Source organism: Mesorhizobium sp. M0664 (assembly GCF_040320565.1).
Lineage (GTDB): Bacteria > Pseudomonadota > Alphaproteobacteria > Rhizobiales > Rhizobiaceae > Mesorhizobium.
The window spans coordinates 114,359-172,029 of the sequence record NZ_JAMYPW010000002.1 but is presented as its reverse complement, the minus strand read 5'-3'; the positions used below and the strand labels follow the sequence as shown (position 1 = coordinate 172,029).

General features: G+C 61.9%; 50 protein-coding genes and 2 pseudogenes (2 of these 52 running past the window's edge). 35 read left to right on the top strand and 17 right to left on the bottom strand.

What is annotated here, in order from left to right:
• Nucleotides 1–92 carry the end of an NAD(+) synthase gene (nadE, locus tag NKI39_RS03550; RefSeq protein WP_352470634.1) on the top strand. The gene continues 916 nt to the left of window position 1, outside the view, so 92 of the gene's 1,008 nt are visible here — the last part of the coding sequence; its start codon lies off the left edge, out of view; it ends in the stop codon at nt 90–92.
• Between the two features lie 280 nt (nt 93–372).
• Here nadE and NKI39_RS03545 read toward each other — a convergent pair whose 3' ends face one another.
• The 3 genes from NKI39_RS03545 to NKI39_RS03535 form a co-directional block, all read right to left on the bottom strand.
• A complete protein-coding gene (locus NKI39_RS03545) occupies nt 373–2,841 on the bottom strand; it encodes an adenylate/guanylate cyclase domain-containing protein (protein ID WP_352830924.1) in 2,469 nt (822 codons plus the stop codon).
• An 81-nt stretch (nt 2,842–2,922) separates the two neighbouring features.
• A complete protein-coding gene (locus tag NKI39_RS03540; RefSeq protein ID WP_352830696.1) occupies nt 2,923–4,017 on the bottom strand; it encodes a branched-chain amino acid ABC transporter substrate-binding protein in 1,095 nt (364 codons plus the stop codon).
• A gap of 378 nt (nt 4,018–4,395) precedes the next feature.
• Entirely contained in the window at nt 4,396–5,511 is a 1,116-nt protein-coding gene (locus NKI39_RS03535) for a hypothetical protein (RefSeq protein ID WP_352830694.1), read from the bottom strand.
• Between the two features lie 522 nt (nt 5,512–6,033).
• Here NKI39_RS03535 and NKI39_RS03530 point away from each other — a divergent pair.
• The 13 genes and pseudogenes from NKI39_RS03530 to NKI39_RS03470 all read left to right on the top strand — a co-directional run bounded on the left by NKI39_RS03530 (nt 6,034) and on the right by NKI39_RS03470 (nt 20,010).
• Nucleotides 6,034–7,161 carry a transporter substrate-binding protein gene (locus NKI39_RS03530; protein ID WP_352470631.1) on the top strand — a complete coding sequence of 376 codons (1,128 nt, stop codon included), beginning with the start codon at nt 6,034–6,036 and terminating at the stop codon, nt 7,159–7,161.
• Complete coding sequence (locus NKI39_RS03525) at nt 7,158–7,760, top strand: ANTAR domain-containing response regulator (protein ID WP_352455770.1); 603 nt, start codon at nt 7,158–7,160, stop codon at nt 7,758–7,760. The genes NKI39_RS03530 and NKI39_RS03525 overlap by 4 nt, the downstream gene beginning before the upstream one ends.
• Before the next feature lie 19 nt (nt 7,761–7,779).
• Nucleotides 7,780–8,646: an ABC transporter permease gene (locus NKI39_RS03520; protein WP_352470704.1), complete on the top strand. Its 867-nt coding sequence runs from the start codon at nt 7,780–7,782 to the stop codon at nt 8,644–8,646.
• The gene (locus NKI39_RS03515) at nt 8,643–9,563 is read left to right on the top strand and encodes an ABC transporter permease (protein WP_352470630.1); all 921 of its coding nucleotides are present in this window, start codon (nt 8,643–8,645) and stop codon (nt 9,561–9,563) included. The genes NKI39_RS03520 and NKI39_RS03515 overlap by 4 nt, the downstream gene beginning before the upstream one ends.
• A gap of 32 nt (nt 9,564–9,595) precedes the next feature.
• Nucleotides 9,596–11,239, top strand: coding sequence for an ABC transporter substrate-binding protein (locus NKI39_RS03510; protein WP_352830692.1), 1,644 nt, complete (start codon nt 9,596–9,598; stop codon nt 11,237–11,239).
• A complete protein-coding gene (locus NKI39_RS03505; RefSeq protein WP_352470628.1) occupies nt 11,229–12,173 on the top strand; it encodes an acetamidase/formamidase family protein in 945 nt (314 codons plus the stop codon). Before NKI39_RS03510 ends, NKI39_RS03505 begins: the two co-directional genes overlap by 11 nt.
• A pseudogene (locus NKI39_RS03500) lies at nt 12,170–13,965 on the top strand (ABC transporter ATP-binding protein). The gene NKI39_RS03505 and the pseudogene NKI39_RS03500 overlap by 4 nt, the downstream one beginning before the upstream one ends.
• 204 nt (nt 13,966–14,169) lie before the next feature.
• On the top strand, nt 14,170–15,054 hold the full coding sequence (locus NKI39_RS03495) for a dihydrodipicolinate synthase family protein (RefSeq protein ID WP_352830691.1): 885 nt from the start codon (nt 14,170–14,172) through the stop codon (nt 15,052–15,054).
• Between the two features lie 39 nt (nt 15,055–15,093).
• Nucleotides 15,094–15,753 (top strand): GntR family transcriptional regulator, encoded by a 660-nt coding sequence (locus NKI39_RS03490; protein WP_352470625.1) that lies wholly within the window; start codon nt 15,094–15,096, stop codon nt 15,751–15,753.
• 61 nt (nt 15,754–15,814) lie between these two features.
• Nucleotides 15,815–17,152 (top strand): extracellular solute-binding protein, encoded by a 1,338-nt coding sequence (locus NKI39_RS03485; RefSeq protein ID WP_352830689.1) that lies wholly within the window; start codon nt 15,815–15,817, stop codon nt 17,150–17,152.
• Between the two features lie 35 nt (nt 17,153–17,187).
• Nucleotides 17,188–18,090 (top strand): carbohydrate ABC transporter permease, encoded by a 903-nt coding sequence (locus NKI39_RS03480; RefSeq protein ID WP_245274609.1) that lies wholly within the window; start codon nt 17,188–17,190, stop codon nt 18,088–18,090.
• Complete coding sequence (locus NKI39_RS03475; RefSeq protein ID WP_023674179.1) at nt 18,091–18,912, top strand: carbohydrate ABC transporter permease; 822 nt, start codon at nt 18,091–18,093, stop codon at nt 18,910–18,912.
• A 39-nt stretch (nt 18,913–18,951) separates the two neighbouring features.
• Nucleotides 18,952–20,010 (top strand): ABC transporter ATP-binding protein, encoded by a 1,059-nt coding sequence (locus NKI39_RS03470; RefSeq protein WP_352612450.1) that lies wholly within the window; start codon nt 18,952–18,954, stop codon nt 20,008–20,010.
• A 138-nt stretch (nt 20,011–20,148) separates the two neighbouring features.
• Here the strand turns inward: NKI39_RS03470 and NKI39_RS03465 are convergent, their stop codons facing one another.
• Nucleotides 20,149–20,544 carry a hypothetical protein gene (locus tag NKI39_RS03465; RefSeq protein ID WP_352830687.1) on the bottom strand — a complete coding sequence of 132 codons (396 nt, stop codon included), beginning with the start codon at nt 20,542–20,544 and terminating at the stop codon, nt 20,149–20,151.
• Between the two features lie 304 nt (nt 20,545–20,848).
• Between NKI39_RS03465 and NKI39_RS03460 the strand changes: the two genes are divergently transcribed.
• The 10 genes and pseudogenes from NKI39_RS03460 to NKI39_RS03415 all read left to right on the top strand — a co-directional run bounded on the left by NKI39_RS03460 (nt 20,849) and on the right by NKI39_RS03415 (nt 34,624).
• A complete protein-coding gene (locus NKI39_RS03460) occupies nt 20,849–21,943 on the top strand; it encodes an HlyD family secretion protein (RefSeq protein WP_352470621.1) in 1,095 nt (364 codons plus the stop codon).
• Complete coding sequence (locus tag NKI39_RS03455) at nt 21,940–23,520, top strand: MFS transporter (protein ID WP_352830685.1); 1,581 nt, start codon at nt 21,940–21,942, stop codon at nt 23,518–23,520. The genes NKI39_RS03460 and NKI39_RS03455 overlap by 4 nt, the downstream gene beginning before the upstream one ends.
• 404 nt (nt 23,521–23,924) lie before the next feature.
• Nucleotides 23,925–27,053: a PAS domain-containing protein gene (locus NKI39_RS03450; RefSeq protein ID WP_352830684.1), complete on the top strand. Its 3,129-nt coding sequence runs from the start codon at nt 23,925–23,927 to the stop codon at nt 27,051–27,053.
• A gap of 372 nt (nt 27,054–27,425) precedes the next feature.
• On the top strand, nt 27,426–30,263 hold the full coding sequence (locus NKI39_RS03445) for a sensor histidine kinase (protein ID WP_352830922.1): 2,838 nt from the start codon (nt 27,426–27,428) through the stop codon (nt 30,261–30,263).
• Nucleotides 30,260–30,901, top strand: a complete 642-nt coding sequence (locus tag NKI39_RS03440; protein WP_352470618.1) for a response regulator transcription factor — start codon at nt 30,260–30,262, stop codon at nt 30,899–30,901. The genes NKI39_RS03445 and NKI39_RS03440 overlap by 4 nt, the downstream gene beginning before the upstream one ends.
• A 2-nt stretch (nt 30,902–30,903) precedes the next feature.
• Complete coding sequence (locus NKI39_RS03435; protein WP_352470617.1) at nt 30,904–31,293, top strand: response regulator; 390 nt, start codon at nt 30,904–30,906, stop codon at nt 31,291–31,293.
• A complete protein-coding gene (locus NKI39_RS03430; RefSeq protein WP_352830920.1) occupies nt 31,283–31,966 on the top strand; it encodes a response regulator transcription factor in 684 nt (227 codons plus the stop codon). Before NKI39_RS03435 ends, NKI39_RS03430 begins: the two co-directional genes overlap by 11 nt.
• A 560-nt stretch (nt 31,967–32,526) precedes the next feature.
• Nucleotides 32,527–33,507, top strand: a complete 981-nt coding sequence (locus NKI39_RS03425; RefSeq protein ID WP_502893737.1) for an alpha/beta fold hydrolase — start codon at nt 32,527–32,529, stop codon at nt 33,505–33,507.
• A 13-nt stretch (nt 33,508–33,520) separates the two neighbouring features.
• Nucleotides 33,521–33,766 carry a hypothetical protein gene (locus NKI39_RS03420; protein ID WP_352470615.1) on the top strand — a complete coding sequence of 82 codons (246 nt, stop codon included), beginning with the start codon at nt 33,521–33,523 and terminating at the stop codon, nt 33,764–33,766.
• 113 nt (nt 33,767–33,879) lie between these two features.
• Nucleotides 33,880–34,624: pseudogene (locus tag NKI39_RS03415) on the top strand (glucose 1-dehydrogenase).
• 266 nt (nt 34,625–34,890) lie between these two features.
• On the opposite strand, the gene NKI39_RS03410 reads toward NKI39_RS03415, so the two are convergent.
• Nucleotides 34,891–35,118, bottom strand: coding sequence for a DUF680 domain-containing protein (locus tag NKI39_RS03410; protein WP_352612459.1), 228 nt, complete (start codon nt 35,116–35,118; stop codon nt 34,891–34,893).
• 370 nt (nt 35,119–35,488) lie between these two features.
• Here NKI39_RS03410 and NKI39_RS03405 point away from each other — a divergent pair, with 370 nt between their 5' ends.
• The 9 genes from NKI39_RS03405 to NKI39_RS03365 all read left to right on the top strand — a co-directional run bounded on the left by NKI39_RS03405 (nt 35,489) and on the right by NKI39_RS03365 (nt 41,284).
• Nucleotides 35,489–36,280 (top strand): alpha/beta fold hydrolase, encoded by a 792-nt coding sequence (locus tag NKI39_RS03405; protein WP_352592496.1) that lies wholly within the window; start codon nt 35,489–35,491, stop codon nt 36,278–36,280.
• A 66-nt stretch (nt 36,281–36,346) separates the two neighbouring features.
• Nucleotides 36,347–37,105, top strand: a complete 759-nt coding sequence (locus NKI39_RS03400; RefSeq protein ID WP_352830683.1) for an SDR family oxidoreductase — start codon at nt 36,347–36,349, stop codon at nt 37,103–37,105.
• A 46-nt stretch (nt 37,106–37,151) separates the two neighbouring features.
• Nucleotides 37,152–37,553 (top strand): cupin domain-containing protein, encoded by a 402-nt coding sequence (locus tag NKI39_RS03395; RefSeq protein ID WP_352470610.1) that lies wholly within the window; start codon nt 37,152–37,154, stop codon nt 37,551–37,553.
• 51 nt (nt 37,554–37,604) lie between these two features.
• Nucleotides 37,605–38,252, top strand: coding sequence for an HD domain-containing protein (locus NKI39_RS03390; protein ID WP_352470609.1), 648 nt, complete (start codon nt 37,605–37,607; stop codon nt 38,250–38,252).
• A gap of 266 nt (nt 38,253–38,518) precedes the next feature.
• Complete coding sequence (locus NKI39_RS03385; RefSeq protein WP_352830681.1) at nt 38,519–39,040, top strand: carboxymuconolactone decarboxylase family protein; 522 nt, start codon at nt 38,519–38,521, stop codon at nt 39,038–39,040.
• Between the two features lie 136 nt (nt 39,041–39,176).
• Entirely contained in the window at nt 39,177–39,614 is a 438-nt protein-coding gene (locus NKI39_RS03380; RefSeq protein ID WP_352470608.1) for a CBS domain-containing protein, read from the top strand.
• A 127-nt stretch (nt 39,615–39,741) separates the two neighbouring features.
• Entirely contained in the window at nt 39,742–40,476 is a 735-nt protein-coding gene (locus tag NKI39_RS03375) for a sensor histidine kinase (RefSeq protein ID WP_352830679.1), read from the top strand.
• A 52-nt stretch (nt 40,477–40,528) separates the two neighbouring features.
• Nucleotides 40,529–40,810, top strand: a complete 282-nt coding sequence (locus NKI39_RS03370) for a GNAT family N-acetyltransferase (RefSeq protein WP_352830677.1) — start codon at nt 40,529–40,531, stop codon at nt 40,808–40,810.
• A 42-nt stretch (nt 40,811–40,852) separates the two neighbouring features.
• Nucleotides 40,853–41,284, top strand: a complete 432-nt coding sequence (locus NKI39_RS03365) for a DUF1810 domain-containing protein (protein WP_352502535.1) — start codon at nt 40,853–40,855, stop codon at nt 41,282–41,284.
• Between the two features lie 67 nt (nt 41,285–41,351).
• On the opposite strand, the gene NKI39_RS03360 is transcribed toward NKI39_RS03365, so the two are convergent.
• From NKI39_RS03360 to petA, 4 genes are read right to left on the bottom strand one after another with little or no spacing between them, the layout of a single operon-like run.
• Complete coding sequence (locus tag NKI39_RS03360) at nt 41,352–42,263, bottom strand: pirin family protein (protein ID WP_352830675.1); 912 nt, start codon at nt 42,261–42,263, stop codon at nt 41,352–41,354.
• Between the two features lie 26 nt (nt 42,264–42,289).
• Nucleotides 42,290–43,807, bottom strand: a complete 1,518-nt coding sequence (locus tag NKI39_RS03355) for a mechanosensitive ion channel family protein (protein ID WP_352830673.1) — start codon at nt 43,805–43,807, stop codon at nt 42,290–42,292.
• 23 nt (nt 43,808–43,830) lie between these two features.
• Entirely contained in the window at nt 43,831–45,126 is a 1,296-nt protein-coding gene (locus NKI39_RS03350; protein WP_352470602.1) for a cytochrome b, read from the bottom strand.
• Nucleotides 45,127–45,142: 16 nt separating this feature from the next.
• Complete coding sequence (petA, locus tag NKI39_RS03345) at nt 45,143–45,724, bottom strand: ubiquinol-cytochrome c reductase iron-sulfur subunit (RefSeq protein ID WP_502895671.1); 582 nt, start codon at nt 45,722–45,724, stop codon at nt 45,143–45,145.
• A gap of 360 nt (nt 45,725–46,084) precedes the next feature.
• On the opposite strand from petA, the gene NKI39_RS03340 reads away from it, so the two are divergent.
• Nucleotides 46,085–46,669, top strand: coding sequence for a glutathione binding-like protein (locus NKI39_RS03340; protein WP_352830671.1), 585 nt, complete (start codon nt 46,085–46,087; stop codon nt 46,667–46,669).
• A gap of 345 nt (nt 46,670–47,014) precedes the next feature.
• A complete protein-coding gene (locus tag NKI39_RS03335; protein ID WP_352830669.1) occupies nt 47,015–48,070 on the top strand; it encodes an alpha/beta fold hydrolase in 1,056 nt (351 codons plus the stop codon).
• Nucleotides 48,071–48,147: 77 nt separating this feature from the next.
• On the opposite strand, the gene guaD is transcribed toward NKI39_RS03335, so the two are convergent.
• The 8 genes from guaD to add form a co-directional block, all read right to left on the bottom strand.
• Nucleotides 48,148–49,515, bottom strand: a complete 1,368-nt coding sequence (gene guaD, locus NKI39_RS03330) for a guanine deaminase (protein ID WP_352830667.1) — start codon at nt 49,513–49,515, stop codon at nt 48,148–48,150.
• A gap of 100 nt (nt 49,516–49,615) precedes the next feature.
• On the bottom strand, nt 49,616–50,479 hold the full coding sequence (locus NKI39_RS03325) for an aromatic ring-hydroxylating dioxygenase subunit alpha (protein WP_352470599.1): 864 nt from the start codon (nt 50,477–50,479) through the stop codon (nt 49,616–49,618).
• Between the two features lie 23 nt (nt 50,480–50,502).
• Nucleotides 50,503–51,903 (bottom strand): 8-oxoguanine deaminase, encoded by a 1,401-nt coding sequence (locus NKI39_RS03320; protein WP_352768631.1) that lies wholly within the window; start codon nt 51,901–51,903, stop codon nt 50,503–50,505.
• 7 nt (nt 51,904–51,910) lie between these two features.
• Nucleotides 51,911–52,846 carry an ABC transporter permease gene (locus NKI39_RS03315; RefSeq protein WP_023674225.1) on the bottom strand — a complete coding sequence of 312 codons (936 nt, stop codon included), beginning with the start codon at nt 52,844–52,846 and terminating at the stop codon, nt 51,911–51,913.
• Nucleotides 52,847–52,856: 10 nt separating this feature from the next.
• Nucleotides 52,857–53,909, bottom strand: a complete 1,053-nt coding sequence (locus NKI39_RS03310) for an ABC transporter permease (RefSeq protein WP_502898539.1) — start codon at nt 53,907–53,909, stop codon at nt 52,857–52,859.
• Nucleotides 53,910–53,911: 2 nt separating this feature from the next.
• Entirely contained in the window at nt 53,912–55,516 is a 1,605-nt protein-coding gene (locus tag NKI39_RS03305; RefSeq protein ID WP_352502596.1) for an ABC transporter ATP-binding protein, read from the bottom strand.
• 115 nt (nt 55,517–55,631) lie between these two features.
• Nucleotides 55,632–56,750, bottom strand: coding sequence for a BMP family ABC transporter substrate-binding protein (locus NKI39_RS03300; RefSeq protein WP_352830665.1), 1,119 nt, complete (start codon nt 56,748–56,750; stop codon nt 55,632–55,634).
• 27 nt (nt 56,751–56,777) lie between these two features.
• Nucleotides 56,778–57,671 carry the 3' portion of an adenosine deaminase gene (add, locus tag NKI39_RS03295; protein WP_352684648.1) on the bottom strand. The gene runs 147 nt beyond the window's last position, so only the last 894 of its 1,041 coding nucleotides appear in the window; its start codon lies off the right edge, out of view; its stop codon occupies nt 56,778–56,780.

Here is a 57,671-nt window from a genome sequence, read left to right as displayed (position 1 = left end):
TCTGGGCCGATATCATCGCCAAACGCAAGGCGACGCGTTATCTGCACATGCGTCCGCAACTCGTCGAGGAAGTCGAAGAACTCGGTACCTGACCTGCTTCGAGACCGGCCACGTCCCAGGCCGCCGTCATGGCCGAGATGGGCGGGAAGTTGCCGTTCGTCTCATCTGCGAGAACGAGCACGTTGCGCCATATCCGGACCCATGCCAGTGATGCCGTGAATGTTAAGTCTCGGCTCCGATGCCGACGTTCCGCCCGAGTTCGAAGACTGACCGCGACCGTTCTGCGGCCTTCGCATCGACAGCGCCAATGAGCGGCGTCCCACATCCCACTCCTTGTGTCCATTGGGAGGGGTCGTTGTGGACCAAGCCCTACTACCCAGGCTTGTGACGAAGCCGATCCAGCGCGTCTCGAAGTGCATTGGCGGCATCGCCACGCTCGTCAGGGGACATCAGCTCCGGTTCAAGTTCCAACCTGAAGTGCGGCAGCTCGGTCCGAACAGCACGACGAGCGGCCGCCAAATTGGCCTTCAGATCGATGACGCGGTAGGTGGCGACGGGATAGGCGATCCCCTTGACCTGGACTTGCCCCAGTTCTTCACAGTCGATTGCGTCCTTCACTTGCGCAAACGTCTCGTAGGAAATGAGGATTGTCCCCGGCGGCGCCTCCTGCTCCAGGCGCGAGGCGAGATTCACGGCGCCGCCGATTATCGTGTAGTCCATCCGGTCCTCGCTGCCGAAGTTACCGACGGTGCAGTAGTCGGTATGGATGCCGATGCGACAGCGCAGCGGTGTTTCGATCCCCATGTCCCGCCAGACTTCGGCAAGCTCGCTAATCCGCTTTTGCATTGCAAGTGCCATCTGCGCGCAAGCCAGCGCGTCCTCCTTGACGCCGCGAGTCTCGGGATCGCCGAAAAACATCAGGATCGCGTCGCCGACATATTTGTCGATCGTAGCGCCGTGATCCGAAGCAATTTTCGACATTTCCGTCAGATAGTGATTGAGGAGTTGGGTGAGATCCTCGGATTCCATTTTGTCAGTGGTCTCGGTAAAGCCCGCGATATCGGAGAAGCATATTGTCAGTTTCTTCCGCTGGCTGGCGATCCTGACCTCCTGGCGGCCGGTGAATATCGAGCGATACACTTGGGGCGCCAGATACTTCGCCAGCTTGCTGGAAAGCGCCTCCAGAACCACGGATTTCTCGGCGAGGTTCTCCTCCCTTTGCTTCAGCTCAGTGATATCCGAATAGACGGCGACCGTGCCGCCGGCGCTGATCCGCCGCTCGCTGATCATGACCCATCGCCCGTCGCCTCGCCGCTGCACCCAAGGTTCGCCAGGGTTGCGGTCCCGCGAGAGGCGCTCGGCGACCCACTCCTCGACCCGCCCCTCGGCGTCCCTGATGTAGCCGCGCTCAGCGGATCGGCGAATGATTTGCTCGAATATCGTGCCGGGCGTCAGTTCGGTCTCCAGACCGGCGTAGAGCAATTCGCGGTAGCGGCTGTTGCTGAGGACGAGCCGGTCCTCCCCGTCGTACAGAGCGAATCCTTCGGAGATGCTTTCGATGGCATCGATGAGCCGCTGACGAGCTTCCGCAACGTCGCGCAGGTTCTTTTCCTCGACCTCGACGGCAGTATCCCGGAAAAGTCTCAGCGCTTCGGCCATGCGCCCGATTTCGTCGCTGCCCGCGGCTGGCAGCGGCGCACGAAGGTTGCCCCCCGCAATCGCGAGCATGCCCTGGCTCACGGCCCCCAGTCGGGCGAGGAGGCTGCGGTCGACATACAGCCAGACAACCAGAACCGAACTCAGGAGGCTGAGGAAGGCGGAGCCGAGCACAACCGCGGTGCCGTAGCGCTGGACGAGCGCGGCTTCGCGACCGGACGCAGCGATCTCCTGGTCTGCCGTGGCGACCAGGCGATCGACGCCAGCGGTGAGATTGCGCGACAGTCGATTGTTCTCGGCCAGAAGCCTTTCGCCGTGTGCCAGGACAGCAAACTCGTCCTCCCGCGCCTTGGGGATGCTGCCCTCGCCGTCGGTCAAGCCCTTGAACTCATCGACACGCTGCCGAAAGCGGGTCCGCAGCTTTTCGTCGATCTCCGTGGAAACCTTTTCAAGAGCAGTGAGCGAACGGCGTAGCGGAAAAAGGATCAACGCCAGGTCGCCCGGCGTCGGCGCGTTCGCGACCTTCACCAGCGCGTCGTTGACTGCCGAGATCTCCAGCTGCGCCTTCTGCTGGGGGATGTAGGCCGCAATCGCCTGGACCAGGTCGGCCATCGCCGCTGCGCGTCGATCGGGCGACAGCGACGTGTCGGCCGCGACCGCCCGCCATTGCGGCAGCCTGGAATCCATCACTAGGATGCCGGTGGCGACAAGGCGCTGGCTTCCGGTTGTCGTCGCGGCGAGGCGGTTCAGGAGCTCCTCCTTGCGGGCGACCACGTCGAGCCGGGCGACAACAAGAGAGTCGAGCTCCTTCAGGTTGCGCCTCAGAACAATCGCGGCTTCCTCAATCTCGGCCAAAGGCACTGTGCCCAACGTGGCATCCCGGAGGTCCGTGCGCAGGGCCTCAAGGCGGGACATCTCGAGCGCGACGGCAGCCGAGACCTCGCTGTGCTGAGCCCTGCTTGTCGCTGCCAGCACCGATGGCGCGGCAGCAGCGACCCGTTCGGCCTGGCGCGACAGCTGGAGGGAGGCGAGCGCCGACGGCACTCGATCCGTGGTAATTCGGTCCACGACGTCGCCAACCTGGAGGAAGGCATAAAGCGCCGCAGCCGTTGCCAGCACCGCAAGGGCGCTGATCCCGAAAAAGGCGAGCAACAGCCGGCCACGTATGCCGAGGCGTTCAAGCATCTCGGCGAGTCGGAACAGTCCGGCCACACTGGTCTGCATCAGACTAGACATCTCAGCCGGCACGCCGGCGATCAGCGAACCCTATTCAACCGGCACGTACTCTCCGCCGCGCCAGACGTACCAAACCCAGCTCTGCTTCGTGAGGTCGCCCTTGTCGTCGAAATCGACCCGGCCGATCACGGTGTCGAATTCCTGTTCGTGCAGTGCCGCAATGACGGCCTTCGGCTCCAGCGAACCTGCCTTCGAGACCGCCTGGGCCCAAACCTGGACCGCGCAGTAGCTCAACAGCGTGTAGCCCGCGGGTTCGAAATTCTCCGCACGGAACTGCTCAACGACCGCGGCCGCTTCGGGGCTTCGCCTCGCGTCCGCCGGGAACGTGAAGAGGGTCCCCTCCGCCGCGGGGCCGGCGATCAGGGCAAATTCCTCGGTCGCCAAAGCATCTCCGGATATGAGCTGAACCGTGTAGCCACTGTCGTGTGCAGCGCGAGCAATCAGCGCAACCTCGGCATGATACCCACCCACATATAAGGCGGAGACGCCGGCGGTCTGCAACGTAGCGACCTCGGCCGAATAGTCGTCCTTCCCGGGAATGTATGCGTCGTAAACGGCCTCAGTCACGCCCCGCTTGTGCAGCTGCTTCCTGGTCTCGTCGGCGAGACCCTTCCCATAGGTCGAGTTGTCGTGGAGGATCGCAATCTTCTTGTTGCCCCAGCGATCGGCAAGGTAGTTGCCGGCGATGAAACCTTGCGCGTCGTCGCGGCCAATGGTGCGAAAGACATTGGCACGGCCCTGTTCGGTCAGCTGCGGATTGGTCGAGCCTGGGGATATCTCAACGACGCCCGCCTCCTCGTACACTTTTGATGCGGGGATCGAGGCCCCGGAGCAATAATGCCCGACGACGAGCACGACCCCGTCAGCCACCAGCTTCTTGGCGGCCGCCACAGCTTGCTCGGGATCGCAGAAGTCGTCGACCGAGATGAGCCTCACCTTCTGGCCGAGCACGCCGCCCGCCGTGTTGACGTCGGCCACTGCCATCTCCGCGCCGCGCTGTCCCTGCTCGCCGATCCAGGCGAGCCGTCCCGTCATCGCAGCCGAGACGCCGATCAGCACCTCCGCCCGTGCGGAGCTGAACACGGCCGCGAGAACCAAGATCAGTATGGCGATGATGCGGTGCATGTGTGCACCCCCTTAACTGTAGCTTACGCCAATCCCGTCAAAGCCGACAGCCCCTTCGGCAAGCGCGACTGTCTCGGGCTGCTATTGCAGCGCACACCCAATTTGGCGAAGCAAGCATACACTGGAATGGCGTGTCATAACTTCGTTCGCTGAGGTCGGAATCGCGCGCCAAATCCGGACGTTACCACTGACCGGAGTGAGCGTCGTGATTGGGTCACGGAGCGTCATGCGACGCTCCCAACTGGATGACGGCAAAGGGTCGAACTCGGTCGTTCAGAGTGATTGGGTTTTGACCCAAGCACTCTGCAGCCAAGTGGAAACGCGCCTAAAATAAATAGTTAGAGCGGGATGCCCGCTTCAACTTGAACGCATCCCGCTCTAGCTGAAGCGGCTCCCGATAAGCCGGCTCCACTGCTCGCCCGCAAGGCCGTTCAGGAAGACTTGCGAGTCCTTCATCGCGTCCAAAAGCTCTGGATCGCGTGAATGTACCACCGTTGAGGCAACGGTCAGGAAAGCAATGCGTCGTCCAAGCATCGCCTCCAGAAGTGCAGGTTGAATACGTCCGCGCAGGCCGCTGACGCCGCGCGCGGCGGCGTGATCGATCAGGCAGTCAATCACCGGGCCCGCCTGGCCGGGGAGGGCGAAGATCTGCAGCACGCGACCAATTTCATACTTCCGTGCGTAGTAGGCGAAAGCGCCGACATTGGTGCCGACTGGCGACGTCACACAAACGTAGACAAGCTCCCCCAGATCCGGCTTTTGTGCCGCATCTGTCAGGATGTGGTCGAGTTGATCTTCCGTCCAGTCAGGCCGCAGGGCGAATTGAGCGGTAAACGGTTCGATGAGCCTGGCAAATGCATGGCTGTCGATTTCGGATGTACGAAATGCTCCGTGGCCTGCCCCGTCCACCGCCACACCCGACCAACGTCGTTCGCTGGACGTCATCCTTCTGCAGTAAAATCGGTCGACTGCACGCGCCAGCGGATTGAGCATTCGCGCAAGCGCCATGCGATTGGCGGAAAGGCTGAGCATGAAGGCCGCGGGGCGCATCACACGGACCCAGTCAAGGCTGTATTGCGGCAGGACCACGCCGCGCAGCCGGGTCCACAATTTCACGGAAATATCGTTGGCCGTCTCGCTGAAGGAGATGTCCTGCGGACCATCCAGGTAAGCTTTCAGCAAGCGGGCGCCGGCCAGCGGGTCGTGCTCATGGTCCTCGACCATGAGCGAGCTACAGATGGCCGCGCGTAGTTGTCGGCCGTTGAACGTCATCGGCAGGACGTGGACGCCGACAAATCCGGAGACGCGACCGGCGTCGTTGACATGGACAAGCGACCGGAGGTTGTCTGCGCAACCGGGCGCATCCAGATAAAACCGTTGCATGTATTCCACGAGAGAGGCCGGCGCTTCGGTCCTCTCCTTCAACAGCACGCGCTGAAACATGTTCGCAACTGCCGGGAGGTCGGCGCCTTGCAAGGCGCGAATGACGCTCAAGCCCGGCTCCCGCCACCAAAGTCCCATCCACCGAGCTTCCGGGCCAAGGCGACGCGAGGCACGAGAACATCGGGCGCGCGTTCCAACTCGACGCCCATGAAGCCGTGCAACCTCGGCCAGTTGGCATCGCCCCGGTGACCGAACGGAGTGCTGAATTGCTGCGGCAAGGTGGAACCCTTTGCTTGACCGACGAAAACCGGCGTCATTGCTGCTAGCAGATTCAGGTAAACCGATATTAAAGTCGTTGCTTTGAATGGTAGCGAACCGGGTTTGTCCGGGCCCCATAGCTGGACATCAGCAATTTTGGTTCCTGGCGGACTCTAAACGACCAGCGGCATGAGTTGCGTGCTGCGCGCCGAACCGTTTCGGCTGGCCAAAGTTTCGCGTGGCGGCTCTTGACTGGGAGCGCGGGCGTAATACGGTGAGGACAAATACCGGCTCCGACCGCCGGGCGGCAAGAATGCCTCGTATGCCTCGCCCTGCGGCGGTGGCTGCGGGGCATTGTCATTTTTGAGGCATTGCTTGAAACGGCATATCGACATCGGCATTCTCTATTCGCGGTCCGGCAACTACCGGCTGGTGTCCGAATCCTGCCGTGCGGGTGCGATGAACGCCATCGCCGACGTCAACGGCGATCTCGCTATCCCATTCGAATTCATCCCGATCGAGCGCGACCCGCAGGGCAACATCGATCGCTATGCAAGCGGCTGCGCGGACATTCTCGCCAACAGCGGCGCGCGTCACATCATTGGCTGCGTCACCTCGTGGAGCCGCAAGGAGGTCATTCCAATCCTGGAAAGGGCAGGCGGCACGCTGTGGTACGCCTGCCCGTACGAGGGCTTCGAAGCCAACGAGCATGTCGTCTACACACACGCCTGCCCCAATCAGCATCTCGTACCGCTGCTCGCCTATGTCGTGCCTCGTTTCGGCGCCGATGGCTTCCTGCTCGGTTCCAACTACATCTGGGGCTGGGAGACCAACCGCGTGGCGCGCGACCTGATTGCGGACGCTGGCGGCAAGGTGCTGGGCGAACGCTATCTGCCGCTCGGCGAGGTCGATGTTGCGCGGCTGATCGCGGAGATACAGGCGACGAGACCTGATTTCATTCTGAACAATCTCATCGGCCCTTCTTCTTATGCCTTCATCGCTGCCTATGCGGAGCTTGGCCGGCGCGACCCGCATTTCAGGCCGGAGCGTTGCCCGATCCTGTCCTGCAATCTCACGGAATGCGAATTGCCGGCGCTCAACGGGGCAGGCGATGGCCACCTTTCCGTTGGGCCCTATTTTCACGACATCTCGGGGGCGGATCGCGGTGCGGTTCCAGTGCCTTCCGTCATGCCGGCCTCATCCTTCGAGGCGGCGGCTTATGCCTCGGTGCGCATGCTCGCCGAGATCCTCACCCTTAACCCCGGTGCACAATGGACGGACCTTCCCAAGGTCTTTTCCGAAACATCATTTCGAACGCCGCTGGGCGACATCGCCATCGACCAGCAAACCCAGCATGCTACCTTGCCGGTGCTAATCGGACGTATCGATGGAACATCGTTCAAAACGGTCACACTGACGAAGGGCGTGGCACCCGATCCCTACCTTTCCCGCTATGACCGGACGGAGACGTTCGGGCGGCCACGCCTGCGGGTGGTGTCGTGAGCAAGATGGCGCGTATCCCGAACCTTGGAGGCGCCAGGGCTTTTGTCCTGCATCGTCCACATCCGACCGTGCAGGCGATCACAAGGCAATTGTCGGCCATCGGCCTTGAGGCGATTGGCTTCTGGCCGGAACTGCCGGCCGAAGCCTTGGCGGCGGACTTCGTCTTCTTCGACGTCGATCTCGGCTTTGACGAGCAATTTCCGTGGAAGCCGGGCGAGGCGCCGATGCCGCTGATAGCACTGATCGGCTCCGAGGCGCCGGGGCGCGTCGAATGGGCATTGTCGCACAAGGCCGATGCGCAGTTGCTGAAACCGGTCGGCAATGCCGGCGTCTATAGCGCACTTTTAATCGCAAGGCAGAGTTTCGAGGCGCGCAAGCTTCTGGCCAGCGAGATTGCCTCGCTTCGTCAGCGGGTCGCGGAGCGCCAGACCATCGTACGCGCGGTAGAGGTCTTGTCGAAGGGCGCCGAGGACGGCCGTGCCTATGCGCAGCTCCGCTCGCTGGCGATGAGCTGGCAAATCAGTGTCGAGGAAGCCGCGCGCAGGATCGTGGCGATGACACAAGAAGAAGGCGACGATGACCAATCCGATCGCGCCTGAGCTTTCGGCCGCCGGGCGTATGCCAGCCAAGCCTCGCGCCGGCGTCTGGCGACGTCTGCTAAAACGGCCTCTCGCTTTGCTCGGCCTCGGGATTATTGCCGTTGTCTTGGCCGGCGCCATTCTTGCACCGTGGCTGACAGGCTACGATCCAAACGAGCAGATGTTCGACGGGCTCACGCTTGAAGGCGCGCCACTGCCGCCGGGAGCCCAGTTCTGGCTGGGCACCGACCTGCTTGGCCGCGACCTGCTGACCCGTCTCCTATTCGGCGCGCGCACGTCGCTGATCATCGGCATCGTCGCCAATGGCGTGGCGCTTCTGATCGGCACGCTGGTCGGCATCACCGCCGGCTATTTCCGCGGCTGGATCGGCAGCGCGCTTATGCGCTTCACCGATTTGATGATGGCTTTCCCGGCGCTGCTGCTCGCCATCTGCCTGGCGGCGGTGCTCCAGCCGAGCCTGTGGATCGTCGCCATGGTGATCGCATTGGTGAACTGGGTGCAGACCGCCCGCGTCATCTACACCGAGACAAGTTCGCTCTCCGAACGCGAGTTCATCGATGCCGAGCGCACCATCGGCGCTAGCGCTCCACGCATCCTGTTCCGCCATATCCTGCCACATCTTTTGCCGACGATCATCGTCTGGGGCACGCTCGGTATTTCGACCACGGTGCTGCTCGAAGCGACGCTCAGCTATCTCGGCATCGGCGTGCAACCGCCGACCGCGTCATGGGGCAACATCATCTTCGAGAACCAGACCTATTTCCAGGCCGCGCCCTGGCTGGTCTTCTTTCCCGGTGCGGCAATCCTGGCACTGGCGCTGGCCTTCAACCTGATCGGTGACGCACTGCGCGACATCCTCGATCCGACGCAAAGGGGGCGGGCATGATCGCCTATCTCGGCCGCCGCGTTGTCCAGTCGGTGCTCATCTTGCTCGGCGTCTCTCTGATCACCTTTGCGCTGCTCTACCTGCTGCCCGCCGATCCCGTCCGCCAGATCGCCGGCCGCAGCGCCACACCCGAGACGGTCGAAAACATCCGCCGGCAGCTCGGCCTCGACCAGCCCTTCGTCGTCCAGTATTGGCACTATCTGACCAGCCTTCTCAGCGGCGATCTGGGGCGCTCCTACATTCAGCGCTCGGAGGTCACGGAGCTTATCGTCTCGCGGCTGCCGGCAAGCCTGCTGCTGATGGTCGGCGCCATTGCCTGCGAAGTCGTGATCGGGCTGACGATGGGCCTCATCGCCGCCGTCAAGCGTGGCACCGCCACCGACCAGTCGCTGATGGTCGCCTCCTTCGTTGGCGTCTCGGCGCCGCAATTCGTCGTCGGCCTGATGCTGCTTTATGTGTTCGCGGTGCGGCTCGGCTGGTTCCCGATCGGCGGTTACGGCACCTGGCGTCATCTGGTGCTGCCGTCGCTGACCATGGGAATTCTCGGCGCCGGCTGGTACGCCCGCATGATGCGCTCGTCGATGATCGACGTGCTGCGCCAGGACTACGTGCGTACCGCGCGTGCCAAGGGTCTTGCACGCAGCGCCATTATCCTCCGGCACGCGCTGCCCAACGCCATCCTGCCGGTCATCGCCATGATCGGCATCGATATCGGCATCTTCATGGGCGGCATCGTGGTTGTCGAAAGCGTGTTCGGCTGGCCAGGCATCGGCCAGCTAGCCTGGCAGGCCATTCAGCGCATCGACATTCCGATCATCATGGGGGTCACCCTGGTTTCGGCCTTTGCCATCGTGCTCGGCAATCTCCTGGCCGACACTGTCGCACCGTTCATCGATCCACGCATCAAGCTCAGATGAAAACCAAGAAAACCAGAGAAAGGGAACATGACATGAGAAAATATCTAATATCGACCGTGGCGGCATCGGCGCTTGCGCTGGTGCTTGGCATGACAAGCGTACGTGCCGAAGACGCCGTCGATCCGAATGCCAAGCAGGGCGGCGCGATCACCATCACCTACAAGGACGACGTCGCCACGCTCGATCCGGCCATCGGCTATGACTGGCAGAACTGGTCGATGATCAAGAGCCTGTTCAACGGGCTGATGGACTACGAGCCGGGCACCACCAACCTGCGGCCCGACCTTGCCGAGAGCTACGAGATTGCGCCCGACGGCAAGACCTTCACCTTCAAGCTGCGCCACGGAGTGAAGTTCCACAATGGCCGCGAGATGACCGCCGACGACGTGAAATATTCGCTCGACCGGGTCACCAATCCAAAGACACAGAGCCCGGGTGCCGGCTTCTTCGGCTCGATCAAAGGCTATGACAACGTCGCTGCCGGCAAGGCGGAGAGCCTGGCGGGCATAACCGTCGTCGATCCCTACACGATCAAGTTCGAGCTGACCCGGCCCGACGCCACCTTCCTGCATGTCATGGCGATCAACTTCTCGCATGTGGTGCCGAAGGAAGAAGTCGAAAAATACGGCGCAGACTTCGGCAAACATCCGGTCGGAACCGGCGCCTTCAAGCTCGCCGAATGGACGCTCGGCCAGCGCGTCGTATTCGAGCGCAACCCGGATTACTGGCACGAGGGTCTGCCGCATCTCGACAAGATCACCTTTGAGATCGGCCAGGAGCCGATCGTGGCGCTGCTGCGGCTCCAGAAAGGCGAGATCGACGTTCCCGGCGACGGCATTCCGCCGGCGAAATTCCAGGAGGTGATGGCCGATCCCGAGCAGAAGGCCCGTGTTGTCGAGGGCGGCCAGTTACACACCGGCTATATCACCATGAATACCACCATGGCGCCCTTCGACAACGTGAAGGTGCGGCAGGCGGTCAACATGGCGATCAACAAGGACCGCATCGTCCAGCTGATCAACAACCGTGCGGTGCCGGCCAATCAGCCGTTGCCGCCGTCGATGCCTGGCTATGACAAGGAATTCAAGGGCTATCCCTATGACGTGGCCAAGGCCAAGGCCTTGCTTGCCGAGGCCGGGCATCTCGACGGATTTGACACGCAGCTGTTTGCCATGAACACCGATCCCAACCCGCGCATCGCGCAGGCCATTCAGCAGGATCTGGCGGCGGTCGGCATCAAGGCCAGCATCCAGTCGCTCGCGCAGGCCAACGTCATCGCCGCCGGCGGCGACAAGGCCGGTGCGCCGATGATCTGGTCCGGCGGCATGGCCTGGATCGCCGACTTCCCCGATCCGTCGAACTTCTACGGCCCGATCCTCGGCTGTGCTGGTGCCGTCCCGGGCGGCTGGAACTGGTCGTGGTATTGCAACAAGGCGCTCGACGCCAAGGCGGCCGAAGCCGACTCCATCGTCGACCCGGCCAGGGCTGGCGAACGCGCCAAGATGTGGAGCGAGATCTACGGCAAGATCATGGAAGACGCGCCCTGGGCACCGGTCTTCAACGAGCAGCGTTTCACCATGAAATCAACCCGCATGGGTGGCGCCGACAACCTCTATGTCGACCCGGTCCACATCCCGATCAACTACGACAATGTGTATGTGACCGATGTGCAATAACTGCGACTACACCATCCACGGGCGCCACCATCATTTCGGCTGGGACAATTCCTTTGTCCCGGCCGAACGGGTGGCGCCAGGGGCGACGATCGAGTTCCAGTGCTTGGACTCGTCCGGCGGGCAGCTGACGATGGAGAGCACCATCGACGACGTTGCTTTGCTCGACTTTGCCAAGGTGAACCCGGTCACTGGGCCAATCTATGTCGACGGGGCAGAACCGGGCGATGCCCTGAAAATCACCATCGAGGCGTTCAAGCCATCAGGCTTCGGTTGGACGGCGAACATCCCGGGATTCGGTCTGCTGGCGAATGACTTCTCCCAACCGGCACTGAATATCTGGAAGTACGACGCCGCCTCGCTCGAACCGGCGCTGTTCGGCAAGAGCGGCCGGGTGCCGCTCAAGCCCTTCGCCGGCACCATCGGCAATGCCCCGGCTGAGCCGGGTCTGCATTCGGTGGTTCCGCCGCGGCGCGTGGGCGGCAACCTGGATATCCGCGATCTCGCCGCCGGCACGGTGCTCTACCTGCCCGTAGAGGTCGCGGGCGCGTTGTTCTCGGTCGGCGACACGCACGCCGCGCAAGGCGATGGCGAGGTCTGCGGCACGGCGATCGAGAGCCCCATGAACGCCGTGCTGACGCTCGATCTGGTCAAGGATGCCCGGCTGCGGACGCCGCGTTTCACAACGCCCGGTCCGGTGTCGCGGCATCTCGACGCCAAGGGCTACGAGGTGACAACCGGTATCGGGCCGGATCTGATGGACGGCGCCAGGAGTGCCGTTTCCCAGATGATCGACCTGCTCTCCGGCCGCTACGGCATGGATCCGGTAGATGCCTATATGCTCGTCTCGGTTTGCGGTGACCTGCGCATCAGCGAGATCGTCGACATGCCCAACTGGGTGGTTTCGTTCTACTTCCCCCGCTGCGTCTTTGAATGAAGGTGGAGGACATCAAACGATCCAGGCAGGCCGCCGCGGAGAGTGGCTCTCTCAGGCCGGTACTCAGCGTCTCAGGCCTGAGCGTCGCCGTGCGCGGCGAGGAGGGCGAGCGCGACGTCGTTTCCGACCTGACATTCGGCCTGACGCGCGGCGAAACGCTTTGCATCGCCGGCGAGTCCGGTTCCGGCAAGTCGATGACGGCGCTGGCCATCATGGGCTTGCTGCCGCAGCCGGCGGCACGCATCGGATCAGGCTCCATCCGGCTCGGCGATCAGGACCTCGCGGCTCTCAGCGAGAGCGGCATGCGCCGCATCCGCGGCGACCGTATTGCCATGATCTTTCAGGAACCGATGACATCGCTCAATCCGGTGCTGTCCATCGGCCGTCAGCTCACGGAGGCGATCGATGCACACACCTCGATGTCGCGCTCCAACTCGCGGCTGAGGGCGCTCGAGGCGCTGAAGGCAGTCCGAATTCCGGATGCCGAACGGCGGCTCGAGCACTATCCGCACGAACTCTCAGGCGGCATGCGCCAGCGCGTGATGATTGCCATGGCTCTGGCCCTGAACCCGGACGTGCTGATCGCCGATGAGCCGACGACCGCCCTCGATGTCACGGTTCAGGGTGAGGTGCTGGAACTGCTGCGCGACCTGCAGCGCGAGCACGGCACCAGTGTTATCCTGATCACGCACGACATGGGCGTCGTCGCCGAGATGGCGGACCGCGTCATCATCATGCGTGACGGACGGATGGTCGAGCAGGGCAGCGCGGCTGACATCTTCAATCGCCCGCAGGCCGACTATACACGCGAGCTTCTGGCCGCCGTGCCGCGCATTGGCGGCGGACGGACCGTCGAAGAACGACAAGACGCCGCCAACATGCCGGCCGAGCTTGTATCTGTCAGCGATCTTCACGTCCGCTTCGACCTGCACGGCGGCTTCTTCGGCCGCGTTGACCGCAGGGTGCACGCGGTCGAAGGCGTCAGTTTCTCGATCGCGCCGCACGAAACCCTGTCGCTGGTCGGCGAATCGGGCTGCGGCAAGTCGACGACGGCCAAGGCGATCGCCGGGCTGGTGCCCTACACCGGCAGTTTTTAATCGGCGGCCAGGACTTGTCGGCGCTCAGCCGCAAGGAGCGCAAGGCTGTCCGCCGCAATGTGCAGATGATCTTTCAGGATCCCTTCGCGTCCCTCGATCCGCGCATGCGGGTCGGCGATCTCGTCGCCGAGCCTCTGCTGATCCACGGCCTCGGCGACAGAGAGCAACGGCATGCCCAGATCGCCGCCCTGTTCGAACGCGTCGGCCTCTCGGCTGACCAGATGGAGCGCTATCCCCACGAATTCTCCGGCGGGCAGCGCCAGCGAATCTGCATTGCGCGGGCGCTGGCGCTGCGACCAAAGCTGATCATTGCCGACGAGAGCGTCTCTGCTCTCGACGTGTCGGTGCAGGCGCGCGTGTTAAGATTGCTGAAGGAGCTGCAGCGCGAATTCGGCGTCGCATATCTCTTCATCTCGCACGACATGGCGGTGGTCGAGAACATCTCCGATCGCGTGGCGGTAATGTATCTGGGGCAGATCGTCGAGATGGGCACCCGCGACCAGATCTTCTCCAACCCGCGCCATCCTTACACAAAGCGGCTGATCGAAGCCGTTCCGGTTCCCGATCCAGGCCGGCGCCGCGCCCGGTTCGCCCGTTTGGACAGCGAAATTCCAAGCGCTGTGCGGCGCATCGGTGACGAGCCCCGGAAACTCAAGCTCGAAGATGTTGGCGACGGCCACCTCGTCGCCACTTGATCGAGCTTAGGCTGCCTCGTGCAGCCAACCCCGCAGAGGCTCGGGGACAGCTGCATATGTGATGTTCGAGCGGAGGAAAATGATCGGCGATGGCGCTGCCGCGGCAGCGCCGTTCGGCGATGCCGAGTTGGCAACATCACCCGTTTACACCTGACATGTTAGCGTGCTAACGCTACATCCACATTGATTTCAACGGAGATCGTATTGGCTTCCCGCTTTGGTCTTTCGGTTGCCCTGACCACACCCTTCGACCCGTCGGGGCAGATAGCGCTCGCGCCGATAATCGCGCATGCCCGAGCCTGCCTTGGCGCCGGCTGCAGCAGCGCGACGCTGTTCGGCACCACCGGCGAAGGAGCCTCGGTCGGCACCGACGAGCGACGGATCGTCACCGAGGCCATGCTGGCGGCCGGTATTCCGCCACATCAGCTCGTCGCCGCAGTGCTGGTCGATGCAGCCGAAGATGCCGCCGATCAGGCCCGGCACGCTTTGCAGCGCGGCGTTCGCAACATTCTGCTCGCTCCGCCGAGCTACTTCAAGAATGTCGGCGAGGACGGGCTGTTCGGATGGTTTTCCGCCGTCTTCGCCGCACTCGGTCCGCTGGCGCGCGACGTGCTGCTCTATAACATCCCCTCAGTCACCATGGTGCCGCTCCCGCTTGGGCTGATCGGCCGGCTGCGCGCCGCCTTTCCCGCTGTGGTGGCCGGGGTGAAGGATTCCGGCGGGGACTGGAGCTACAGTGAGGCGCTGCTTGAGGCGCACGGCGATCTGGTGATCCTCATCGGCGACGAACGGCATCTCGCGAGAAGCGTGCGCCGCGGCGGACAGGGCGCGATTTCCGGCATGGCTAATTTTGTTACCGGCGAAATCCGGGCAATGGTCGAAAACGGGGGCGACGACCCACGCGTCGAAGACTTCGTGCTCGAATTGCTCAAATACCCGGTCACGCCGGCGGTGAAGGTCATGGTCGCGCGCAAGACCGGCGACGAGCGCTGGCTGGCGGTCCGCCCGCCCCTGGAGCCGATCGATCCGCAGGGACAGCGGCAGCTTGCCGCTGCCTTCGACAGGCTGTTTGCGACAGAGGCAGCCTGACCGACAAGGCCGGGCTGACCGACAAGGAAGCGAGCTGAAGTGGAAGACGGCAGCGAACCGATCACTCTCCGGGAGAAGGCCTATGCCAGCTTCACGCGGCATTTGCTGGCCCGCGATCTGCGGCCGGGGCAGTTCGTGTCACAGCGCGAACTGGTCGCTTTCACCGGGCTGCCGCTGGGTGCCATTCGCGAGATCGTCCCGCGTCTCGAGGCCGAGGGACTGCTGACCACCATCCCGCAGCGCGGCATGCAGATCGCGCATATCGATATCAATCTGATCCGCGAGGCGTTTCAGTTTCGGTTGTTCATGGAACGCGAGGCAGTGGCGCTATTCACGACCAGCGCTTCTGATGCCGAACTTGCCCGCATGCGGCGCGAACATGAAGAGATGCTGGCCCAAGCTCTCGGGCAGGCACCGACGCCGGAAATGGAAGCCAAGGCCCAGAACATCGACTGGGCGATGCACGACACCTTCATCAATGCGCTCGGCAACGAGATTATCGCCAAGGCCTATCTGGTCAACTCGGTGAAAATCCGGCTGATCCACCAGGAGCGTTTCCGCATCGACGGTCGTGTGGTGCCGGTGATGCGCGAACATTTGGCGGTCATCGAAGCCATGGAGAGCCGCAATCCGCAAAGAGCGGTTGAAGCGATCAGTCTGCATATCGACAATGCGCGCCGGCTGGCGCTCCAGATCTGAGGAAATATAGCCGCGCCGCGGTTTGCGGCGCATCCACAACGACAGCAACCGGGAGGAAGAAATGTCGTCCAATCTGTTCAACCCAACCAGGAGGCAACTCCTTGCCGGAACCGCGGCGCTAACCGCTGCCGGCCTTGTGGGGCTTCGCCCCGGCTTTGCCGCAGGCGTTGACTGGAAACGCTTTGCCGGGACGACGCTTGACGTCAATCTGGTGAAAAGCCCGCGCAGCGACACCATCCTGAAATATCTCGCCGAGTTCGAGGAACTGACCGGCATCAAGGTCAATGCCGAGGCAACGCCCGAGCAGCAGCAGCGCCAGAAGACGGTGATCGAGTTGAGCTCGGGCAAGCCGAGCTTCGACGTCGTGCATCTGAGCTACCACGTGCAGAAGCGCCAGTTCGAGAAGGGTGGCTGGCTGGCCGACATCGCCGGCTATCTCGCCGATCCGTCGCTCACCGACCCGGCGCTGGTCGAAAGCGACTTCGCCGAAGCCGGCATGCTGTTTGCCAAGGACGGCCAGGGCGTGCTGCGCTCGCTACCGTTCTCGGTGGACTACTGGATCCTGTATTGGAACAAGGAGCTGTTCGAGGCCAAGGCCATCAAATACCCAGAGACCTTCGAGCAACTTGTGGCAGCCGCCGAAGCGCTGACCGACCACTCGACCAATACATACGGCTTCGTCGCCCGCGGGCTCAAGAACGCAAACACGCCGGTGTGGACGTCGCTGATGCTCGGCTACGACATGACGCCGCTAGATGACAAGGGCAAGCTGCGCACCGAGGCTCCCGAGGCGATCGAGGCTGCCGCGCTCTATCAAAGATTGATGACCAAGTCCGCCCCTCCGGGCGTTACCGGGTTCAACTGGGCCGAAGCACAGTCGGCCTTCCTGCAGGGCAAGATCGGCATGTGGCTCGACGGCGTGGGTTTTGCCCCGCCGATGGAAAATCCGGAAAAATCGAGGGTGGTCGGCAAGGTCGGTTACGGCGTGATGCCCAAGGGTCCCAAGGCGCATGCCTCGGGCACCTTCGGCGACGGGATTGGCGTTACCGCCGCCAGCGAGAAGAAGGAGGCTGCCTATCTGTTCTGCCAGTGGGCGGTATCGCCAACCATGGGCGCGCGGCTGTTGCAGGCCGGCGCCGGTGTTCCGTTCCGCAAATCCGTGCTGGAGGATCCCAAGGTGCGTGAAGGCGTCACCATGCCGGCAAGCTGGCTTGATGCCGTGGTCGGCTCGGGCAATATCAGTCGGCTGGCACTGCCGGTCATCATCCCGGTCACGGAATTCCGCGACATCTATGGCGTGGCGCTGACCAACATGATTGCCGGCGCCGATCCCGCCGCGGAGCTGAAGAAGGCCACCGAACAGTTCCAGCCGGTTCTCGACAGGAGCGAGCAGGGCTGATGTCGGCCACCACCCCAGAACAGACCGGGGTGACGATGCCGGTTATCGACGGGAGCCAGACGATCCGGCTGGCTCCCAACTACTGGCCATTCGTCGTCCCCGCACTCGTCGTCGTCGGCGCCGTCATCGTTTTCCCCTGGGCTTTCACCCTGTGGATGAGCGTCAATCGCTGGACGCTCGGCCAGTCGCGGAGTTTTGCCGGGATGGAAAACTATCTCCGCCTGGCCAGCGACCCACGTTTCTGGGAATCCCTTGTTCATACGTTGACCTACACCTTCCTCTCGGTTGCAGCGCCGATGCTGCTGGGCACCCTGGCCGCCCTGATCTTCGATGCCAGGTTTCCGCTGCGCGGCTTGCTGCGCGGCGTCTTCGTCATGCCGATGATGGCGACACCCGTTGCCGTCGCACTGGTTTGGACAATGATGTTCCATCCTCAGCTTGGCGTGCTCAACTACCTGCTGTCGCTGGTCGGCATCCCGGCCCAGGAATGGATATTCAACGCCAACACGGTCATCCCGTCGCTGGTTGCGGTCGAGACCTGGCAGTGGACGCCGCTCGTCATGCTGATCGTGCTTGGCGGGCTGGCCTCGGTGCCGCGCGAGCCCTTCGAAAGCGCCGAGATCGACGGCGCCAATGCCTGGCAGCAATTCCGCTATCTCACTCTGCCGATGATCGCGCCGTTCCTGATGATCGCGGTCATCATCCGCACCATCGATGCGCTGAAGAGCTTCGACATCATCTACGCGATGACCCAGGGCGGGCCGGGTACGGCGTCGGAGACCATCAACATCTATCTCTACAACACCGCCTTCTCCTACTACGATATCGGCTACGGCTCGGCCATGGCCGTGGTGTTCTTCATTGTCATCGTGGCCCTGTCGTTTGTCCTGCTGATGCTGCGCCAACGCTCGCAGTGGATCGATACGGAGGGCAAATAGATGAGTTCACGGCTGCTCAACCAGATCGGTCTGTTTTTCGCTGCCCTGGTTTTCGTCTCGCCGGCGATCCTGTTCTTCCTCTGGATGATCTCGCTGTCGCTGAAATTCGAGATCGACAACGGTGCCTATCCGCCGATCCTGATCCCCGAACGCTTCGCCTGGTCGAACTATGTAAAGGTGTTCGAGGAGAACAATTTCCTGCTCTATCTCTGGAATTCGGTTCTGGTGACCGGTACGGCGACCTTGCTGGCGCTGCTGATCGGCGTACCGGCCGGCTATGGCATCGCACGGCTCAAGGCTGAACGATCGGCGGTCGTCATCATGATCGCCCGCATGACACCTGGGCTATCCTATCTCATCCCGCTGTTTCTGCTGTTCCAATGGATCGGGATACTCGGCACGCTGTGGCCGCAGATCATCATCCATCTGGTGGTGACGGTGCCGATCGTGGTGTGGGTGATGATCGGCTATTTCGAGACCACGCCGATGGAACTGGAGGAGGCGGCCAACATCGACGGCGCCAGCTCCTGGCAGGTTTTCCGGCTGGTTGCCCTGCCCATCGCCAAGCCAGGCATCGTCGTCGCCTTCATCCTGTCCGTGATCTTCTCGTGGAACAATTTCGTCTTCGGCGTCGTGCTCGCCAGCCGTGAGACGCGCACACTGCCGGTCGCCGTCTACAACATGCTGTCCTACGAGCAGGTCAGCTGGGGGCCGCTCGCCGCGGCGGCGCTGGTGGTGACGTTGCCAGTGCTGATCCTGACCATGTTCGCGCAAAGGCAGATCGTCGCGGGGCTGACCGCCGGCGCCGTCAAGGGCGGCTGAGGGCGCGTCCTGACATCACTCTTTTCCAGGAAAGATCCAATGGCATCGGTAACAATCAGCAACGTGCAGAAGGCCTTCGGGGCCACCAAGATCATTCACGACGTCAGCGTCGACATCGCCGACGGCGAATTCGTCATCCTGGTCGGCCCGTCGGGATGCGGAAAATCGACGCTGCTGCGCATGATCGCGGGCCTTGAAACGATCTCCGGCGGAAAGATCGCCATCGGCGAACGTATGGTCAACAATCTGCGCGCGCGGGACCGGAACATCGCCATGGTGTTCCAGAATTATGCGCTCTATCCGCATATGACCGTTGCCGACAACATGGGCTTTGCCCTCAAGATCAAGAAAGCCGACCCGGCCGACACCGCTGGCCGGGTCCGGAAGGCAGCCGGCATCCTCGGCCTGGAAAAGCTGCTTGACCGCTATCCGCGCCAGCTTTCGGGCGGCCAGCGCCAGCGCGTCGCCATGGGCCGCGCGATCGTACGTGACCCACAGGTCTTTCTGTTCGACGAGCCGCTCTCCAACCTCGATGCCAAGTTGCGCGTCCAGATGCGCGGCGAGATCAAGGCCCTGCACCAGCGGCTGGGTACCACGACGATCTATGTCACGCACGACCAGATCGAGGCCATGACGATGGCCGACAAGATCGTCGTGCTGCATGACGGCCTGGTCGAGCAGATCGGCGCGCCGCTGGACCTCTACGACCATCCGGCCAACCTCTTCGTTGCCGGTTTCATCGGCTCGCCCGCCATGAACTTCATTGCCGGCCGCATCGAGGAGGGCGTGTTCCGCAGCGCAGGCGGGTTGGTCCTGCCGTTGCCGGAAGGCGCCCAGCCCGCGGATGCCGCAGGACGCGAACTCGTCTACGGCATTCGACCGGAACATATCCGGGCGACGGGGCAAGGCGTGCCGGGCACGATCACGCTTCTCGAGGCGACAGGCTCGGAAATCTTCGCCAGGGTCGACTGCTCCGGTGAAGAAATTTCCTGCCTTTTCCGAGAAAGGCTTGCGCTCAGGCAGGGCGAAGGGGTGGGGATCGAGATCGACCGCGCATGTGCGCATCTGTTCGACGCAGCAACCGGTCGGCGCATCTGACCCAATGGTCTGGTGAATGCGTGGTCGGCCTTAGGTCGGCAACGCGAATTCATCGGCGACCTCGATGGCGCGGCCTTCGCTGGCCGATCTCTGGGCGGGCGAGACCCATGACGACGGCCCACCAGCCGTCTTGCAAGGTCACTTCCACTTTGCCTTGTTCGCGCACCGCAGCGGTGAAGCGGGCGTGCTCGAAATAGTCGAACCGCTATGGTCGCCTGCCTCGAGCAGCCGGGGGTCGACGGGAATCTCCAGCAGGCGTGGTCCAGGCGGATTGCGCGGACTGACGATCAACTGGGGCACTGGCGCAGGGCCAAGCTGGGTCGGCCAGAAACGGCCTGGTCCGGGAACCAGACATTCGATCTTTCCGTCGCCGCCGACAGCGCAGAGTTGCTCCTGGTAGCGGCTGCCCTCGGCAAACATGCAGAGTTTCCAGCATGGCGCGCGCGCCGCGAGGGCGCTCTCTGCGATCATTGCTGCCACAGGATGATCCGGAAACGCTTCAAAGTGAATTTTCTCGTGGGCGGTCTTCGGCACTACGGAGATCCGCGCCGGAGGTTCGCGCGCCTGAATCCGGCTGACTGACAATACGACCTGTGCTGAGGTTCAGTACGAACTACCGATCAGGGCAGATGGGATGTTCGTCCGCGTGATAGCGGCGAGGCGTGAAATCCGCGATCGTTCTGCAGTTCTGCTTTGCTGCAGAGCCGCAGCTCGACGGAGACGTTCTCGTGAACCTGTACTGCGCACCGTGCGTTTGCAGCCTTGCCGAACATCTCGCTCTTCGGGAGGCGGATACCTCCTTCGATAGCGAGCGCATCGACCGGGTGTCGAGGCAATCATGAGCCGAGCCCGCAAGATCGCAATCGCCATCGTCGCCCTTATGGTGATTCCAATGGCAGCTATTTGGAGCTGGCAATGGTTCACGCGGGGCCGGTTCGAGGAAACGACCGATAACGCCTATCTCCGCGGAGACATTACCAGCATCGCGCCGAAGCTCGCCGGTTACGTCGTCGAAGTCGACATAGACGACAATGCCAGTGTGTCAAAGGGTGCTGTCCTGTTTCGCATCGACGACAGCGACTACAAGGCCAAGGCCGAGCAGGCGAAAGCCAACGTCGCCGCCCGGCAGGCGGAAATCGCCAACATCAAGGCGACCCGTGAACTGCAGGACGCATTGATCGCGCAGGCTGAGGCGCAGAAGCAATCTGCCGCAGCCGACCTGCAATTCGCCCGCGCCAACCTGAACCGCTACGTCACGCTGCAGAAGAACGGGACCGCAAGCGATCAGAAGCTGCAGGATGCGCAGGCCGGCCATGACAAGGCAAAGGCATCGCTGGACGGTGCAGAGGCCAATCTGCTGGCTCAAAAATTGAAGCTCGGTGTCCTGGATGCACAGTTGTCCGGTGCGCAGGCAGCCCTGTCCCAGGCACAGGCAGCGCTCGACCTGGCAATGCTCGACCTGGCCAACACCGTCGTGAGGGCCCCGGTCGGCGGCATCGTCGGTAATCGCCAGATCCGTGTCGGCCGCTATGTCACCCCAGGGACAGCAGCCTTGGACATCGTTCCGGTTAACGATGTCTGGATCGTTGCCAACTTCAAGGAAACACAGCTGAAGCAGGTTGAGATCGGCCAACGGGTTCGCGTCATGGTTGATGAATATCCAGATCTGCAAATCGACGGCCTTGTCGACAGCTTCGCTCCCGGTAGCGGCGCGGCATTCAGCCTGCTGCCGCCGGACAACGCCACCGGAAACTTCATCCGCGTCGTCCAACGTGTGCCGGTCAAGATCAGGATGACGCGCAATCCGTTGCCCGGCCGCCTGGTTCCGGGACTCTCGGCTCGTGTTGCCATCACCGTCGGCACCAGGGATGCTCCGGCTGTAGCGCAGGAAATGCAGACAGGCGGGATTGCGGACGGGCGCTCAGCACAATGATGCACCTCGCCGAAACGGCGGCTGTGCAGCGCCATCCCGGTACATTGCGCGCTTGCTTGATAGCAACCGGCGTCGTGCTGGCCGCCTTCATGGACGCGGTCGCATCCACTGCACTGTCCATCGGCCGGATCGACATGCTCGGCGACACCTACGCAACGTTGGACGAACTGGCGATGATCGACGTTGTTTTCATCGCGGCCAAGCTGACGGCGTTCCTTGTCGCTCCGCTACTTGTGACGGCAGCCAGGCCGACCGCCTGCCTGCGCGCGGCGGTTGTCGCCCTTCTGCTGGCATCCGCGGCCTTGACGTTGTCAGTGGACCTCACCTGGATTTGCATCTGCCGCATTGTCCAAGGGCTGGCTGGCGGCACAGTTCTCGTCGCCGGCCAGACACTGCTGTTCTTTCGGTTCCCGCACCGGCATCAGCCGGTCGTTCAGGCGGTTTTTGCCGTAGGCGCCGTCATGGCTCCGACGACCGTCACGCCAGCCCTGCAGGGCTGGCTTGTCGACCATCTGACCTGGGAGTGGATATTCCTGAGCATCATTCCGCTCGGCATCGTCTCCCTTGTCCTGTTGGCGGCGGACGGCGATCGGACCTTTTGGCGGAAAACCAGGTTTCCTGCCGTCAGGATATTGTTGCTCGGCATCAGCGCCGCGCTTTTGACCTACGTCCTGCTGCAAGGCAGCAGGTTCAACTGGTTCGACGACACCGACATCACCTGCCTTGCCGCAACCGGTATGACGGCTGCCGGCCTCCTGGCCGTCTGGGAGACCCGCTTTCGTTCAGAAGGCTCACTGCTGGCCATCTCGCCCCTTGGCAATCCGGACTTTCGCTTTGGCCTTCTCGTCAGCTTCGTCGCCGGCTCTGCCCTTTCAGGCAGCGCCTATCTTATTCCGGCTTTTGCCCTCAACGTGCTCGATTTTACCGCGACGGGCGCAGGAGTGCTTCTGCTGCCCAGCGGAGCCATGCTCGCGCTTGGACTTCTGTTGTCCGGCTTCGTCATCCAAAGGACCGGGATGCGCCCGATCACGCTTGCGCCATTTGGCATTCTGCTCTTCGCAGGTGCCATGTGGCTGCTGTCCGCTTCGACGAGCGGTAGCGGATCACCGGACCTGACCCTTGCTCTGCTGCTGCGAGGATTCGGCCTCGGCCTTCTGTTCGTGGCACTGACGCTGGTTACGCTGCAGGGCCTTGCCGCCAATGCGTTGCCGTTTGGCATCGGGCTGTTCAACTTCGGCAAGCAGGTGGGCGGTCTGACCGGCACAGCCCTCTTGCAAACGTATATTGATCACCAGAATGTCCACAACCGGACGATACTGGCGTCCCACCTCGTCAATGGCGATCCAGCCGTAGACCAGCGCTTGAGAGCAACTGCGAACGCTCTGGCGAACAGTGTCGACAGCACTACGGCGACAAAGACCGCCCTGCCGCTGCTGCAGCGCGCGCTTGAGAAGCAGGTCGCCACGATCTCGTTCGACGAAGCTTTCTTCGCGCTCGTCCTGCTGTTCGCGGTCGCTGCGCCCTGTCTCATTGTCGCCAAACAATTGCTCGGCCGCCAAGCCGCTCCGCAGAACTAAAACCGCGTCCACGCCCTATACTTTGGAGCAGATGTGTTGGTCGGGAGAGGCTTCCAGATTATCTCATGAGCCGTGTTAACCGGACGAGACAGGGATGACGAATGCAGAGGTTTTTCCGGTTTCACTCTGCAGCCGACGAAGAGGCAGCCGAGCGTCTTACCTGTCCGGCTCGTATTCCCAGTGGTAGGTGTTGATGCATCGATCCGCGTCGCTCCTCGCGCGAGGCCATCGTTAGGGCCCCCGTAGCGGCGATAACTCCGCGCAATGCATGGATTTCCATGAGATGCAGCCGAGGCATGGCGGAACTAGATTTAGGCGGTGAGTTCGCCTGTCCAGATATTGAAAACAAGTGCTATATCAAGCGCTGACCGTCCCCAGGCTTTTTTGTCCGACAGGAGAAGCCAATGACAGCAGCGTCCAACTCACTTGGCGAAATCGACCCCGAAGCAACGCTTGCGCTGCAAATCATTGAGAGCATGCCCGGCCACGCGTGGGCAGCCGATGCCGCCGGAAGATTCACCTATGTCAGCCCAAACACCCTGGCGTTCCTCGGCAACACGCATGAGGGTCTCAACACTTCCGAAGACAACGACGAGTTCGGCTGGCGTCGAGCCGTCCATCCCGACGATTATGATCCTGTAGCCGCCAGATGGCGGCATTGCCTCGAAACCGGCGATCCCTATGATACCGAGCATCGCCTGCGGCGCGCCGATGGCGTCTATCGCTGGTTTCGAAGCTCAGGACGACCATTTCGCGATAGCCAGGGGCGCATCGTTCAATGGTACGGCACGACAATAGACATTGAGGACCAGAAGCGGGCCGAGTCAGCATTGCGCGACCGGGAGCGGGAACTCTCGCAGCTCGTGGATATGGTCCCGAGTCATATCTGGCGGCTCGATCCCGATGGCGAGCCGATCTTCTTCAATGGGCGCATGGTCGACTTTCTCGGCCTCGATGTAGCGGATCTGGACCGACCGGGCATGAGCCGGCTGGCGGCGATGATACAGGCCGCCGTTCATCCGGACGACGCAGCAGCATTCGGCGATGCACTTCGTGGTTGCTTCGCTACCGGTGCGAGCTTCGCCATGCGCTATCGCCTGCGCCGTGCCGATGGCGTCTATCGCTGGATGTCGAGCCGGGCGGAGCCGATGCGCGATGGCGCTGGCCGCATCGTCCAGTGGTACGGCCTCTGTCACGACATAGACGATCAGATGCACGCCGAAGCGGCGTTGCGGCAGAGCGAGCAGCAACTTCAGCACATGATCGACGCCGTGCCGGTCCGCATCTGGAGTGTGATGCCGACCGGCGGGCCGGTCTACTTCAACAAGCGATACCAGGACCATTTCCGCTCCGTTATCGCGAACTTTGACGCGCTCGGCGAGCCGGGAATCGAAACGTTGCTGTACGAGGTGATTCATCCCGAAGATGCTCCCGAGGTGCAGCGCACGTTGCTGCGGTGTTTCGAAACTGGCGGCGGCTCCGCGATGCGGTTTCGCTGGCGCGAAAAAGACGGCACCTATCGCTGGGCTGAGTGCAGGGTCGAGCCGCGACGCGATGACGACGGAACGGTCGTGCAGTGGTACGGGGTTTCTCTCGACATCGACGATGAGGTGCGCGCGCAGGCGGCGTTGCGCAAAAGTGAGCGGCGCCTTCAGCAGCTGATCGACACCGTGCCCGCTTTGATCTGGAGTACGACACGGGAAGGGACGCCTTCCTACGTCAACAAACGGTTCACCGATGTAACCGGGGCCACGCTCCACGACATCACCGCCCCGGACGGCTCGCCGTCGCTGAGCGTGATCCATCCAGACGATATCGACACCGCACGGCAGGCGATCCGCCATTCATTCGCAACGGGCGTGCCTTACGTTCAGAGATATCGCCAGAGGCGGGCCGACGGCGGCTATCGCTGGACCGAGACTCGCGCCGAGCCGCTGCGCGACGAAGATGACAGCATTCTCCAATGGTACGGCGTGAGCGTCGACATCCATGACCTGGTGACCACGCAAGCCGCATTGCACGACCGGGAACGAGAGCTCTCGCAACTCGTCAACATGGTTCCTAGCTACCTCTGGCGGCTATCTCCCAACGGTGAGCCGACCTTCTTCAACAAGCGCCTGATAGATTTTCTCGGCCTGGACATAGCGGACGCGGAAAAGCCGGACACGAGCCTGCTGGCGGCCTTCATTGCCACCGTCGTCCATCCCGACGATGCAGCCAGCCTGAAGGAAGCACTCGACAGCTGCTTTGCCACCGGCGAGCGCTTCTTCATGAAGTATCGCCTGCGCCGTGCCGATGGCGTTTATCGTTGGATGGAGGGCCGCGCGGAGCCGCTGCGGGACCAGGGTGGACGCATCGTCCAATGGTACGGCCTTACGCACGACATCGACGATCAGCTGCGCGTCGAAGAGGCGCTGCGCGAGAGAGAACGGGCTCTCTGGCAGCTCGTTGAAACACTGCCGGCAATGATCGATTGCGCCGCGCCGGATGGCGAACCGATATATCGCAGCCAGCAGCTCCGCGAATTCCTCGGATACAATCTTGAGGAATTGGACGAAGCGGGAAAGTCCCGGCTGGCTGGCACACTCGACGCCGGTGTTCATCCCGACGACCTGACAGGTGTCAAAGAGAGATATGCCGATTGTCTGTCCACAGGCGAGCCGTATGCGCGACGGCACCGTCTGCGGCGCTTCGATGGTGAATATCGCTGGGTCGAGACGCGCGCCGCGCCGATGCGCAACGCTGAAGGCGCCATAGTGCAGTGGAACGTTATCTGCCTCGACATCGAAAATGAGGTGCGGACACAAGAGGAGCTTCGGCTGGCACAAGAGAGACTTGCGCGTGCGAGCCAGGCGGCGAGCCTTGCCGAACTCTCCGCATCCATCGCTCATGAGGTGAACCAGCCGCTGGCCGCCATCGTCGCCAACTCCAACGCATGCCACCGTTGGCTGTCCGCCGAGCCCCCGAACGTCGAGCGCGCGAAGATCACGGCCGAGCGTATCATCCGCGATGCCAACTCGGCGGCGGATGTCGTCAGCCGCATCCGTGCCTTGTTCAGACCTTCGCTTGAAATGAGAACCAGCACGCCGATCCCCAGCGTCGTTGCCGAAGCACGTGACCTTATGGCCGAGGAAGCCATGCGGCGTCGCGTTCGCATGGACATCGACGTCGAAAGCAACCTTCCGCTCGTTGCGTTCGATCGCGTCCAGATCCAGCAGGTCCTGGTCAACCTCATTCGCAACGGCATGGAGGCGATGGACACCACGGCGGGCGACAAGGTTCTTGCAATGCGCGTGCGCCGGATAGAGGACACGATCCAGACCGAGGTCCGCGACCGAGGCCCGGGTCTCGAACGTCCCAACAAGATATTCGAGCCGTTCTTTACAACGAAAGGGAACGGAATGGGCATGGGGCTCGCGATCTCCCGTTCGATCATCGAGTCTCACGGCGGACGCCTTTGGGCGGAGAATAGCATGCCGCGTGGGGCGACATTCATCTTCACCCTCCCGGTTGAAGCGAAAGCTGCGCAATAACTGGCGGCGCTCAGTAAGCGCTTGGTTTTTGGCTCTCGGTGAAGGGGCGCCGCCGCCCCGTGCAATGCATGGATTTCCATGAGGTGCGGTTGGGGCGTGGCGGGATTAGGGTGGCGACGTGAGTCCGTCAGCCCAGTCCAGCTATCAAGAGCAAGTGCTACACGAAGCGCCGACAATCTCCAGAGTTTGTTTGTCCGTTAGGGGCACCCGATGACGATAGCGCCCAACTCACTTGGCGAGACCGATTCCAGCGCAACGCTCGCGTTAGCGCATGACTTGAACCGATCCGGACCGGGAAGTGGCCGACCTTTCGCGACGAATGAACCGGGCCTGATTCGCGGCAACATGATCAGCGATCTTGGAAGAGGCAGGTTGTCGCGCGTCTGGTCGCACCGTCCCCAATTCCTGCATCTGGGGCTTTTTATTACGGCCTATGTCCTGGGCTGCGGCTTCGCCCAGTCGCTCGCAATCATACCTGGAACAGGGATTTCCATTTGGCCTCCGAGCGGGCTTTTCATCGCTACTCTTGTCTTCGCCTCCAGGTATAGCTGGCCGTGGTGGGTGCTGGGGGCCTGTGTGGCAGAACTGTTCAGCAACTTCTTGTGGTTCCACACTCCGCTGCCCGCAGCCTTCCTGATCTTTGCCGGCAACGCTCTTGAAGCGGTATCCGGCGCATGGCTTGTGAACCAGACCTGCAAGCGCCCAGTTCGGCTGGAAACGTTGCGGGACGTTCTCGCATTCGTCGTACTGGCCGCTGGAATTGCGCCAGTTGCAAGCGCAACGGTGGGAAGTGCGGCGCTTGCTTGGTTTGGCATACAATCGCAAACCTTTGTGACGGCTTGGCCGCTGTGGTGGATCGGAGACGCGACGGGAGTCCTGATCGTAGCGCCACTGGCGCTGGTCGTGTTCCAGAACTGGCGCGGCAAAGCGCAGCTCTCGGCAGCGCGATGGATGGAAGCTTGCGTCCTGGGGCTGATCTTTCTTGGTATCGCCGCCCTTTCCTTGAGCGGCTATCTGCCCTTCGCCTACATCATCATGCCGCCTCTTCTTTGGGCCGCGGTGCGTTTTGAGTTCAGAGGCGCCGCCGTAGCATTGACCGTCCTCGCTCTGATCACGGCGGTATTCACGATATCCGGCGCCAGCCAATTTGCCGGCGATCCCGAGTCCCAGAAGCACAACCAGATCATGCTGCAGCTTTTTCTGGCCATCTCTGCATTTTCGGCGCTCGTCGTGGCCGCCATTTCCAGGCAGCATCAGGCGGCGGTGCTCACTTTGCGCCAAAGTGTGGAGACCTTGCGGGAGCGGGAGCGAGAACTCTCGTTGCTGGTCGAAATGATCCCCGCTCACATCGCCCGCATGGCGCCCAACGGCGAACCAACCTTCTTCAGCAAGCGCACGACAGACTATATCGGCCTCAACGACATCGCGGACTGGGACGAGCCGGGCACGAGCCGCCTGGCGACCTTGGTCGCGGCAGCCGTCCATCCCGACGATGGACCCAGGATGAGAGAATGGCTCAGCCGCTCGCTCGCCACCGGCGAACCCTATCCCATAAGGTATCGCCTGCGTCGCGCGGACGGCGTGTACCGCTGGAGGGAGGGCCGCGCCGAGCCGCTGCGGAACCAGAGTGGGACGATCGTGCAATGGTACACGGCCAGCATCGACATCGACGATGAGGTGCGCGCGCAGGAGGCATTGCGCGACCGGGAGCGGGAGCTCTCACAGCTTGTCGACATGGTTCCGAGCCACGTTTGGCGCCTGACGCCGGACGGCGAGCCGACCTTTTTCAACAAGCGAATGGTCGACTTTCTCGGCCTTGACGTAACGGATTTGGACAAACAGGGCATCAGCCGGCTGGCGGCGATGATAGCGGCCATCGTCCATCCGGACGACGCAGCAGCATTCGGCGATACGCTCAGTCACTGCCTCGCCACCGGTGAGCGCTTCTCCATGAGGTATCGCTTGCGCCGCGCCGATGGCATCTATCACTGGATGTCGAGCCGGGCGGAGCCGATGCGCGATCACGCTGGCCTGATCGCGCAGTGGTACGGCCTCTGTCACGACATAGACGATCAGATGCAAGCCGAAGAGGCCCTGCGGCGGAGCGAATTGCAGCTTCAGCAGATGATCGACGCTGTGCCGGTCCGCATTTGGAGCGCGGTGCCGACCGGCGGGCCGGTCTACTTCAACAAGCGATACCAGGACCATTTCCGCGCCGCCATCGCCAATTTCGAAACACTCGGAGAGCCGCGCATCGAGGAATTGCTGCAAGAACTGGTTCATCCCGAAGATGCTCCCGAGGTGCTGCGCACGTTGCTGAGCTGTTTCGAAACAGGCGGCGGTTCCGCGATGCGGTTTCGCTGGCGCGAAACAGATGGCTATCGCTGGGCGGAGTGCAGGGTGGAGCCGCGGCGTGATGAAGACGGGGCGGTTGTGCAATGGTACGGGGTTTCCCTCGACATCGACGAAGAGGTGCGCGCCCAGGAAGCGCTGCGACAAGCCTCCGACAAACTCGCGCAAGCCACTCAGGCTGCAAGTCTCGCCGAGCTTTCCGCTTCGATCGCGCACGAGGTGAATCAGCCGCTGGCCGCGATCGTCGCCAATTCCCATGCATGCCACCGTTGGCTGTCCGGCGCCCCTCCGAACGTCGAACGCGCGAAGATTACGGCCGAGCGCATAATCCGGGACGCCAATTCGGCGGCGGACGTCGTCGGCCGCATCCGCGCGCTGTTCAAGCAATCCACCGAGACGAGGACCAATGCGACGCTCAGCAGTGTCATCACAGAGGCACGCGACCTCGTGGCCGAGGAAGCGATGCGGCGGGGCGTTCGCACCAGCGTTGATGTCGGAAGCGACAGTCCGCTAGTCGCGTTCGATCGCGTCCAAATCCAGCAGGTTCTGGTCAATCTCATCCGCAACGGCATGGAGGCGATGGACTCTGGTGCGGATGACGGAGTTATCAGCATCCGCGTGCGCCATATCGGGGATGTTGTCCAGACCGAAGTCAGAGATCGCGGCCGGGGCATCGAGTTTCCCGACCGGATATTCGAACCGTTCTTTACCACGAAAGAGCAAGGGATGGGCATGGGACTAGCGATCTGCCGTTCGATCATCGAGTCGCACAGCGGGCGTTTATGGGTCGAGAAGAACGAACCACGTGGAGCGACGTTTATCTTCACGTTGCCGATTGAAGCGAAAGCGGCGTCATGACGACGGACGGCCAAATTGTCTTCATCGTAGATGACGATGAACGCATTCGGGAGGCGCTCAGCGAGCTGCTGGCTGCACACGGCATGTGTGCCGTAGCGTTCGGATCGGCGGGCGATTATATCCGCGCTGACAAGCCGGACGTCCCTGCCTGCCTCATCCTCGATATCGAGTTGCCGGATATTAACGGCCTCGATCTGCAGCGGCAGATTGCCGAGGGCGATCATCCACCGATCGTTTTCCTGACGGGACATGGCGATATCCCGTCCTCGGTGCGTGCGATCAAGCACGGCGCCGTGGATTTCCTGACTAAGCCCTTCAGCGATGCAGACCTCATGGCCGCAATCCATGCGGCGATTGCCCAGGATCGGGTACAGCGATCGGAGCGCGCCGAGCTGGGCGTGTTGAAGCAACGTTATCTCGAGCTGACGCCGCGCGAACGTGAGGTGCTGCCGCTGGTGGTCAGCGGTCTGCTCAACAAGCAGGCGGCCGCTGAACTGGGGATCAGCGAAGTTACGCTGGAAATTCATAGAAGGAACGTCATGCAGAAGATGGTCGCGGCGTCGCTCGCCGACCTCGTTCGCATCGCCGAGCGATTGGGAATACCGATCACGCACTCGCGCCGGGCAGGGGGGAACTGAGGGTGAGCAAGCGGAGGCCTGTCGTGGCGATTGTCGACGATGACCCAAGGCTGCTCGAGTCGCTGGAGGACCTTCTGGAGTCCGCCGGCTATGTGGCCCGCAGCTTCTCGTCGGCAGGGTCGTTACTGGTCAGCGGCCTGTCTGGATTGGACATGCTTATCACCGACATCGGGATGCCCGGCATGGACGGCTTTGAACTTCGCGACTTGGTCAAGAAGGCGCGTCCGGATCTGCCTGTGTTCCTGATCACCGGCCGCCACGAGATAGTGGATCAGCACCGCGCCAAGGGCATTGGCAGGCTTTTCCGCAAGCCGTTCGATGGCCAGGCACTGCTTGCGGCGATCGGCGACGCTTTGCGCAACCCAGAAACGGAGGCTAAACATGAGAGTTGACCAATTGCCCTTACCGAGATCGACGCCGTCATCACAGCAGCGAAGGGCTGAAGCCGAGCAGCCGCTGGTCATTATTGTCGATGATGATGCCTCTGTTCGGGAGGCGCTGTCTGAATTGATCCTGTCGGCGGGTTTCCTGCCGGTGTGCTTTACCTCAACCCGTGAATTGCTTGACGCCGACGTGTTGGAGAGCCCCGGCTGCTTGATCCTCGACGTGCGCATGCCAGGGACGAGCGGTCTCGATCTGCAGCACCATCTTGCGAAAAACGGCAACCCCAAACCCATCATCTTCCTGACCGGGCATGGCGACATCCCGATGACTGTCCAGGCGATGAAGGCCGGCGCGGTGGACTTTCTCACCAAACCGGTGCGGGATCAGACGCTGCTTGACGCTGTGATCGCCGGCATTGCGGTGGATGCCATGCGGCGGGCGGATGCCGTGATCGTCAAGCGCAACATCGAGCGCGTCGAGACGCTGACGCCGCGCGAGCGCGAGGTCCTGCGTGAAGTGGCGCGCGGGCGCCTCAACAAGCAGATCGCCTTCGACCTCGGCATCAGTGAAGTGACGGTCAAGCTTCACCGCGGCAATGTCATGCGCAAGATGGAAGCCGCTTCCATCGGTGAGCTGATCCGGGCGTGGGAAACGCTGCCCGCGCCGATGCGCGAGGTCTAGAATTTGGCACAAGCCGATCCATGCCCCATCCAATAGGATCGCCCGGCGCGCCGGGCCATTTCAGGTGCTTTCTCAGCGCGCCCAGGCCTTCCTGCCTGTTGATACGCTCGTCCTGCTGCGGGTGATCCTGATGTACATCGGTGGTCCTGTTTGGTGTTTCGCGGCAAGGCCCGCGCCAAACATCGGTTACTACTGAGCGGCGCTCTTTGGCAGCGCCAGCCTGACCGAAAAACGCGCAACATTTCATGCAACAGCAACTGACGCCGGCCATGCCGCGTCGGTCCCCGCGCCGCTACCCAAGCCTAATTGACGTGTGTCTATAAGAGCTTGCCTTAGCCCGGCCCTATCTTCGGCGTGCCTGCCCTGCACCTTGGCATCGTATGACAGATGCCTCCGTAGAGTAGGTTCGCGGCCCGGATCGGTGCATCCTGTTCCTCGCAAGCCATCACGACCGTCGCGTTTCTACCGCTCCTCGCTCGCTCCTCCCCGAACGCGACCGCTCAGGCCGACTCGACGGTCGTGATGGTGAGCAGGACGTTCAAAGCACATGGATGGACACGATGAACAAAGACGGACTTTTCTCCGTCGGCGGATCTCGCCGCGATGTCATGTTGGCAGGCCTGATCTCTACGGCAGCCGCCGGACTGCCCCGCGCTGCTTCGGCAACGAGCCGAAAACAAAACCTTCCCTCTTCCCCCTCAATCAAAGGAACCAAGACGATGAGCACCATCACGACCAAGGATGGCACCGAAATCTACTATAAGGATTGGGGCAAGGGTCCTGTCGTCACGTTTTCGCACGGCTGGCCGCTGAATTCCGACGCCTGGGACGGCCAGATGCTCTTTCTTGCCCATAACGGCTTTCGCGTCGTTGCGCATGACCGGCGCGGCCATGGCCGATCGAGCCAGGCCACGTCCGGCAACGACATGAACGGCTATGCGGACGATCTTGCAGCCGTGATCGAGGCGCTGGATCTCCGGAACGCCACGCTGGTCGGCCATTCGACCGGAGGAGGCGAGGTTGCTCGCTATATCGGACGGCACGGGACGAAGCGGGTGGCCAAGGCTGTTCTTATCGCCGCTGTTCCGCCGATCATGGTGAAGACGCCGGCCAATCCGGAAGGCCTGCCGATCGAGGTATTCGACGGCATAAGGGCTGGCCTCGTCAAGGATCGGTCGCAGTACTACCGGGACCTCGCACCGTTGTTTTATGGCGCGAACAGGCCAGGCGCCAAGGTTTCCCAGGGGACTCTGGATCAGTTCTGGCTCTGGAGCATGCAGGCGGGTCTCGTGAACGCGTACGAAAGCGTCAAGGCGTTCTCCGAGACCGATTTTACCGAGGACCTCAAGAAATTCGACGTACCAACCCTCGTCCTGCATGGCGAAGACGACCAGATCGTCCCCGTCAAGGACTCGGCAGTCAAGTCGGCCCGATTGATCAAAGGCGCAAAGGATATCTATTACCCCGGCGCGCCCCACGGGATCACGGCCACGCACCAAGATCAGGTCAATGCTGACCTGCTCGCCTTCATCAAAGGATAGCTTCTGTCGGCTCATGTCCCGGATTGTGGAACCGAACCACTGCGCCATCGAGCTGGAGCGCTGGCAGGGGCGCGAAACATATGCTGCGCCACGGCTGCCACTCGGGCAACTGCGCCTGTGCAGCCCGGAGGCGATCGCCGGCGTTCGACACTACGTCGCGCTGTCGGGGGTCGCCGCCGCGCGCTTGTTCTGCCTTGATGGCCAAAGCGCTCTCCAAGACGTCAAACTGGCTAAGCACCGGGAGTTTATCAATCGCTAGCCGTTTGCGATTGCCGCTCATTTTGGCGGTCTCAATTAGGCGTGAAATTTTCTTGGCCAGCAGTTGCGACTATCGCAGCAGCACCGGCGCCATTTTTCGAAGGCAGGAACGAAATGGGCGTACTCTCGGGCAAGATCGCGGTGGTCACCGGCGGGAACAGCGGGATCGGACTATCGGCTGCAAAAATCTTTGCGGCCGAGGGCGCGCAAGTCGTCATTACCGGCCGCCGGCGGCAGGCGGTCGAGGAAGCGGTCGCACAGATCGGGGCAGGCGCGCTGGGCATTCAGGGAAATGTGGCCGAGGTGTCGCACCATGACGAGGTAGCGCAACAGATCCGTCAGAGGTTCGGGGCGCTCGACATCTATATGGCGAACGCCGGCATAAACACCATCACGCACTCGGCCGACGTCTCCGAGGCGGAATATGATGCGCAATTTGCCGTCAATACGCGAGGCGTCTTCTTCGGCGTCCAGAAGCTGATTCCGATCATGCGGAATGGCGGCGCAATCATCCTCACAGGCTCGCTGGCCAGCGAGAAGGTTCTGGACGGTCATGCTGTTTACGCGGGCTCGAAGGCGGCCATAAATGCCTTTGCGCGCGCTTGGGCGATCGAACTGAAGTCTCGCGGCATCCGGGTCAACGTGCTCAGCCCAGGTCCGGTGGATACGGCTATTCTCGATAAGCTAGGCATACCGTTTGAGCAGCGCGGGCTGTTTAGCGATGGCAGAGGCAATACCCCTGGGCCGGATGGGGCAGCCGGAAGAGCTGGCAAAAGCCGCCCTGTTCCTTGCCTCGGACGCGAGCAGTTTCGTAACGGGCATCAATCTGCGGGTCGACGGCGGGATGGCAGTGCTCTGAGCCACGACTGCGATGTCGTCGCGCCAATAGACTTCCGAATAAATGGCTGAGCAATCGGTCATCCTCAAGACGATTTTCCGGGAAGCTGCCGCACGAGTCGCGCCAAATAGGTCGGAGGCGAGACGTTTTGTCGACGTGGCGCAAATTGAGCCACGTAAGCAGCAAGTCGCATTGCAGGGATCGACGCGCAAGAGAGAAGTCGGCTCGCCGATACGGCGGAAGGACCGAGGTCTCGCCCCGGTCCTTCAATTTTCTGTAGGTCGGGATCAGTGACCCCAGATGCCCTGGCCGTATTCATCGTTGGGAACAGTCGGCTTGCGTACGGTTTTCGGCACCCCGATATCATTGTTCATTTTTTTGATCGAGGATGTATACATGTTGTAAGACGCAGTCGCAGGCTGCTGGGATCCGTTTGATCCATAGTGGTCGCTTCCGGCAGTGGCGCTTCCTGCTGTAATAACAAGCACGGCGACAGCAAGGACTGTCATTTTCATTTCAGTAACTCCATTGATGGCTTGGATGATATTCACCCATACAAATATAAATGTCGTGACGCAGCGACACGATCAGACGGTCCGGCTGTTTGATCCATACGAAGGCATTGGGCGATTCAGGCCGAAGGCCAGGGACTATGTCGTTGACGAGAGGAGGCTTTGCGGCGCGCCCTCAGTGTCTGTTCCGGCGACCGCCGACAATGCACACCCGGCATAGATACCTCAATTTGCTGCAGGGCACCTGATCTCCCCGGTGACCTACCCTGCACCTTGGCATTGTATGACAGACCCTTCCGCACAATAGGTTGGCGGGCCGCGTCGGCGCATTCTCCTGAGCATTGGTCACCACAGGCGACACGGGAGAAAGCAAATGCGAAACATAACTCGAGTCCTGGCCCTCACCGCAGCGCTTGCCGCGTCGGGCGGCGGGATGGCGCAGGCCGCGAATTCTCAGCCCAAGCCGACGATCGTACTGGTGCACGGCGCCTTCGCGGAATCGTCGAGCTGGGATGCAGTCATCACCAAGCTCAGCAAAGACGGTTATGTGGCGATAGCCGCAGCTAATCCGCTCCGCGGCGTTGCCAGCGATGCGAAAGCAGTCTCAGCCATCGTCCGGTCGGTTTCCGGGCCGGTCGTGCTGGTGGGGCATTCCTATGGCGGGCCCGTCATCACCGAGGCCGCCAATGGCAATCCCAATGTGAAGGCGTTGGTCTACGTGGCGGGTTTCGCGCCCGATACGGGCGAATCGAGCCTTACGTTGTCCAGCATGTTTCCCGGTAGCACCTTGGGGAGCGCGCTTGCTCCAGTCGCGTTGCCGGACGGCGGACAAGACCTCTTCATCGAGCCGGCCAAGTTCCGCGCGCAGTTCGCCGCCGACGTTCCGCAAGAGCAGACTTTGCTGATGGCTGCCACTCAACGCCCTGTTGCGCAGGCGGCTCTGGCTGAAGCCTCGGGCGTCGCCTCATGGAAGACGCTGCCGTCCTACATGATCTACGGCTCGGATGACCGCAACATCCCGGCAGCCGTCATGAGCTTCATGGCCAAGCGTGCGCACGCGGTAAAGACCGTCGTCATCGAGGGTGCGTCCCACGCGCTCATGGTTTCGCATCCCGACGAGGTCACGTCACTCATCGAGGATGCTGCTGCATCGGTCAGTCAGTAGCAGGCCGGAAACGCCCAGCATCCGATCGAGCAACGAAAATAGACACGCAACACCAGGAGACCAGACATGAAGATCGTCGTCATCGGCGGAACCGGGCTGATCGGTTCAAAGACCGTGGAGAGACTGCGAAACAAAGGCCACGACGTACTTGCGGCGTCGCCGAATTCGGGCGTCAACACCGTTACGGGAGAGGGTCTGGCGGCCGCGCTTGCCGGTGCGCAGGTCGTCATCGACCTCGCGAACTCGCCGTCGTTCGAGGAAAAGGCTGCCCTGGAGTTCTTCTCGGCATCCGGGCGTAATCTTTTTGCCGCCGAAACGGCCGCCGGCGTCCGTCATCACGTGGCGCTGTCGGTCGTCGGTACCGACCGGCTGCAGGGCATGGGCTATTTCCGCGGCAAGTTGCTTCAGGAAAAGCTGATCAGGGAGTCCGGAATTCCCTACACCATCGTTCACGCCACTCAATTCTTCGAATTCACCGCCGCCATCGCAAACACGGGCGCCGTCGGGGATACCATTCATATGTCGCCGGCCTACTTCCAACCCATGGCGGCTGATAATGTTGCCGATGCGATGGCGGACGTCGCGCTTGCCGCGCCGTTGAACGGCATGATCGAAATTGCCGGCCCGGAGCGTGTTCGCATGAGCGAACTTGTCGAGCGCTTCCTGAAGGCCACCAAGGACCCGCGCAAAGTCGTCCCGGATCCCGGCGCGCTCTACTACGGCCAAGTGGCAATCGACGATCGAACGCTGGTGCCCGGCGAGAACGCGTGCATCGGCGCCGTGCGTTTCGATGATTGGCTCAGCCGATACACACCACCGAAGTAAGTAATCATCGGATAGGCCCGCCATTCGCACAACAAGGAGACCAGACATGATCAAAACACTTCTCTGCGCCGCGCTCACCGCCGCTTCCGTCACCGCAGCAATGGCCAATGACGCCGCCAGCGTGAAGCTTGTCTACGACCAGGCTCTGCCAAACGTGCCCGGCAAGAGCATGAAAGCCGTGCTCGTCGAGTACGCGCCTGGGGGTACGTCGCCGGCTCATACCCATCCCAAATCCGCGTTCATCTATGCCACGGTCCTGCAGGGGGCGATCCGAAGCCAGGTCAATGACGGGCCGGTGAAGACTTATCGCGCCGGCGAGAGTTTCTCGGAATTCCCTGGCGACCGTCATGCCGTCAGCGAAAACGCCAGCAAGACGGAAGGCGCTCGTCTGCTTGCTATTTTCGTCGTCGACACCAGCGAGACGGAACTGACGACGAACGCGAAATGAAATCGTAGCCCCCAGGACCATCGGGGCGTACGCGAAGGGACGGTCAGTGACATGAATTCGATCGCCATCCGCACACTTGCGGGGATTTTGGTCCCCCATACTCCGCTTGTTGGCCGAGCGATCGAACATGCCCGCGCTCGATGTGAACCCTACCTGTTCAACCACGTGGTCCGATCCTGGCTTTTCGCGGCCCGGATCGGACAGATTCAGAATATCCAGCACGACGCGGAGGTTGTTGCGGTTGCAACCCTGTTGCATGACGTCACGCTCAATGAGGACTTCGCCGGGCCGCGCCGTTTCGAAGTGGAAGGCGCCGATCTCGCCCGCGCCTTCGTTCGGGAGGGCGGCTTCGACGAGCGGCGCGCCCAATTGATCTGGGACAGCGTCGCCCTCAACTCGACGCCGTCGATTGGCCTCTACAAGGAGGCTGAGGTGGCGCTGTGCACAGCCGGCATCTGCCTCGATGTCGTCGGCTTGCAATACAGCCTCGTTTCGTCAGCCGAGATTGCAAAGATCGTTGGCGAATTTCCGCGCCTCGGGATGAAGCGGCGGATGACGCGATGCTTTTGCCATATCGCCGAGATCAGGCCCGAAACCACCTACGACAACTTTGCCCGGGACTTCGGCGAGCGCTTTGTTTCAGGCTACAAGGCGACTTCGGCAGTTGATCTTGTGATGAACGCTCCCTTTGAAGAGTGACCGCAGTTTCGATCCAGGTTCTATCGACACCGGTCGGTTCAGCCTTGCCCTTCAAGTGACCTAAACGCTGTGCGTCTGTCGGATGCATGCGGCAAAGCGAATTGCCGAGGGCAGCGGTCAGGTGCCAATTTCCACCTCCTATACTTCGGTTTAGGCGCCCCAACCCAATCGAGTGGCAATACATATCATCGGCACGATAGCAACAGTTCGTCTCACCGGTCATCCTTACGGTGCAATGGATTGCAAACACCTCAAGGAGATAAGTAATGAATATTGCAGCGCCACCGGTCGCTCCGAAAGGAAAAGCCGTCGCCCAACGCGCGAGTTATGCGGAGCAGTCGCCGGAACTTCTAAAGAAATTTATTGAATGTCTTGGTGCGACGCGAGAGGGGTCGATCGAAGAGCCAATCCGCGACCTTGTTGCAGTCCGAGCCGCGCAGCTGAACGGGTGCACCTTCTGCCTCGATATGCACGTCAAACAGGCGAAGATCCATGGCGAGCGCGAACTGCGCCTTTACCACCTGGCAGCCTGGCGGGATTCGACCTTGTTCGTTCCTCGCGAGCGCGCAGCCTTGGCATGGACGGAAGTCTTGACCAAGCTGCCCGAGCAGGGTGTCCCCGACGAGATCTACGATCGAGTCAGGTCGCAGCTTTCCGAGAAGGAAATCTCCGATCTGACCTTCGTTGTCATGGCGGTCAACTCTTGGAACCGTCTGAATATCGGCTTCAAACCCGTCCCGGGCTCGGGCGATGCGAAGTTTGGCCTGAGCAAAGCAGCACTGAGCTAATCTTTGGAATGGGTCAGAATGGAGTTGTTTGCGCGCCATTCTGACCGGCCGGACGAAGGCGCCGAGCTCGGCGACCAACACTGGAACCGATCCCAGCCCCGCGGCCGCGGCCGCGAGGCGCTCTCAGGAGGGCGTCATGCGAATTGACAGTCTGCATCCAGTAATATCGGCCCGTCTCATGGTGGTCGATGTCGACGCTCCACTCCGCAGTGCGGCACTCTCACTTTCCAGGCCCGCAATAGGCCTGGTCGTGGTGTGCCACGGCAGTGGGGAGGCGGCAGGCGTGCTGAGCAAGTCCGACCTTGTCCGCCATCTGGCGAATTCAGGGCCAACAGAAGCGCCGATTGCGGCTTTGATGAGCAGGTCCATCGTGTCCTGTGGTCCCGATGACGACCTTCATTCAGTGTGGCAGACCATGGCCGCGCGAGGCCTTCAGAATGTGCCGGTGCTCGGGGCCGACTCGAAACCGCTAGGCGTCCTCGATATCCGTGATGCGATGAAGGCGCTCTTCAAACAAGAGGAACTGCAGGAACGGCTGCTTGCCAACTACATCAGCGGGATCGGCTATCAATAGAGCATCGTCTCGCGATTGAATATACGGAAGTATGGATCGGCGTCTTCTTAGATATAATGGAAAATAAAAGCCATAAATTATAGCGTGTTGAAGCCAATAGGTGCCGACTTAGCCAGCGGGGAACGAAATGTTTCGTCCGGACATAAAAGAAGATGTCTTCGACGGCCCGCCCGATGGCCCTGGAGGTGGTATGTCCGTGCAAATGTCGACGGCCGGCATCGTCCATGACCTGGGCAATCTCATTCAGGTCGCCTCGTCGGCGTTGAACCACCTGGCCCGCGATCCGAGCATCCAAGCGGCTCCGGCGCTCGGGCCTGTAATAGCCGGCGCCAAAACGGCTTTGGAGCGGGCTGGTGGCCTTGTCCGGCAAACCATCAGCCTGGCCCGAGAGAGCCACGCGGAAATCGAATACACAAACGTAGGTGCTTGCCTGGCTGAGATCGAAACCCTCGTACGGAGCGCCTTGGATGCCAATTTCGGTCTTGAGCTTCGGGTTGGGTCCGACCTGCCTTTGGTGAGATGCGATCGCTTTGGATTGCAAAATGCGGTTCTGAATCTTCTGTTCAACGCGCGCGATGCAATGCCTGACGGCGGTTTCATCTCGATCGATGCCGGCTTGGCCTCTGAGAACTCTGCCGCCGGTCAGGTAGACATCCGCGTCGCGGACAACGGTATCGGGATGACCAGCGAGACGATGCTCTGCGCCTTCGATCCGTTCTTCACCACCAAAAGCGAAGGCCTCGGCGGCGTCGGTTTGCCGATGGTGAAGCACTTTGCCGAGCAATCAGGCGGAAGCATCGATATTCAGAGCACACTTGGGGCAGGCACGACCGTCACTCTGCGGTTGCCTGCGATGCGATAGCGGCCCGCCAATCTGCCTCCGGTGACACGTGACATACAATCGAGAGATAAAGATGGATGCACAAGTCGTTGAAAACGTCCAACAGCACCGTTTCGAGCTGCCGATCGCCGGTGATATGTTTGCGGCGGCCTATTATCGGCTCGAGGGCGGGAAGGTTGCGCTGATACACGCCGAAGTCCCGTCGGAATTTTCCGGACAAGGGATCGCGTCGCAATTGGCCCAAGGAACCTTCGAACTGCTCCGCAAGACCGGCCGTAAAGCGATCTTGAAATGTCCCTTCATGAGCCGCTTTTTCGCCAAGCACCCGGACTATGCAGATGTCGTCGGCGGCTAGTCATGGGCACGAATGTTGAGGGTTTCCCAAGGATCCATCCAAATGCCTGACGAGTATGATTTGCAGAGATTCGTCAGCGCACAGGATCCGGTCTACGACGACGCGCTGGCCATTCTACGTCGAGGGATGATGTGCACTCCCTACATGGAGTTCATCTTCCCAAGGTTGGCCACAAGGCGAAGTGGTACAGCGCCTGAGCCATATGCAATCACATCGCTCGACGAAGCCAGCGCCTATCTCTCGTTTCCGATCCTCGGAGGCCGTTATCGGGAATGCGTTGGCACCCTGCAACGGCTCTCCGGCCTAAGCGCTCGCGCTGTCTTCGGTGACGTTGATGCGAAGAAGTTGCACGCGTCCCTCACGCTGTTTTCCGAAGCAAGCAACGACGAGTTCCTGCTCGAGACAATCTTCGACGTCTGGTTCGACGGTTTGCTCGATGAGGAAACGATGAACGATCTCTACTTGATATCGTAGTGGTCTGCCTGCGCCACCCGGCGTAAAGCTGTCGCGGCGCTGAGGTCACCATCCGCTGCCTTATCCCTCACACGCTGCCATCTGGCAGAGGCATGAGCTCGTGCTCTCCCGGCACGCCGGGGAAGCGGCGTTCGCGCCAATCCGCCTTTGCCTGCTCGATCCGTTCGGCTGAAGAGGAGACGAAGTTCCAAAAGATATGACGTGGCTCGGCCAGGGGCTCACCTCCTATCAGCATCAGTCTCGCCGCATGGAAGGCAGGCGCCTGGAGCACAATCTCAGCGCCGGGCGCCAGAGCTACTAATTCGGCCTCATGAAACGTACCGAACTGGCCGACAATTCCAACCTCACCGGCGACGATGTAGATCGCACGCTCACGGTGTTCGGGTTTCACCTGGTAGCGCGCACCGCTCGTGAGCACAATTTCGGCATAGACCATGTCGGAGAACGTCCTTACCGGCGAGACCAACCCGTCGGACGCGCCGGCGATCAACGTAAACTCGACGCCGTCGGCACAGATCCTCGGTATTTCGGGAGCGCCAAAATGTGCGACGTCGGCGGCAATTTCTTCATAGCGGGAGGGGAGGGCGATCCAAGCCTGAGCGCCGAAGAGATTGCTTGCCGACGCCCGGACTTCCGGTGGCGTGCGCTCGGAATGGACGATGCCCGACCCGGCCGTCATCCAGTTGACCTCGCCAGGACGGATGGTCTGCACTTTTCCCAAATTGTCGCGATGGACGATCTCGCCATCGATCAGGTAGGTCACGGCCGCAACGCCGATATGCGGATGCGGTCCCATATCGAAACCGTGACCTGCGTCGAATATAGCGGGGCCGAAATGGTCGAACAGGATGAAGGGCCCGATCATCAGGCGATCCGAGGACGGCAATACGCGCCTTATCTTCAGTCCGTCCGCAAAATCACGGATAGCTGGCTGGATGAGTGTATCGATGCCTGTGATACCGCTTTGGCGGATGGTCATGGATCTCTGTCCTTCTGCATGCCTTGTCAGCCAGGTGCTCGAACGCGCTTGAACGAAGCGGCTCGAAAGACTGTCTGAATGGCTTTGAGGAGCGCGAATTTGGAGCTCGCGTGGTGCTGTCCGGCGATGCCGCTTTCATTAAAAGCCGACACCCTCATCGACAGGATCGCGGCAAGATCTTCGGCCATTTCGGGCCTGTCGTGCAGCAGCGGCGCAAAGCTTTCCTGGTCTATGTCGTAAACCGTGACAGGGGTCATTGCCCGCAAACTCGACATCTCGCCAATACCGGCGAGCAAGCCGGTCTCGCCGAAGAAATCGCCAGGTGCAAGCCGGGAGATCTCCTGCAGTTGATCATCGTCCTCGCCAATTTGCCGGACGATGACGCCCGTCCGAACGATCATGAGCGACGGCAGCATCTCTCCCTGTCGTGCGATGATTTCGCCCTTATGGTAGGTGCGAACCGAGGCCGCTTTGGCGAGCGAACCCTGCTCGGTATCCGTTAGCGCCGAGAATACCGGTATGGAATTGATGAGTTCGATCGGGGTGAAGCCTTGGGAGGCCGCCGTCTCGTGGCCCGGCCGGTTGGTCATGGCAATCGAGCCTGAAAATGGCTCCGCCAGCAGCATGCCGGTCGACTTTGAATGGCGATAAATGAGATCGAAGATTTCGTTCCGAGCGGCACTTCGCTGGTCGATACTTGCGACGCGAAAAAACAACTCGATCTCGATAGCTGTGGCATCCAGGCTTCTGATGGTGACCGAAGGCGAAGGGTCCTGGAGGATCGAATTGCAGCTCAGCAAGACAGTGCGCATGAGGTCTACGATGATCGCCGGCGTCTTCGTTGGCGCCACCTTGACGGTTACGGCAAGTCCATGGCTCTCGTCCGGACCGCTTAGATTTGTTACCCCGATCTTGGCGAGAAGGCTGTTTGGCAGCACCACGACATTGTGTGTCGGGGTCAGAAGTTGGGTCGACCGCCAATTGGTCTCGATAACGCGGCCTTCGGTTCCGTCGCCCAGAATGATCCAGTTTCCAAGCACGTAAGGGCGGCCGAGGTTAAGCGCGATCGCCGAAAATACGTCACCAAGCGTATTCTGGAGCGCCAGTCCCAGGATGACGGCAAACACGCCCGACGTGGCAATGAGCGTTCCGACCGGCACTGCAAAGACAAACGCCAGGATCGACAGGAACATTCCAGCGTAGACGACACCGACCACGACGTCCTGCAGGAGACGTGCCTCGCGCGGCTTTCGCTCGAAGACGAGATAGATACGGACAAATCCGATCAGCGCCCAGGCAAGGTGAACCCACCAGAGCAGCTTGACCGAGCCGATGAGGATCGCTCCTCCGGTTGTCTCGTTGTCCCCTGCGGCCTCGTACGGCACGACGCGCAGGTGGAGAACCATGGCCGACATCGCGACGAAAAAGGCGAGTTGGACGACCAGCTTCGCATTGGCGAAGCGTCTGGGGATGAGAGACCAAACGACGATCCCGGCGAGGCCGAGCAACACGATGTAGACCAGAGGAGAGTTCCACCAGTTCATGAACGATCACCGCGATGCCCGGTTCAACGTTTGGTCTCCGGCCCGGCGATCGGGCCTCTGGCGCTGGCCTTGTCTTTTTCGAGAACTGCTTCGGTGATCGAATTCGGCAGCCGTCGCGGCTTTTCGATCAGCCCGAGCACCGGCATGGCGATGATGAAGAACGCAAAATAGTAAAGCGTCGCCAGTTGGGACATGACGACGTATGCGCCTTCCGCCGGCCGGGAGCCGAGCCAGCCGAGAAAGAGGGCATTGGCAACGAACAGCCAGAAGAGCACCCTGTACCAGGGCCGATAGACCGCCGAGCGCACCTTCGAGGTGTCGAGCCACGGCACCAGGAACAGCACGGCGATCGAGCCGAACATCGCGAGCACGCCGCCGAGCTTGGAATCGATCGGCCCGATATTGAAGGTGATGGCCCGCAGGATCGCATAAAACGGCAGGAAGTACCATTCCGGCACGATGTGGGCCGGCGTCTTCAGCGGATTGGCGATGCTGTTGTTGTCGGGATGGCCGAGGTAGTTCGGCAGGTAGAAGACGAAATAGGCGAAGAAGAACAGGAACACGAGGATGCCGAAGGCATCTTTGACGGTGGCATAGGGCGTGAAGTCCACGACATCGGTTTTCGATTTGACCTCGATGCCGGTCGGATTGTTCTGGCCGACGACGTGAAGCGCCCAGATATGCAAGGTCACCACGCCCACAAGCACAAATGGCAGCAGGTAATGCAGCGCAAAGAAGCGGTTCAGCGTCGGATTATCGACCGCGAAGCCGCCGAGCAAAAGCTGCTGGAGCCAGTCGCCGATCAGTGGGATGGCGGTGAAAAAGCTGGTGATGACAGTAGCGCCCCAGAACGACATCTGTCCCCAAGGCAGCACGTAGCCCATGAAGGCCGTCGCCATCATCAGCAGGAGGTTGGTGCAACCGAGCACCCACAGCAGCTCACGCGGCGCCTTGTACGAACCATAGTAGAGCCCGCGGCAGATGTGGAGGTAGACGGCAATGAAGAAGAACGACGCGCCGTTGGAATGGAGATAGCGCAGCAGCCAGCCCGAATTCACGTCGCGCATGATCTGCTCGACCGAGTTGAAGGCCAGCCCCGTATCAGGGGCGTAATGCATCGCCAGCACGATGCCGGTCAGGATCTGTGAAACCAGCATGATCGTGAGAATGCCGCCGAACGTATAGGCATAGTTCAGGTTGCGCGGGACGGGATAGACGATGAAGCTGTCATAGACCAGCCGCGGCAGCGGCAGGCGGGCGTCGAACCAACGTTCGATTCTGGTTTTGGGCGTATAGGTCGAGTGTTTGCCGCCGCTCATCGAAATGCCCCCTGCCTCAGCCGATACGGATCTTGGTGTCGGAAACGAATTGGAACACCGGTACCGCCATGTTCTCGGGTGCCGGCCCCTTCCGGACGCGGCCGGCAGTGTCGTATTGCGAACCATGGCAGGGGCAGAACCAGCCGTCGAAATCGCCTTCCTGACCATGCGGGATGCAGCCAAGATGGGTGCAGACCTGGATCATCACCACCCAGGCTTCCTTGCCCGGCATAGTTCGATTGGCGTCGGTTGCCGGCGCATCGGCCGGCAGGTTGGCGTTGCGGGCAATTGGATCCTTGAGCTCGGCGAGACTGACTGCCTGGCCGTCCTTCCTCTCTTTTTCGGTGCGGTTGCGCACGACAACCGGCTTGCCGTGCCAGTCGACGATCAGCGACGTTCCCGGCGTCAGCGAGGAGACGTCGACCTCGATCGCGGCGGGCGCCTCGACGCGCAATGTGTGCTCGGCTGTGGAGGTTTCGGAAAGGTCGGCCATGATGGCGACTCCTATTGTCGGAAGCTGCGTCATCGCGTTGGTGGCAATCGAGCAAAAGTCAGACCACGGCTTTCGCGTTTCCAGTCTGCTCGTGCCGCGCGGAATATGCCGGCCGTGGCCGGGTGTGAGCCATCGTGCCAACGGCACGTGCGTCCAATACTTTCGTTTAGGATTTCCTGAGCGAAGGACTGGCCGGGCCGGCGATGATGCCATCATGGAAGGTTCTGGATTCCTCCAGATAACCGTTGGCCGCTGAGCTGGCATACGTCCCGGCATTGCGCACGGCGATCCCGAACTTCAGTCCGACCATACCTCGGCATAGGCACGTCTAGCTGTCGGTGTCGTAGTCGTCGTCTCCGCCAAGTGCGAGTTTCTGGAGCGGTTGTCTCGCGTGGCGCGGGGCAGGTTTTCCGCTCGGCGACGACCAATTGCGGGATTCAATCGGGTTCAGAAAAGGGAAAAGCGGTGAAACTCTACTACAGCCCTCTCGCCTGCAGCCTGGCGGACCACATCGCTCTGGAAGAGGCCGGTGTTTCCTTCGAGCGCGAAAGTGTGAACCTCAAGACCAAACGGACAGGCTCCGGGGATGATTTCACTACCGTCACGCGCAAGGGCTATGTTCCAGCCCTCGTGCTGGATAGCGGCGAAACGCTGACGGAAAATATCACCGTCCTCGACTGGATTGCGTCGCAATACCCGCCACTGGCAGTGGCGGGGCCGTTGGGCCGTACCCGCCTTCTCGAAGCGCTGACCTACATCTCAACTGAAATACACCGAAGCTTCAAGCCGATGTGGCACCAAAGCAGCGATGCCGAAAAGGCCAGGGCGAGCGCGACGATTACGAGCCAACTCGAGTTCGTCGCTGACGGGCTCGAGACCGACTATCTGTTCGGCGACAAGCCCAGCGTCGCGGATTTTTATCTTTTCGTGATGCTGCTTTGGGCGGCCCGCTTCCAAGTCCCTGTTCCCGCGCCTTTGCAAGCCCTTCGCGTCCGAATGGCTGCCCGACCGGCCGTGCGCATCGCAATGGATCGTGAGGGCCTCGTCTGAAGCCGAGGGCGACTTCGAGCATAAGACCAGATGCAACATGTCCTCTCGCCCAAACAGAAGATCAGGAGTCATTCTCATGCTGCCGTTCCTGCGGATGCTACATCTACATCCAGCCGCTTCCAAGCGCGGGGACGGCCTAGGTCTCGAATTTCTGAGGAGGGAAATCGAGGAAACGCTTGACCTGACCGGCATTCACTCAGAGTTCGCCGCACTGCCTCCTGGCCGAGTGTTACAGTGGTTGGTCCGCCGCCCGCAGTCACCATCGAAATAGGCAACATTTCCTGTCGGCCGATGAGGCGGGCGGTCCGGTCGTTCCTGCTTGTTGGTCATTACAGAGGCTTCATCATGAATGCGAGTAAGGCTCCCGACACGGTCGATCATCGCCGCCGGCGCATTGTTGGTGCTGCAGCAATGACGTTCGCCGCCACCGAACTCGGCTTGAGCGAGCCGGCGGCCACTTGGACGGTCGAGGCGAGGGCATCTGCTACGCAAGCCACGCAGAAATCATTCGGCTCGCTCGGGCAGGTCAATGCCGGAAATCTGAGCGTCGGATATGCGGAGCTGGGGCCCGCCGAAGGTGCCCCAGTGATCCTGCTTCATGGCTGGCCTTATGACATTCACACCTACGCCGATGTCGCTCCCCTGCTTGCCGCAAAGGGGTACCGCGTGATTGTGCCCTACCTGCGCGGCTACGGCACTACGCGCTTCCTGTCGGACGAGACGATGCGCAACGGCCAGCAGTCGGCGCTCGCCGCGGATACGATCGCCCTGATGGATGCGCTGGGGATCGAAAAGGCCACGATCGCCGGCTGCGACTGGGGCGCTCGAACGGCCAATGTCGTTGCCGCGCTCTGGCCTGAGCGTTGCAAGGCGATCGTCTCGGTGAGCGGCTATCTCATCGGAAATCAGCAGGTCGGCATGGTGCCGCTGGCACCGGAGGCGGAGCTTCAATGGTGGTATCAGTATTACTTCGCCACGGATCGCGGCCGCGCCGGCTACGAGAAATACACGCGCGATTTCGCCAAACTCATCTGGCAACTCGCTTCGCCGCAGTGGAATTTCGATGATGACATCTTCCAGCGCAGCGCCGCAGCACTGGACAACCCGGATCACGTCAGCATCGTCATTCACAATTACCGTTGGAGGCTCGGCCTGGCACCGGGCGAGCCGGAATATGACGTTCTGGAAAACCGGCTGGCCGAAGCTCCCGTGATCACAGTGCCGACCATTACCCTTGAGGGCGATGCCAATGGCGCACCCCATCCCGACAGCAGTTCCTACGCCAAGAAATTCTCGGGCAGATACACGCACCGGATCATCACCGGCGGTATCGGCCACAACTTGCCTCAAGAAGCCCCGCAAGCCTTTGCCCAGGCTGTCATCGACGTCGGCGAATACTGATCAAAATCCATGACGTGCCCCCGACGCAAGGAATAAAACGGGAAGAGTCCTGGTTCTCGGCACAGCCTCCGGTCCGCTTAGGCGAGAACAGCTCTCCCGCCGACCCAGACCGACGCGATGTTGGCCCTGGAAGCGGAGTAGACGATCTTCTGAAGGATGCCGTCGCCGTCGTCGAGTTCGTCCCACAGGTGAATTGTGCCTCTGGGCGCGGCGGTGTCGACCAGGATCGCATCGAAATGGTAGCCAGGCGAGAATCGCCCCACAGGCAAGCCGAGTGCCGCGCCACCGCCTGCCGTCGCCAGGTGGAAGGACTCGCGAAAGTCGACGCGTGCTGTTCCGGCCGTGCCGCGCGTCTCGGCCGCTAGCGCCGGGTCGGTGCCGGTTTCCAGCATGCGCGACGACATGACCGTCGCGCGCATCGCATCGAACATCGAGGCGCTCGGTCCCCCGGAAATGTCGGTGCCGAGCCCGACCTTGACACCCTTCTCGAGGGCCGCCCTCAACGGGAACACGGCGCCTGCGAAGTAGGCGTTGGAGACGGCGCAGTGCGCCACGGCCGCCTTGCGCACGCGGATCGTCTCCATGTCGGCAAGCGTAATGAAATTGGCGTGCGCGAGCACGCTGCCGGCGCGCAGCAGGCCAAAGCGATCAAGGCTAGACGTGTCGCTGATCCCGTGGCGCTGCAGCACGTAGCCATGCGCCCAGTCGCTCTCCGAGCAATGCGTCTGCACATGGCAGCCGCATTCCTGCGCAAGCGTGCCGAGCCCTTTGAGGGCGGCGTCGGTACAGGAGGGGATGAAGCGCGGCGTAATGACCGGCTTTACCCGTCCCGTGGCATTGTCCGGATGCCCATGCACGTAGTCGATCAGAGCGCGCGTGCCATCGATGGCCGCGTCCGCCGAGGTATCGCGATAATAGGCCGGGCACTCGTCGGGATTGTCCATCGCCACTTTACCGACCAGCGCACGTTGCCCACGTTCGAGGCAAATGTCGACGAGCAGCCTTGTCGCGTCCTGGTGGATGGTTGCGAAATAGAGCGCTGTGGTCGTGCCGTTAGCGATCAGGTCGTCGACCAGCAGGCCGTAGCTGCACCGCGCCAAGGCGAGATCGGCGTAGCGCGCCTCCAGGGGAAACGTGTGTTTGTGGAGCCAGGCCTCGAGCGGCACGTCCAGCGCTCTGCCGAGCTGCGGATATTGCGGCGCGTGCACGTGAAGATCGACGAAGCCGGGCAGCAGATAACTCTGCGCCGGCAAGGTCGCCAGCGAACCGGTCCGGCGCGCGGCCTCCAGCGCCTCGTCATAGCCGGCATCATGCGGCTGCAGCACCGAGGCGATGATGCCTGATTGATCGATTGCGATCAGGGCATGGAGCAACTCTTCCACGAGCCCGCGCTCCGGCGCGTGAAAGCCGCTGGCCAGAAGCGTCTTGCCGCTCAGGTCGCTCACCTGTCCTCCGCCGAAGAACAGCTACGCACTGCCGTCGCGAAGCGCCAGAGCGTGATTGCCCGTCCGTCGATGCCGATGACAATATCGGAAGGGCTGCCGCTCATGCGGCTTGCGCCGTCGTGCCGTAGGTGATGCCCTTCTCCTTCAGCCAGCGGCGATAGGCGATCGACGAGCCGTCGGCCCGCGTCGGGATTTCCGCGCGCGGCTCGAGCGGCAAAAGAAGTGGCCGCTGGTTCTCCAGGATGATGCGGTCCTGCAGGAAGATGAGCTGCTGGAACTGCACAAGTTCGGTCGTGGTCGATACGTCGTCGATCAGGAACATGACGGGGTGCGCGCGGCAGCGGTCCGGATCGAGGGGCTGCACGAACAGACAGATCACGTCCCACCGGGTAGCCGAGTTGGGGCAGGTCTTGTAGAGCATCACCGCGAAAGGATTGGCGACCCGGTACATGTATTGGGTCATGATGCCGCCGGTCGCCGAGAGTGCTGCCTGCGGCTGGAAGAATTCGCAGTTGGTCGCCCACACCTCATCCACGTCGCGGCGGATTTCGGTTGTGTAATGCCGCACTTCCGTGTGCGGCTCGGCGCCCAATATGTCGGTATGGACGAAGGGGAAATGCGCCATGTCGAGGAAATTCTCGACGATGCGCAGGCCGGACGCCTTTACCGCGATCGCTCCGCAAACGACAGGCCGGCGATCGTCCTCATAGGCCTCCGGGATCGACAGCACATCGCCGGCCGGCATGCCGAGCGTGATCCATAGATAGCCGTAGCGTTCCTTGGCCGGGACTTGGCTGCCGTCGCCGGCACGCGACACATTGACCGGGCCTGCCGTATCGCGGGCTACCAACAGATCGACGCCCAGAAGCCGGTTCGGCATCGTGCCGACCGGAATCTCGTTCAGCGCGTCAATGCAATACCATTGGTCGAGGGCCGCCTGCTCCGCAGCTCGCTTAATCGTCATTGTTGCGTCCTTCCTGTGCTATCTCACTGCCGATAGATGCGGTCCATCACGGCCCGGTGGTCGGCCATCGCCGCCTCGACATCGAAAGAGGCGAAGTCGCCTCTCGCGATAATCTGCCGGCCGTTGATGTAGGAATAGTCGACCTTGAAGGGTCCGCAAAGCACCAGCGCGGCGAGCGGGTCGCGCTCGGTGCCGGAAAGGCCGAGTTGGCTGCGTTTGACCGCGATGAAGTCGGCGCACATGCCGGGCGCGAGATGGCCGATGTCATTGCGGCCGAGCAGGGCAGCGCCACCGCGCGTCGCCATTTCGAGGGCCTCGCGCGCGGACAGCGCCGTCGGCGTGCCGCCGAAACCGCCGCGGCCGCCGGGCTTTTCGGAGAGGTAGTGGTGCGGCGCGACACGCTGAAGCATCAGCGCCAGCCGCGCTTCCATGAACAGGTTCGACGTGTCGTTCGAGGCCGAGCCGTCGACGCCAAGGCCGACCTTCACGCCCTTGTCGAGCATCTCGCGGATTTTCGCGATGCCCTGGCCGCAGCGCATGTTAGCCGACGGGCAATGGGCGACCCCGGTGCCGGTTTCGGCGAAGCGGTCGATCTCGTCGCTGGTCATGAAAATCGAGTGGGCGAACCAGACGTCGTCACCGAGCCAGCCGACGGATTCGGCGAACTCGACCGGCCGTTTGCCATAGATTTCGAGGCAGTACTTCTCCTCGAAAAGCTCTTCGGCAAGGTGCGAATGCAGGTTCACGCCCTTGTGGCTGCGCGCCAGCGATGCCGCATCGCGCATCAACTCCGGAGTCACCGAGAAAGGCGAGCAAGGAGCCAGGATGATTCGGCTCATTGAATGCCGCGACGCGTCGTGATAGCCGCCGATCAGCCGTTCGGCATCCTTCAGGATATCCTCTTCCTTTTCGACGCAGCGATCCGGCGGCAAGCCGCCCTGGCTTTCGCCGCGCGACATGGCTCCACGCGCAGCGTGGAAACGCAGACCGATATCGCGGGCCGCACCGATCGTCGCGTCGAGCGTGCAGTTGTTGGGCAAGATGTAGAGGTGATCGGAGCTGGTCGTGCAGCCCGAATGGATGAGCTCGGCCATCGCTACGCGCGCCGAGACGCCTATCGCATCGTCGTCGAGCTCGGCCCAGATCGGATAGAGCGTCTTCAGCCAGACAAGCAGCTCGTCGTTCTGAGCCATCACACGGGTGAGGTTCTGGTACATATGATGATGCGTGTTCACCATGCCCGGCATGACGACATGGCCCGATAAGTCGAGCACCTCGTCGGCACTGGAGGCACTGAGTTCCGCGGTGGTGCCGACCGCTTCGATGACGTTGTCGTCGATCAACAAGGCGCCGTCGGAAATCTCGCGGCGCGTACCGTCGAAGGTGGCGAGCAGATCGATGTTCTTGACAAGCAGGCGGGGCATGACGGTCTCAACGCATGTCGCGGAAATAGGGTTCGCCGAGAGCAGCCGGCGCGGCCATTACCCGGCGCATGCGCTGCCAGGCAAGCACCGGCACGATGATCAGGGCGATCGTGCCGAGATAGGGCAGCATCGACAGGATCGGCGCCGCGATCGGCCAGTTGCGTGCTTGGCCGACGAAGCCGAGCGAGGTGATGAGACCGAACAGCAGAGCGGCCAGCACGGCGTTGAGGGGCCGGTAGCCTGCGAAGATGACGAGAGAGACGGCAATCCAGCCGCGGCCGGCCACGACGCCTTCCGACCAGGAGGGAACGAAGGCAAGCGTGAGGTAAGCGCCGGCGCCGGCCGCCAGCGCCGAGCCCGCGGCGACATACCAGAAGCGGATGCTTTGCACCGAAATGCCGGCGGCGTCGGCTGCCGCGGGGTTTTCGCCCACCGCGCGCATGTTCAGCCCGTGGCGCGTGCGGAACATGATGTAGTGCAGCACAACCGGCAGGACGATGTAGATCAGGTAGACAAGGATGTTCTGCGTGAAGATCGCGCGACCGAGCAGCGGGATGTCGCTAAGATAGGGAATAGCGATCGGCGCGAAGGTCGCCGGCGCCGGCATGCCGGAATAGGCGCGACCGATCGTTGCGGCCATGCCGGTGCCCATCAGCGTCAGCGCCAGGCCGCACAACACCTGGTTCGCTTTGACGACGACGGTGCCAAGAGCGAAGACGCAGCCAACGAGGAAACCGACGGCAAGCGCAAGGACGAAGCCGAGCATAGGGTGCGGCGTGGCGACGACGACCGCGATGCCAGTGATTGCACCGAGCGCCATAAGCCCTTCGACGCCGAGATTGACGACGCCGGCGCGCTCGGAGAGCGTCTCGCCCAGCGCCGCCAGCGCCAGCACGCCGCCGGCGAGAATGGAGGTCTGGATCAATCCGGCGATCATGTCCATGGGTGTTTCCTCAGCTCGCGACCGGTTCGGTCCGCGTGATGCGGTAGTGAGCGAGTTCGTTGCCGATCGCCGTGAAGAACAGGATCAGTCCGGTGATGGCGAGCACGGCCGAGACGGTGATGCCTTGCGTCTGCAGGATGATGCCCGAATTCAGGATGACGCCCATCAAAGCCGCGCCTGCGAGCACGCCAAGTGAGGAACCGCGCGCCAGCACCGCGACCATGATGCCGAGATAGCCGAAATTGTTGGAGATGCCGCCCTGCAGGCGATGCACCGTGCCAGCTACTTCCAGCATACCGGCGATGCCGGCGATCGCTCCCGACATCAGCAGGACGACGACCAGGCGGCGGCGGAACGGCATGCCCGCATAAAGCGCCGCGCTCGGGTTCGACCCAGCGACCCGCACCTCGTAACCCCAGCGCGTGTAGTTGAGCAGTCCTGCGATGACAAAAGTGAGCAGGATCGCCAGCGGGAAACCGTAGTGCACGATACCCCAGAATTCAGGCACGTCATGCGGCAGACGTGCAGTGGTCGCGAGCGCATGGCCGCTCGGGTCGAGCCATGGTCCGGTGGCGACGTAATAGACCATCAGCGTCGCCACGAAATTCAGAAGCAGGGTGGTGATGAGTTCGCTGACATCGGCGTAGGCGCGCGCCAGCGTCGGCACCAGTATCCAGAGCAGCCCGCCGAGCGCGCCAGCGATGAACATAACAGGCAGGATCAGCCAGGTCGGGCCGGGAATGAACAGCGCGACTGCCGTGGCGCTGAAGGCGCCGGCATAGAATTGGCCCTCCGCGCCGATGTTCCAGGCGCCGATTCTCAGCGCTACCCAGACCGACAGACCGGTCAGGATCAGGGGAGTGACCAGAAGTCCGACATCTTCCAGCCCGAAGCTCGAGCCAAAAGTCGAGTTGAGCACCTCCCAGGCGAGTTCGACGGGAGCATTGCCGCGAGCGGCCAGAACCAGGCCGGCGACCCCCAGCGCCAGCACGATCGCCAGGGCACGTGCCGCAAAGGCAACGGAGGGCTGCGCGGATGGAACGCGCTGGAGCTTGATCGCCAAGGTCAGTGCTTCCCGGCAGCGGCCTGGGCGCCAGCACTGGACCGCATCTGCCCGCCCATCATCAGGCCGATTTCCTCGATGTCGGTGGAGGCAGTCTCCACCGCGCCCATGATCCTGCCATGGAACATCACGGCGATGCGATCCGACAGGTTGAACAGCTCTTCCAGCTCCTCGGAAATGAAGAGCACACCGACGCCGGCATCGCGCAATTCGACGAGATAGTGCATCATCGTGTTGATCGCTCCAACATCGAGGCCACGGCTCGGATAGGCGGCGATCAGAACCTTGCTTGCGATGCGCATCTCGCGGCGTGCGACGAGGCGCTGCTGATTACCGCCGGAAAGGTTGCGCATGGGCATGCCGAAATTGGGCACCGCAACGGATGCCGCTTCGGCGATCGCGCGCGCAAGAGCAGCCGCTAGGCGCGGTCGGAACGCGAAGCCCTTTGAAACAGGCGCCGACGCATATTCGCGGATTATGGCGTTGTCGGTGATTGAAAGCGCCGGCGCCAGGCCGCTGTGCAGCCGGTCTTCGGGAATGTGGCCGACGCCGAACTTCGCGTAATCGACCGCGCCGGCGGTCGTGACGCCCTTTCCGCCGAGCAGTATCTGGCCCGAGTGGATCGGCCGCAAGCCGGTGACGACCTGGGTCAGCTCCTTCTGGCCGTTGCCGGCCACACCGGCGATGCCGAGAATCTCGCCGGCATGGATGTCGAGCGAAACCTCGTCGAGAAGGATGCCGCCCACGTCGTCACGCGCGACGACGGATTGGAGGCTGAGCACCGGCTCGGCGGAGATGCCGGCCGCGCCTGGCTGCCTGGCACGCAGATTGCTGAGCACGATCTCACGGCCAACCATCAGGCGCGCCAGCATCTTCTCGCCGCAGTCCGCGGTATTTTCGGTGGCCACCTTGCGGCCGCCGCGCAGCACGGTGATGCGGTCTGATATTTCCAGGACCTCGTCGAGCTTGTGGCTGATGAAGATCACCGCATTGCCCCGGGACACGAACTGCTTGAGCGCCTTGAAGAGCTCGCGCGCTTCCGCCGGAGTAAGCACTGCAGTCGGCTCGTCGAGGATCAGAACACGGGCATTGCGCGCGAGCACGCGCAGGATTTCCACGCGCTGCTGCTCGCCGGTCGAAAGATCGGCGACGCGCGCGGATGGCCGTACCGCGAGGTTCAGCTTCTCGGCCAGTGCGGCAGTCCGCGCCTCGAGCACCGACGAGCCAATACGCTTGGGCGTTTCGGACCAGCCGAGATGAATATTCTCGGCGACCGTGAAGGCGGTCACCAGCTTGAAATGCTGGTGGACCATGCCAATACCGGCGGAGATTGCATCGACGGGAGATGCGAAACGCTTGGCATAGCCGTCGACGACGATCTCACCGGCATCCGGCTGATAGATGCCGGTGAGGATGTTCATCAAGGTCGATTTGCCGGCGCCATTCTCGCCGAGCAAGGCGTGGATCTCCCCCGGCATCACGTCCAGGTCGACGTCCTGGTTGGCAACGACGCCGGGGAAATATTTGCTGATGCCCTTGAGCAGCACGAGCGGCGGCGCGCCGGAGCCAGGCTCGTAACGTCCCGGGGAGGTGGACGGCACCTCCATGCCGCCGTAGCGGTGCTCGCTCGAAGCATGATGAACTGGAACAAAATCATTCATCCCGCTTAGCTCTTTGCCTTCTGCCGCATAGGCTATCCGAAAACTCTGCAATCTTTCAGGATTACGCTTGGAGGCCGCTGACGCCTTCGATCGACCAATCCCAGTTGTAGAGTTCCTCTTCGGTCATGCGATGGCCGGCAGCCACCTTGACGTTGCCCTTGGTGTCCTTGATCTCGCCCTCGAACGGGCTCCAGCCGCCGAGAATCTTGTCGCGCACGGCATCGGCCTGATTTGCGACCTCGGTGGGCACCGTCTCGCCCCAGGCATCGCGGTCGATACCGCCGCCCATCGGCAGGATGGTCTGCCATGGCGTCCACTTGCCTTCGAGGCGCAGGCGCACCTGGTCGACATAGAATTTCTTGAAGTCGATGGCGATCGAGGAGACGTAGGCCTTCGGCCCGTAGCGGCGGATGTCGGTATTCCACATCACGGCCTTCGCGCCGCGCTGCTCGGCCACCTGCAGATAGCCTGCTTCGTCCATGATGCCGAACAGAAGGTCGGCGCCGTTGTCGATGAGCGCGGTGCCGGCCTGGGTGGCAGCCTGCGGATCGAACCACGAGTTGATGACGATGGTCTGCATCGTGGCGTTGGGATTGACCGAACGGGCGCCCATCAGGAAGGCATTGGTGCCGGAAAAGACCGACGGAACAGGGAAGGAGGCGACGTAGCCGAGCTTGCCGCTCTTGCTCATCAGGCCCGCGGCGACACCGGTGACGTAGGTCGGGTACCAGTGGGCGAGATAGTAGGTCGAGAGATTTTCGAGCGGGTTGCGGCCATCGCATTCATAGAAGGCGACGTCCGGCGAACGCTTGGCCACGTCGTAGAGGAAGTCGCCATAGTTGGAGGTGGCAAACACCATGTTGGCACCTTCCGAGACGAACTGGCGGAAGGTGCGGGTCGCGTCGGCCGAATAGGGGATGCTTTCGACGAACAGCGTCTTCAGCTTCGGGAACGCTTCCTGCACGGCCTTCATGCCCTGGTCGTGGCTCCAGGTCCAGCCTTCATCGGTCACCGGACCGGTGTGGCCGAAGGCGATGACCGCGTTTTCCTCGGCGACGGCGGCGAGCGGCGTCTGTGCATTGGCGGGCGTGATAAGGCCGGATTTCGGCAGGAGCAGCGAGGCGCCGGCCGCGGCGCCCATGTTGAGGAAGCCTCGGCGGGAGAGATTGCGCAGGATCATGCTTCGGTCCTTTGTTCCGTGTCGTGTTCAGTTCGGGAGAGACAGTTCGGTTTCCATGAGGCGGTCGATTTCTGCCGACCAGTCGGCCGACCATGCCTGCTTGATGTCGTCATCGAGCCATGCTGCGGACAGGCCAGCCAGCGCGATCCGCTTCAGTGCCGACGGCCCGAGCGCAAAATTTTCGGCGATCAGCGCGTATTCGCGGTCGAGCGTCGTGGCGAACATGGGCGGATCGTCGGAGTGGATCGTCACGGTAAGCCCGGCCTCGATCATGCGGCGGATCGCGTGGTCGGGCGCGGCGAGGTCACGCCAGACGGTGGTGGCCAGCGTCGTGCTCGGACAGCAGGTGAAGACGATGCCCATCTCCTTGCACTGCTCCATCAGCGCCGGATCGTCGACGACATGGTAGCCGTGGTCGACCCGTCTCAGGCCGAGGACGTCGACGGTATCGCGGACATAGTCCGCCGGGCCATCCTCGCCCGCATGGTTGGTGACATTGAGCCCGGCAGCCCGCGCTCGCTCGACGATGCGCGCAAACATCGGCGGCGGGTTCGGGCGTTCGTCGTAATCGAAGCCGATGCCGATCACCTCAGCCGGGCGCTCGGCCAGAACCATGTCCAGGAAGCGCTCGCCACCTGCCGCGCCGAGCGGCTTCGCATGCGCCGGTATCAGCTTTGCCATAAGCCCATAGCGCTCCTTTGCGCGGTGAAAGCCGTCGAGGATGCCTTCGAGCATAGTCGAATAGGCCACGCCATGAGCCAGATGCGCATGCGGGCTGAAGAACAGTTCGACGTAGCGCGCACCGGCTTTAGCGCAGCGCTCCAGTGCCTCGAAGGTGATGCGAGAGAAATCGTCCGCAGTCCTGATCGAGGCGCAAACCAGATCGTAAATCTTCAGGAAATCCAGCAGGTTGCCGTAGCT

Coding starts and splice junctions, on each gene's coding strand:
- NKI39_RS03365 (WP_352502535.1), top strand. CDS start 40,853: ATGCCTGACGAGTATGATTTGCAGAGATTCGTCAGCGCACAGGATCCG.
- NKI39_RS03360 (WP_352830675.1), bottom strand. CDS start 42,263: ATGACCATCCGCCAAAGCGGTATCACAGGCATCGATACACTCATCCAG.
- NKI39_RS03540 (WP_352830696.1), bottom strand. CDS start 4,017: ATGCACCGCATCATCGCCATACTGATCTTGGTTCTCGCGGCCGTGTTC.
- NKI39_RS03460 (WP_352470621.1), top strand. CDS start 20,849: ATGAGCCGAGCCCGCAAGATCGCAATCGCCATCGTCGCCCTTATGGTG.
- NKI39_RS03375 (WP_352830679.1), top strand. CDS start 39,742: ATGTTTCGTCCGGACATAAAAGAAGATGTCTTCGACGGCCCGCCCGAT.
- NKI39_RS03520 (WP_352470704.1), top strand. CDS start 7,780: ATGCCAGCCAAGCCTCGCGCCGGCGTCTGGCGACGTCTGCTAAAACGG.
- NKI39_RS03440 (WP_352470618.1), top strand. CDS start 30,260: ATGACGACGGACGGCCAAATTGTCTTCATCGTAGATGACGATGAACGC.
- NKI39_RS03400 (WP_352830683.1), top strand. CDS start 36,347: ATGAAGATCGTCGTCATCGGCGGAACCGGGCTGATCGGTTCAAAGACC.
- NKI39_RS03510 (WP_352830692.1), top strand. CDS start 9,596: ATGAGAAAATATCTAATATCGACCGTGGCGGCATCGGCGCTTGCGCTG.
- NKI39_RS03505 (WP_352470628.1), top strand. CDS start 11,229: ATGTGCAATAACTGCGACTACACCATCCACGGGCGCCACCATCATTTC.
- NKI39_RS03325 (WP_352470599.1), bottom strand. CDS start 50,479: ATGACGATTAAGCGAGCTGCGGAGCAGGCGGCCCTCGACCAATGGTAT.
- NKI39_RS03320 (WP_352768631.1), bottom strand. CDS start 51,903: ATGCCCCGCCTGCTTGTCAAGAACATCGATCTGCTCGCCACCTTCGAC.
- NKI39_RS03545 (WP_352830924.1), bottom strand. CDS start 2,841: ATGCTTGAACGCCTCGGCATACGTGGCCGGCTGTTGCTCGCCTTTTTC.
- NKI39_RS03395 (WP_352470610.1), top strand. CDS start 37,152: ATGATCAAAACACTTCTCTGCGCCGCGCTCACCGCCGCTTCCGTCACC.
- NKI39_RS03305 (WP_352502596.1), bottom strand. CDS start 55,516: ATGGAGGTGCCGTCCACCTCCCCGGGACGTTACGAGCCTGGCTCCGGC.
- NKI39_RS03410 (WP_352612459.1), bottom strand. CDS start 35,118: ATGAAAATGACAGTCCTTGCTGTCGCCGTGCTTGTTATTACAGCAGGA.
- NKI39_RS03380 (WP_352470608.1), top strand. CDS start 39,177: ATGCGAATTGACAGTCTGCATCCAGTAATATCGGCCCGTCTCATGGTG.
- NKI39_RS03350 (WP_352470602.1), bottom strand. CDS start 45,126: ATGAGCGGCGGCAAACACTCGACCTATACGCCCAAAACCAGAATCGAA.
- NKI39_RS03450 (WP_352830684.1), top strand. CDS start 23,925: ATGACAGCAGCGTCCAACTCACTTGGCGAAATCGACCCCGAAGCAACG.
- NKI39_RS03405 (WP_352592496.1), top strand. CDS start 35,489: ATGCGAAACATAACTCGAGTCCTGGCCCTCACCGCAGCGCTTGCCGCG.
- NKI39_RS03355 (WP_352830673.1), bottom strand. CDS start 43,807: ATGAACTGGTGGAACTCTCCTCTGGTCTACATCGTGTTGCTCGGCCTC.
- NKI39_RS03470 (WP_352612450.1), top strand. CDS start 18,952: ATGGCATCGGTAACAATCAGCAACGTGCAGAAGGCCTTCGGGGCCACC.
- NKI39_RS03425 (WP_502893737.1), top strand. CDS start 32,527: ATGAACAAAGACGGACTTTTCTCCGTCGGCGGATCTCGCCGCGATGTC.
- NKI39_RS03390 (WP_352470609.1), top strand. CDS start 37,605: ATGAATTCGATCGCCATCCGCACACTTGCGGGGATTTTGGTCCCCCAT.
- NKI39_RS03370 (WP_352830677.1), top strand. CDS start 40,529: ATGGATGCACAAGTCGTTGAAAACGTCCAACAGCACCGTTTCGAGCTG.
- NKI39_RS03315 (WP_023674225.1), bottom strand. CDS start 52,846: ATGGACATGATCGCCGGATTGATCCAGACCTCCATTCTCGCCGGCGGC.
- NKI39_RS03335 (WP_352830669.1), top strand. CDS start 47,015: ATGAATGCGAGTAAGGCTCCCGACACGGTCGATCATCGCCGCCGGCGC.
- NKI39_RS03300 (WP_352830665.1), bottom strand. CDS start 56,750: ATGATCCTGCGCAATCTCTCCCGCCGAGGCTTCCTCAACATGGGCGCC.
- NKI39_RS03485 (WP_352830689.1), top strand. CDS start 15,815: ATGTCGTCCAATCTGTTCAACCCAACCAGGAGGCAACTCCTTGCCGGA.
- NKI39_RS03480 (WP_245274609.1), top strand. CDS start 17,188: ATGCCGGTTATCGACGGGAGCCAGACGATCCGGCTGGCTCCCAACTAC.
- NKI39_RS03515 (WP_352470630.1), top strand. CDS start 8,643: ATGATCGCCTATCTCGGCCGCCGCGTTGTCCAGTCGGTGCTCATCTTG.
- NKI39_RS03385 (WP_352830681.1), top strand. CDS start 38,519: ATGAATATTGCAGCGCCACCGGTCGCTCCGAAAGGAAAAGCCGTCGCC.
- NKI39_RS03420 (WP_352470615.1), top strand. CDS start 33,521: ATGTCCCGGATTGTGGAACCGAACCACTGCGCCATCGAGCTGGAGCGC.
- NKI39_RS03430 (WP_352830920.1), top strand. CDS start 31,283: ATGAGAGTTGACCAATTGCCCTTACCGAGATCGACGCCGTCATCACAG.
- NKI39_RS03455 (WP_352830685.1), top strand. CDS start 21,940: ATGATGCACCTCGCCGAAACGGCGGCTGTGCAGCGCCATCCCGGTACA.
- NKI39_RS03475 (WP_023674179.1), top strand. CDS start 18,091: ATGAGTTCACGGCTGCTCAACCAGATCGGTCTGTTTTTCGCTGCCCTG.